Raw genomic sequence first — 55,904 nt, forward strand, 5'->3', positions numbered from 1 at the left:
ACGCGGCTCGACGCGCCATTCGACACCGCCGAACCCGGCCGCGGCGATTTCGGCGATCGATTCGCCGATGTCCAGGGTGGGCAACGAGATCGTCGCGACGCTGAACCTCATCGCCGCGAAGAGCGCTCGACGGCGAGCGGCGTCCGGGGGAGCGGGGCGAGCTGGGCGCCGCCGCAGACGTGCAGGACTTCGCCGGTGATGAAGGACGCGGCGGGCGAGGCGAGGAACGCGACGGCGTTCGCGACATCGCGGGGTTCGGCCATGCGCGGGAGCGGGGTGATCGCCTGGTATTGCTCCAGCAGACGCCGCATTTGCTCCTCGTCGCGGTCGTAGCCGGTGAAGTCCGATTCGATGAAGCTGGGCGCTACGGCGTTGGCGGTGACGCGGTATTTCGCCAGTTCGGTGGCGAACGAGCGGGTCATGCCGACGAGACCGGCCTTCATCGTCGTGTAGGCCACCGGGCCGCCGGAAACCCAGTTCCGCGAGGCGATGTTGACGATCGCGCCGCCGTTTTGCGCCTTGAAGAAACCGAGCGCGCGGCTCACCAGGATCGCCGGCGCGCGCAGGTTCACGCCGCTCATCAGGTCCCAGTCGTCCGGGGCGAGTTCGGACAGGGTCGACCGGCGGTTCACCGCGGCGTTGTTGACGACGATGTCGATCCGGCCGAACCGGGCGCCAGTCTCGTCCACCAGCGACTCGATCGCCTCGACGGACCCGAGGTCGGCGGCGATGTCGACGGCGGGAGCGGCGAACCGCTCGCGGAACCCCGCGACGGTCGCGGCTGCCGCTTCCTTGTTCACGTCCGCCACCACGACGGCGACGCCGTCCTCGAGGAGCCGCGCGGCGATGGCGCTCCCCAGTTTTCCGGCCCCGCCGGTGACGATGGCGACGCGTTGCGGCTCGGTCATTCTCTTCTTTCCTTTCAGCGCAAGAAAAAAGAACTCGGTCAGCGGATCCAGTCCGCGATGGCGGCCACGACCTCGCCGGGGTGCTCGTGGTGGGTCCAATGGCCGCCGGGAAGCACGTGGATCCGGGCGGCAGGAAGGATTTCCCGGGCGAGAGCGGCACGTTCTTCGTTCCGGTAGAACGCCAGGACCGGAACGGGGAACCCGGCGAAGAACCCGGCGGTCTCGGTCTGGAAATGCAGGGCCTCCGGCGCGAAGGCGAAGTCGGCGAACAGATCGCGGATCGCTTCCGGCGTGGCCGAGACCAGCCCGCCGACGCCCGGCAACGGGCTGGGCCCGGACTTCAGGAAATGCTCGGCCGCGACGGCGACGGGATCCTCCCGCCGGAGCCGCCCGGCCAGCGCCTCGATCCGGGCGCGGTCGTCGTCGGGGAGCCCGAACGCCGGATCGACGACGACCAGACCGGCGACGAGTTCCGGCTCCCGCCGGGCGAGGAAGGCGGCCGCCTCGCTGCCCGCGGAGTGCCCGACCAGCACGACGCGAGCGAGTCCGAGCCGCTCGAGCACGGCCCGGACGTCGGCTGCGACATCCGGAAGCCGCATGCCCTCGCCCGGCCGGGACTCGCCGTGCCCGCGCAGGTCGACGGCCACGACCGGAGCGAAGGCACGGAGACCGTCGAGGATCGGAGCCCAGTCCGAACGGGACCGGGCCCAGCCGTGCACGAGCACGAAGGAGAACGGCGCGGCGCCACCGGAAAACCGCTCGAAAGCCAGCTCGACGATCTTTGCGCTCATGGGGTCCTCCGGGGAGTGTCTTCGGTCCTCAGATCGTCAGCGGCCGCCGGTTATTTAGCAAATACCTGTTATTGGCCATCCTCATGCTCCGGAGGCATAGCATGTCCCCATGCTTGAGTTGCGTCAGCTCGACTACTTCCGCGCGGTGGCCGAATACGGCTCGATCTCGCGCGCCGCGGCCGCACTGCACCTCACTCAGCCCACGCTGAGCAGGCAGATCGCCCAGCTGGAGAAGAACCTCGGGCACCAGTTGCTGCGGCGCACGCCGGCTGGCACCACGCTGACCGTCGCGGGGGAAGGCCTGCGCGCGCACCTGCTGTCGATCTTCGAACTCGTCGACCGGGTCCCGGAAGTCCTCCAGACCGCCTCGGCCGGCGGGCGCCTCGTGCATCTCGGAGTGCCCTCGGGAGTTCCGCACGGCTGGATCGAGGACTACCTGGCGTCGGTCGCCGCCGAGGCGCCGGAGGTCCGGTTCGCCATCGTCGAGGCCACCAGCGAGGAACAGCGGCGGATGCTCAACAACGGACTGCTCGATCTGAGCTTGATGCACACCGAACCGCCCGAACTCCACGCGGAATTGCTGTTCCGGCAACGACTCGGCTGCGTCTTCCGCGAGGACGCGCTCCCGGCCGGCCGAACCGAAATCGACGTCACGGACCTCGCCGGCCTGCGCGTCATGGCGCATTCCTCCAAGGGCGAGGAAATCAGCCTCCGCACCGCCGCCGCGACCACCCGGACCGAAGTCGACTGGCTGTTTCGCGCCTTCTCCGAACACAGCGAACTGATCGCCACGAGTTCCCGCGTGGACGCGGTCCTCATCGGCAATGCCTCGGCGCGCAAATGGTTTCCCGGCTGGACCTGGGTCCCGCTCAGCGAACACCGGCCCGAACACTGGATGCGCACCTGGGCCGCCTGGGCCGGCACGGACCCGAAATACGGCGACCTGCTCCTGCACTGCCTGCGGGAAACCGCGCGGAAATACCGAGCCGACCCCACTTACCGCGCGCAGCCGTGAGTTCAGCAGATCGCCGAGCCGGTCCGGGCCGGTGCTTTTCGAGCCGCGCGGCCCGCCAGTCCGAAAGCGAAGGCGGCGGCCAACGCGAACACCGCGGCCTCGTAGGTCATCGCGTGCCACAACGCCTGGCCGGGGTTCCCGGCGGACGTCGCGTAGGCGATGCCCGCGAACGTGACGCCGAGGGTTCCGCCCAATTGCTGTGCCGTCGGGAGCAGACCCGAGACCGAGGTCGCGGCTTCGGGGCGGACTCTGGCGATGATCTGGGTGAACGCCGAAGCGGTGAACACGCCGAACCCGATGCCGCCGAGGCACAGCACGAGCCAGTACAGCCACCGCAGGGCCGGGTCGCCGATGGTCGCCGGGACGACCAGCGACACCGATCCCATGGCCAGGGAGGACGACGCCAGAGCCCACGGGCCGAAGCGCCGGCCCAGCCTCTTCGCGATCCCGCTCCCGGCCAGTGCCCCGACGGCGTACGGGGTGATGCCGAACCCGGTCTGAAGCGGACTCCAGCCCTGCCCGCCTTGCAGATGCATCGACAGCAACAGCGTGAAGGACGGCACTCCGGCGTTGAACACCAGGACGATGCCCAGCCCCCATCGCGTCGCCGGTTCGGCCCATGCGGACGGATGGACGAGCGGTTCCGCCGCCCTGCGCTGGGAAATCGCGAAACCGGCCAGCAGCGCCGCGGCCAGCGCCAGGCTCAGCCACGTCCACCACGGCCAACCGGCGTCCCGCCCCGTCGTCAGGGGAAAGACCAGCAGGGCCAAGCCGAACAGGCTCAGCGCCGCCCCGGTCCGGTCGACGCGTGCCGCCGTGCGTTCGCGGTGATCCGGCGGCAGCGCGGGGGAGAGCGCGAGGGCGGCGATGCCGACGGGAACGGTCAGCAGCATCGCCGCCCGCCAGCCGAGTCCGAGCGGGTCGAGCTGGATGAGCACGCCGCCGAGCACCGGGCCCGCGAGCGAAGCGGCCGCCATGGTCGCGCCGAACGCGCTCAACGCGGTGGCACGACGGCCCGGGGCCACCGCGGACTGGATGATCGACAGAATCTGCGGCGCCATCAGCCCGCTGCCGAAACCCTGCAGCAGACGCCCGGCGATCAGCACCCACGCTTCGGGCGCGGCGGCCGCACCGACCGAGGCGAGAGTGAACAGCGCCATCCCGGCGACGAACATCCTCCGGTAGCCGTAGTTGTCGCCCAGCCGCGCGGAAACGATCAGCGAGCAGGCGTAGGCGAGGGTGTAGGCGGCGAGAACCAGTTGGCTCTCGCCTGCCCCGGCGCCCAGATCTCGCTGGACGTCGACCACGCCCACCTGCATGACCGTGACGCTGAACAGCTGCACGAAAGTGCCGGACAGGATGATCGGCAGGAGAAGCCGCCGGGAGGGGGACCGCGTCGTGGTCATCGGGCGGACCGCTGCAGCGCGATGGCGGCGAACAGCGTCGCCAGCTCCTCCGGCCGGATCACGAACGGCGAATGGCCGCCCGGCAGGGAATGCACCTGGAACGGATTGTCCGGCGTCACCTGGTCGGCCTCGGCGATCATCAGATCCTGGGTCACCGGCGGCAGCGCGAGGTCGCCGGTCAACCGGAGGTAGGAGCGCGGGAGCCGTCCCCAGCGCTCCGCCGAGAGCGGAACTGGTGTGCCGTAGTGCGATAGCGGGTGATCCGGGTGCAGGAACTGCCGCCACGAGTCCGGGGCGTCCGCGGGCAGGTCGTTTAGGAACGCGCGCCGGATGACGTCAGTGACCGCCGGGTCGGGAGAAAGCGGATTGATCCGGATCGCGCCCAGTTCGGCCGGGTCGCCGACCGGCGGAATCTGGACGGCGCCGGCGTTCTCCTCGGCTTCGATGTAGTCGGAGAACCGCGGCCGGCCCGCGGGCACGAACGCGGACAGGTACACGAGGCGGTCGACCAGTTCGGGTGCCTGCTCCGCGGCGGCCGACACTACGGAACCCGCGGCGCTGTGCGCGACCAGCAGCACATTCCGGTAGCGGGTGCGGGCGCTGACCAGCGCTTCGAGCACGACGTCGGTGCTGTCCTGCAAGGTGAGGTCGCTCAGCGCCGACTTCTCGGCCGCGAGCCCCGGCTGGCCGGGCCGGAAGTACCCGCTGGGGACGGGCGCGCCGAGCCCGCTGCCGGGCAGGTCGACGGCGATGCTGGCAAGGCCGTGGCGGCTGAGCGCGCGCTGGGTCGAGCTCCAGTGCAGGGCGGCGTGCCAGGCGCCGTGGACGAGCAGCAGGACGGTCTCGGACGAGGACGGACGGGTCATTCCAGGGCCCTTCGCAAGGGTTGATCACGGACCGCACCAGGTCACCGCAGCTCTGCCCCGTTATCCACGTTCATATCTGACAGGAGCCTTCGTCATACTTTCCGCGTATCGTGGCCGCGTGGAAGCCCGTCATCTTCGCTACGCTCTGGCGCTCGCCGAGCACCAGCATTTCGGCCGCGCCGCGGCGTCGCTGGGCATCGCCCAGCCGCCGCTGTCGACCCAGATCGCCGCGCTCGAACGCGAGGTCGGCGAGCGGCTGTTCGACCGCACCCCGCGCGGCGTTTTCCCCACCGCCGCGGGCAATGCCTTCCTTGCCAGGGCGGACAGCGCGCTCGCCGAGATGAGACTCGCGCGGGTCGAGGCGGGCCGGGCCGCGCGCGGGGAGACCGGGCGGTTGCGGCTCGGGTTCATCGGGTCCGCGCTGCTCGACCCGCTGCCGGGCGTGCTCGGCCGGTTCCGGCGGGCCCGTCCGGATGTCCGGATGGTCCTCCAGGAACTGGACACGCCGACCGCGTCCGCGGCCCTGCTCGCCGGCGAACTGGATGTCGCGGTGGGGCGCGGCGGCCCTCGCGGAGCCGGGGCGGAGGACCTGGTGACGGTGCCCATCGGCGCGGATCATCTGGTCGCCGTGGTCTCGTCGGCGCACCCCTTCGCCGGGCAGCGGTCCGTCGAGGCCGGGCAGCTGGCGCGCGAGCCGCTCGTGGTCAGCGCGGACGCCGCCGGCTCTTACCTGCGACCGTTGTTCGAGCACGATCCCGCCGCCCTCGACGGGGCCGCGCTGGCGCGCGACGTCCACACGATCGCCGGGCTCGCCGCCTGCGGCGCGGGGGTCGGGCTCGGCCCGAACCGGATGCGCCTGATCGCTCGCGACGACATCCGGTTCTGCGACGTCGAGCCCCGCTTCCGGCTGCCGGATTTGCAGATGTCCTTCCGGGCCGCCGATTCCTCGCCGGTTCTCGCGGCGTTCCTCGCCGTGGTGCGGCAGAACTGCGCGGAGGTCGGCTCCCGGCTGGACGACCTGCTCGCCCGCCATCCGGCGCTGGGCGCCTCCTGACCGTCGCGTCCACTGTGGACGCGAGAAAACTCAACGACCGCAAGGAGAACTATGCCGCGGGACACGCTCGAATCGGTGCGCCTCGACGACGTGGAACTGGCTTACCGCGTCGAAGGCGACGGGCCGGAGCTGGTCGTCCTGGTGCACGGGTGGCCGCAGACGAACGCGTGCTGGCGGCACGTGATCGAGCCGCTCAGCCAGGGACGCACCGTCGTCGCCCCGGATCTGCGCGGTTACGGCGCTTCGGGCCTCGCCCGGTCCGGGGACTACAGCAAACGGGCCGCCGCCGCGGACCTGAGCGGCCTGATCCATCACCTGGGGTTCGAGTCGGCGGCGGTGATCGGGCACGACCGCGGCGCGCGGGTCGCGCATCGTTGGGCGCTCGATCGCCCGGCGGAGGTCAAAGCGCTGGCGCTGCTGGACATTCTCCCCACACGGGTGGTCATGAACTCGTTCGACCGCGATTCGGCGAGCGCGATGTGGCACTGGTTCTTCCACCGGAACACGGAGCTGGCGGCGAAGCTGGTCGATGGGAACGTCGAGGCGTATCTCGGTCATTTCTTCGCCAGGGTGCGCGAATCCGGCGCCGTCGACGAGGAAACCTTCCAGCGCTACGTCGAGGCGTTCAGCGACCCGGCGCGGCTGCGGGCGTCCTTCGAGGACTACCGGACCGGCTTCTCGGCCGACCTCGAACGCGACGAGGCGGATCACGCCAGCGGACTGCGGGTGCGGGCCCCGCTGCTGCTCCTGTGGGGCGCCGAGGGCGGACTCGGCGGGCGCGACGTGGTGCGCGTCTGGCAGGACCATCACGCCGCTCCCGCCGCGGTCGCCGGTCATGCCGTCCCCGGCGGCCACTACGTTCCGGAAGAAGCGCCCGGCGAGGTCGTGGACGCCGTCGAGGCCTTTCTCAAGCGGACGCGCTGACCTTCTCGAAGCTCCGCCCCCGACGAACTGCTGCTCGCCCGCGCCGCTGCCGACCTGTCCCTGCCCGGCCGCTTCCACTGCGGATTCGCTTTCCGGTCCGGCGCCGAGACCGGACTCTGCCGTCGCCACCGCCGCTGAGCAGCAACCGAGCCGCCGCTCATCATTGAATCGATTCGTCCCGGTGGTCGCCGATATTTCCGGGAAGCGGGCGACGATCTTTCCGCGCGCCCTCGGGCCGTCCGGTTCCACGATCGTGGCGGTCCGTTTCCGCAGGTCGAAGCCGCCCCTGTCCGGCGGGGGCGGCGGCGGGTGCGTTGCCCGATCCTGCTGTCAATGCTGCCCTTGCGTAGCCGACTGAGACGTAGATCTCCACCGTTGGGGTGAAATCTCCCCCGTCGGGCAGCTTAGGCTCTTACGGCGCGTTACTTATTGAGAAACATTCACTTCGGTCCGGACAGGTTCGCGACCGGGTAACGAAGGAGGCGCCGTCGTGGAAACCGAACCGCAGGTCGTCCGCGCGACGATCATCTTCGGGCTGCGCACGTTCGGGTCCGTCCCGCTGCCGGTGCGCGCCGATCTGGAATACGACCCGGCGGATCCGTTCGCGGTGTCGGTCGGCTACCACGCGGGCGGCGGAGTCGTGCGCTGGCTGTTCGGGCGGGACCTGCTCGCCGACGGCCTGCTCGCCCCGGCCGGCGACGGAGACGTCCAGGTGCGTCCCGCCGCCGACGACAGCCACGTGCTGGTGGAGCTGAACGCACCCGACGGTTCCGCGGTGCTGGAGGCGGCGGCGAACGAACTCGCCGACTTCCTCGACCGCACCTACGACGAGGTTCCGGTCGGTTCCGAAGACCGTTGCTTCGACTTCGACGAGGAACTCGCGAAGCTCGCCCTGCGCGACTGACTGTCCATAGTGGACATCGGCGGCAGCGGCCGGAAGGCTCCCGGGCAGGAGAGATGACCTGCTGCGGGAGTCGGCGAGGCTTCGTCGCTGCGCTAATGCCTGCCGCGCCGAGGATTCGGCTCGGAGGGCGGATCGGCCCACCGGCCAGCTCAGGTCCGGCGGGCTCGCCTCGCAATCATCACTGAAGCCGGGCCGAGTCGCCCCGCGAAGATCACCCAGGGCCCGGCGACCTCGTGTCGCAAGGATCAAGTGAAGCCTGGCGGGCTTGCGTGGCGAGGATCAACCGAAGTCCGTGGGCTCGTGCCGCGAGGATCAGCTGAGGCCGGGCGCGCTCGCACTGCGAGGATCAGCTGAAGCCCGGCGGGCTCGAGCCGCGAGCACCAACTGAAGCCAGGCAGAGTCTGAAGCCCGGCGGAGCCGCATCCCAAGAACCGCCAGCCGCGGCGCGAGCGGCGAACCGCGAACGGCGAACCGGGCATCCCCCGACCAGGTGCCCCCGCATGAACGGCCGATGAACGACCCCGTTCCGTCGCCGCGAAACCGGCATCCCGCCAACAACCGCGCCCGTAGGACTCCGCCCCAGCGCACCCTGTCACCGCGCCGTCAGCGTCAGCCCCCCGACCAGGCGGACTCGGCCGCCGCGTGAGTGAACCTCGTGGTGATCCGGGTTGACCGCACCGGGAGAACGCGTACGGTCGCCTGTGTTGGCTGTTGTCCAGAACCATACTGCGGTCAGCGCCCCAAGCAGGTCTCTGCGAAAGGAGCGCAAACCCATGACTCTCCACCTTCCCGGCGTCACCGCGCCGGTGGAATTGACCGTCCGCGCGACGAGGCGGGCGGACGCGATTCACCTCGCTCCGGTCGGGGACCTCGACGCGGCTACCGCGCATGTTTTCGAAGCGGCCGTCGCGCCGTTGGCCGGGCCGGTGGTCGTCGACCTGTCCGGTGTCGCGTTTCTGAGCTGCGCGGGCGTTCGCGCCCTGCTCGACGCGCATCAGCGGAACCCTCAGTTCACTGTCGTGGTCGGACCGGCGCACGCCGTCCGGCGGTGTCTTTCGGTGACCGGCGCCGATGAAATTCTGGGTGTCCGCGAGGCGGTCGCCGCCTGATCCAGCGAGTTTCACGACCGCCGCGCACGGGTAGGCCGCCGACATGACGATCGAGACGAACCGCGTTCCGCAGCTCGAACTCAACAACGGCGTCCGGATTCCGCAGTTCGGCCTGGGCGTCTTCCAGATCCCGCCGGACGAAACGGCCGCGGCGGTGCGCGAAGCCCTCGAGGCCGGGTACCGGCACCTCGACACCGCGCAGATGTACCGCAACGAAGAAGGCGTCGGCGCGGGCATCCGCGATTCGGGCGTACCGCGCGAGGAAATCTTCGTCACCACAAAGCTGGCGAACGACGCGCAGGGCCACGACAACGCGATCAACGCGCTGGAGGGCAGCCTGCAGCGGCTCGAACTGGACTACGTCGACCTCTACCTGATCCACTGGCCGCTGCCGAAACAGGACAGGTACGTCGCCACCTGGCACGGCTTCGAGGAACTGCAGCGCGCCGGCAAGGCCCGCGCGATCGGGGTGTCCAATTTCCAGATCCCGCACCTCGAACGGCTGGCCGCCGAGTCGGCGACGGTGCCCGCGGTCAACCAGATCGAGCTGCATCCCGCGCTGCAGCAACCGGAACTGCGCGCGTACCACGAGGCGCACGGCATCGTGACCGAGGCGTGGAGCCCGCTGGCGCAAGGCGAGGTCCTCGAAGACCCGCTGCTGGCCGAACTGGCCGAGAAACACGGCAAAACGCCTGCCCAGATCGTGCTGCGCTGGCACATCCAGCTCGGCAACGTCGTGTTCCCGAAGTCGTCGTCGCCGAAGCGGATGCGGGAGAACATCGACATCTTCGACTTCTCCCTGAGCGACGGCGACCTGGACGTCCTCAGCGGGCTCGACGAGGGCCGCCGGACGGGCTTCGACCCGGACACCTTCGAAGGCTGAACCGGATCGGCCGGCCGCCCGTGTAGGCAACGTGCGACTGTCCTGTTTCGTAGTGCCCGGCGACATCGAAGACCTCGGCGTGCCCAGCGGCGGCAACACCTACGACCGCCGCATGGCCGAGCAGCTGCGGGTGCGGCTGCGGCCAGTCGGCGGGACCTGGCCGGACGGCGACCGGCGTCAGCTGGACCAGGTCCTCGCCGAGGTTCCCGACGGCGCGAAAGTGCTGCTCGACGGCTTGATCGCGTGCGGCGTGCCGGACGTCCTCGCCCGGCACGCGGACCGGATCGGCCTGGCCGTCCTCGTGCATCTCCCGCTGGCCGACGAAACCGGCTTGGACCCGCAGCGCGCGGCTGACCTCGACGCCCGCGAACGGAAGACGCTCAACCTGGCGGACCAGGTCATCGTCACCAGCCCCGCCGCCGCCCGCGCGGTCGAGCAGCGGCACGGCCTCGCGACTGTCCACATCGCACCGCCGGGGACCGATCCGGCGCCGCGGGCGACCGGGACTGACGGGGTGTCCCAGCTGATCTGTGTCGCCGCGGTGACCCCGCGCAAGGGCCAGGACATCCTCCTTAAAGCACTGTCCGAAGTAGACGGACTGAAGGTGGACGTTGTCGGCTCGCGCACCCGAAACCCCGCCTACGCCAACAGCTTGAGCCACCCTCGCGCCCACTTCACCGGCCCGCTCGCCGGAGAAGCGCTAGAGAACGCCTACGACCGCGCCGACCTGCTCGTCCTGCCTTCGCACGCCGAGACGTACGGCATGGTTGTCACGGAGGCGCTAGCTCGCGGAATCCCCGTGGTCGCCTCGAACGTCGGCGGTGTACCCGACGCGCTCGGCCGGGCACCGGACGGAGAGTTGCCAGGAATGCTCGTCCCGCCCGGCGACGAAACAGCGCTGGCGGACGCGCTCCGGAGCTGGCGCGACGACCCTGACCTGCGGAAACGACTCCGTGCTGCGGCTGTCGCGCGAGCGCGCACACTGGAGGGATGGGCCGAGGCAGCGGCCCGGTTGCGCGGAATCTTGGCGGTGGATTGATGCGGTGGCTGCGACTGCTGGCCGGAGCCGCGCTCATCGCCGCGTTGTGGTGGCGGCTCGGCACAGGAGCGTTCACTGGCGGCCTGCGGGCTCTGGGACCGGGACCGATCGCGATAGCCCTGGTCATCGGCGTCGTGACCACGCTCGCGAGCGCCGCGCGCTGGCGGCTGGTCGCAGGTCGGCTCGGCCTGCACCTGCCGTTTCGTGAAGCCGTCGGCGACTACTACGGCGCGCAATTCCTCAACGGCGTCCTCCCGGCCGGCGTGCTCGGCGACGTCCACCGCGCCGTCCAGCACGGACGCCGATCGGGCGACGTCGGCCGCGGGATCCGAGCAGTCGTGCTCGAACGCGCCGCCGGACAGACCCTGGTGGTGGTCGCCGGACTGGCCGTCGTGGTCTTCCGGCCGGAGCTGCTGCCGCGGCAGGTGCTGATCTGCCTGGGGATCGTGATCGTGGCGCTGGCCGTCGTCGCGGTGGCGATGCGGAAACGGCTGCGGCACGTCTGGGCGGCCGACATCCGGACCGGCGTGCTCGAAGCGTGGCCCGGCGTCACCGGCTGGTCTCTGCTGGCGGCGGCCGGGCATCTGACGCTGTTCGTGGTCGCCGCCCGCGCGGCCGGGGCGACCGCGCCGCTGAGCGTCCTGCTGCCGCTGCTCGTGCTCGCGTTGCTGGCGATGGGGATGCCGCTGAACGTCGGCGGATTCGGCCCGCGCGAAGGCACCGCGGCGGTTTCGTTCGCCGCCGCCGGACTGGGCGCGGAACAGGGGGTGACGGTCGCGGTCGGCTACGGCGTGCTCGGTCTGGTCTCGACGCTGCCCGGCGGGGCGGTTCTCGCGCTCCGCCGGATGATCCGGCGGCCGGGCCCGGACGCCCGGCCGGTATCGTCCGGCCGGTGGCGGCGGCTTTTCGGGGGATTCGGCGACGGTGGTTCGCGGCGCTGGCCGTCGTCCCCGTTCTGGCCGCGTCGGCCTGCGCGTCTTCGGTCGCGGCGATCACCCGGGCAGGCGACGTCGTGCACACCGCAGCCGGCGCTGTCGGCGGCAGTGTCGCTCCCGATCACCGGCTCTTCCAAGGCATCCCGTACGCGGCCGCACCTGTCGGCGAGCGGCGCTGGCAGCCGCCCGCCCCGGTCGAGCCCTGGACGGGGGAGCGCGACGCCACGAAACCAGGGCCCCGCTGTCCGCAGGCCGCCGACGGAGCCCTGACCAGCGAAGACTGCCTCTATCTGAACGTCTGGACCCCGCCGGTCGGCGAGACCGGACGGCCGGTCCTGGTGTGGCTGCACGGCGGCGCGTTCCTCAGCGGCGGCGGCAACCGCTACGGCGCCGCCCGGCTGGTCGACCGCGGCGACGCGGTGGTCGTCACGCTCAACTACCGGCTCGGCGCGCTCGGCTTCCTCGCTGACCCGTCGCTAGGCCCGGAGCCCGGGAACTACGGCTTCCTCGACCAGCAGCAGGCGCTCCTGTGGGTGCGCGACAACATCGCGTCCTTCGGCGGCGACCCGAACCAGGTGACGATCGCGGGGGAGTCCGCGGGCGGGATGTCGGTGTGCGACCATCTCGTCGCCCCCGGCTCGCGCGGGCTGTTCCGCGCGGCGATCATCCAAAGTGGACCGTGCCAGGCGCAGGCGACGCTGCCCGCTGCCGAAACCAAAAGCATCGAGTACGCCGCCGCGCGCGGCTGCACCGACCGCCGGACCGCCGCGAAATGCCTGCGGGAGCTGCCCGTCGGGAAACTCCTGACCGCACCGGCGTACAGCTCGATCGCGGGCATCGAGATGCCGGGACCGGTCACCGGCGGTTCGGTGCTGCCCGGGAAGGTTCCCGCGACTCCGGTGCCGGTCATGCTGGGCACGACGCACGACGAGTTCACGTACTTCCTCGCCGAACAGGCCGCGGCCGGCCGCGAAGTCACGCGGCACGGCTACCCGCAAGCGCTTGCCAACGTCTTCCCGCACGCCGACGCGGTCGCTCGCGAGTACCCGGTGGATGCGTTCAGCGGCAACGCATCGCTGGCGTACGCGGCGGCTGTGACCGACTGGGCGTTCGCCTGCCCGTCCGCGCGGCTCGCCAGTTCGCTGCCCAGCGTGTCGACCTACGAGTTCAACGATCCGACCTCGCCGGCGGCGGCCGCGTTGCGCGCGCCGTTCCCGCTCGGGGCCACGCACACCGCGGAGCTGCCGTACCTGTTCGATTTCGCCGAGCAGCCAACGACATTCACCCCGGCGCAGCAACGGCTCGCGGACCGGATGGTCGACGACTGGACGGCGTTCGTCCGCGGCGGCCCGACCGGACAGGCCGTCGCGTACCGGCCGGGCGGCGCGCAGCCGCTGACCGGATTCGCGAAAGATCACCACTGCGGGTTCTGGGCTTCTCTACGCTGACCGGATGACCGTCCGCGCCGAAGACCTCGACGAAGCCCTCACCTGCGTGTCCGCTGCTCTCGAGCCCGTCACCGGCGGCGACTGGACGCGTCCGGCAGGCGATCTCGAGTGGGATTGCCGCTACACCGCGGAGCACCTCGGCGACACGCTCCTGTCCTACGCCGCGCAGGTCGCGAGCCGACCGGCCGACCGCTACGTGCGCTTCCTCGCCAAAACCGACGCCGACGCGTCCCCGGCCGAACTGCTCGAATTCGCGCTCACCGGTGGGCATTTGCTCGCCGCCGCGGTCCGGAGCAGCCGACCGGACGAGCGCGCCTACCACCCGACCGGCCGCTCGGATCCGGCCGGTTTCGCCGCGATGGGCTGCGTGGAACTGCTGCTGCACGGGGACGACATCGCGCAGGGCCTCGGCGTCGCGATCGACCCGCCGCGCGGCACCTGCGCCCGCGTCGTCGCGCGGCTTTTCCCCGAGCAGGAGCCGATTCCCGACGCTTGGGACGCGCTGCGCTGGTGCGCCGGGCGGATCGCCCTGCGCGGACGGCCCCGGCGGACCGGCTGGAAGTGGCGGGGCAGCCCGCTCGAGGACCGCTCGAATCCCGAGGAGTGAACACACCTGCCCGGGGGCTGGGCACATCCGGTAGTCTTGACCACCAGGTCGAGAGGCGCTGCAACGGACCGGTGGTCCGCCACGCTCGGCCGGTACCACCATCCAAGGGCGCCTCCGTGAACTCATGCGGAGGTGGCGATGACCCAGAACCTGCGGAACCTGCTCGACCAGCGCGTCGTCGTGCTCGACGGGGCCTGGGGCACGATGCTGCAGGGGGCCGGTCTCGCTCCCGAGGACTACCGGGCGGACTGGCTCGAGGGCCACGAGAAGGACGTCACCGGCGACCCGGACCTGCTGAACCTCACGCGGCCGGACGTCGTGCTCGACGTGCACCGCCAGTACCTCGCCGCGGGCGCGGACATCACCACCACCAACACGTTCACCGCCACCAGCATCGGCCAGGCCGACTACGGCCTCCAGGACCGGGTGCGCGAGATGAACCTGCGCGCCGCGGAACTTGCGCGCCAGGCCGCCGACGAGTTCGGCGACCGCTTCGTGGCCGGGTCGATCGGCCCGCTCAACGTCACGCTGTCGCTCTCGCCGCGCGTCGAGGACCCGGCGTTCCGCGCGGTCACCTACGAAGAGGTCAAGGCCGCCTACGCCGAGCAGATCAAGGCGCTCGCCGACGGCGGCGTCGACCTGCTGATGATCGAGACCATCTTCGACACCCTCAACTGCAAGGCCGCGATCACCGCGGCCCGCGAGGTCGCGCCGCACCTGCCGCTGTGGATCTCGGTGACCATCGTCGACCTGTCCGGGCGCACGCTGTCCGGCCAGACCGTCGAGGCGTTCTGGACCTCCGTCGCGCACGCGCGCCCGATGGTCGTCGGCGTCAACTGTTCGCTCGGCGCCGCGGAAATGCGCCCGCACGTGGAGGAACTGTCGAAGCTCGCCGACACCTACACCGCGTGCCACCCGAACGCGGGCCTGCCCAACGCCTTCGGCGGCTACGACCAGACGCCCGAGGAAACCGGCGGCATGCTCGGCGAGTTCGCCGGGGCCGGGATGGTCAACATCGTCGGCGGCTGCTGCGGCACCTCGCCCGCGCACATCGCGAAGATCGCCGAGGCCGTCAAGGGCCTGCCGCCGCGTCCGGTGCCCGCGCACGAGTCGAGCACGCGGTTCTCCGGCCTCGAACCGTTCAAGATCGGCGCGGACACCGGGTTCGTGATGATCGGCGAGCGCACCAACGTCACCGGCTCGGCGAAGTTCCGCAGGCTGATCGAGGCGGGCGACCACCAGGCGGCGGTGGACGTCGCGCTGGAGCAGGTCCGCGGCGGCGCGAACCTGCTCGACGTCAACTTCGACGCCGACCTGCTCGAATCCGAGCAGGAGATGACGACGTTCCTCAACCTCATCGCCACCGAGCCCGAGGTCGCGCGCATCCCGGTGATGATCGACAGCTCGCGCTGGAGCGTGCTGGAGGCCGGGCTCCGCTGCGTGCAGGGCAAGGGCGTGGTCAACTCGATCAGCCTCAAGGAGGGCGAGGGCCCGTTCCTGGAGCAGGCGCGGCGCATCCACGACTACGGCGCCGGCGTCGTGGTGATGGCCTTCGACGAGAAGGGCCAGGCCGACACGGTCGAGCGCAAGGTCGAAATCTGTTCCCGCGCCTACGATCTGCTCACCCGCGAGGCCGGTTTCGCGGGCGAGGACATCATTTTCGACCCGAACGTGCTCGCCGTCGCCACCGGCATCAGCGAGCACAACGGCTACGCGAAGGCGTTCATCGAGGCGCTGCCGCTGATCAAGGAACGCTGTCCGGGCGCGCACACCTCCGGCGGCATCTCGAACCTGTCGTTCTCCTTCCGCGGCAACAACGTCGTGCGCGAGGCGATGCACTCGGCGTTCCTGTTCCACGCCGTGCGCGCCGGGCTCGACATGGGCATCGTCAACGCCGGCCAGCTCGCGGTGTACGAGGACATCCCGAAGGACCTGCTGGAACTCGTCGAGGACGTCCTGTTCGACCGCCGCGAGGACGCCACCGACCGGCTCGTGGAATTCGCCGAGACGGTCAAGGGCAGCGGGACCAAGCGCGTGGTCGACCTGTCCTGGCGGGAAAACCCGGTGGCGGAACGGCTTTCGCACGCGCTGGTGCACGGCATCGTGGACTTCATCGAGGACGACACCGAGGAGGCCCGGCAGGAGTTCGACCGGCCGCTCGAGGTCATCGAGGGCCCGCTGATGGACGGCATGAAGATCGTCGGCGACCTGTTCGGCTCCGGGAAGATGTTCCTGCCGCAGGTCGTGAAGAGCGCGCGGGTGATGAAGCGGTCGGTGGCCTACCTCGAGCCGTACATGGAGGCGGAGAAGGCCAAACTGCAGGCCGAGGGCCGCTTCGAGACCACCCGCGGCCAGGGCAAGGTCGTGCTCGCCACGGTGAAGGGCGACGTGCACGACATCGGCAAGAACATCGTCGGCGTCGTGCTGGGCTGCAACAACTACGAGGTGATCGACCTCGGCGTGATGGTGCCCGCGGCGCAGATCCTCGACACCGCGGTCGCCGAGCACGCGGACGTCGTCGGGCTGTCCGGGCTGATCACGCCGTCGCTGGACGAGATGGTGTCGGTCGCGCAGGAAATGCAGCGGCGCGGGCTGAAGCTGCCGCTGCTGATCGGCGGTGCCACCACGTCGAAGCAGCACACCGCGGTCAAGATCGCCCCGGCGTACGACCACACGACGGTGCACGTGCTCGACGCGTCGCGAGTGGTCGGCGTGGTGTCCGACCTGCTAGACACCGACCGCGCGGACGCGCTGGACACCGCCAACCGCGCGGAGCAGCAGCGGCTGCGGATCCAGCACGAAAACCGGCACTCGACGCCGATGCTCACTCTTCAGCAAGCCCGCGCCAACGCCGAGAAGGTGTCGTTCGACGAGATCCCGACGCCGGAGTTCACCGGCGTGCGCGTGGTCGAGCCGTCGATTCCCGAGCTGCGCGAGATGATCGACTGGCAGTTCCTGTTCCTGGCCTGGGAACTCAAGGGCAAGTACCCGGCGATCCTCGACCAGCCGGTCGCGCGCGAGCTGTTCGACGACGCGAACCAGCTGCTGGACGAGATCATCGAGAACGGCTCGTTCACCGCGCGCGGCGCGTACGCGTTCTGGCCCGCGCATTCCGAGGGCGACGACATCCTGCTCGACGGCGAGTACTCGGACTGGAAGTTCCCGATGCTGCGCCAGCAGACGCAGAAGCCGGACGGCCGCGCGAACCGGTGCCTCGCCGACTACATCGCCCCCGCCGGTTCCGGCGACCACCTGGGCGGGTTCGCGGTCGGGATCCACGGCGCGGAGGACCTGGCGGCCCGCTATGAAGCCGAACACGACGACTACCGGGCGATCATGGTGAAGGCGCTGGCCGACCGGCTGGCCGAGGCGTTCGCCGAGTACCTGCACCTGGAAGCCCGCCGCCGCTGGTTCGAGCCGGACGTGCAGCCGGACCTCGCGGACCTGCACGCGGAACGCTTCCGCGGCATCCGCCCGGCGCTCGGCTACCCGGCGAGCCCGGACCACAGCGAGAAGAAGGACCTGTTCGAGCTGCTGGGCGCCGACGAGCTGGGGATCGGGCTGACCGAGTCGTACGCGATGACCCCGGCCGCCGCGGTGAGCGGGCTGATCTTCGCGCACCCGGAATCGCGGTACTTCACGGTCGGCCGCCTGGGCCGCGACCAGATGGAAGACTACGCGGCCCGGCGCGGCGAGGAACTGTCCGAAGTGGAGCGGTGGCTGCGGCCCAATCTGGCTTACTGAGCCGCGTTTCGCCGTGGCCCTTGGGTGACGGGCGTCGAGGTGCGTGAGGGGATCTGATTCGCTCAGGGTTCCCCTCACGGCATCTCTGAAAGCGGCCGTTCCCGGAGATGCTTCAGGACAGCAGTTCGGCGAGCCGCTCGGTGTCGCGCAGGTACTGCTCGTACGGAAAGCCCGCCTTCAGCAAGGCCTCCCGGAACTCGTCCCGGAGCGGTTTCCCGGTGTCGTGGAAGGCTCTGCGGCCCGCGTCGGTGAGCGTGACCAGCCGTCGTCGGGCGTGGTCGGGGTCTTGGCGCACCTGGACGAGCCCGGCTGATTCCAGCGGGCGCAGCGCGCGGCTGATCGCCGGGTCGGACACCGACATCGCCTGCGCGAGCTGATGCTGCGTCGCGGGTTCGATGTCGTCCACTGTGCCCAGCAGGCGCAGCTGGCTGTAGGTCAGCCCGGCTGAGTCGTCCGCGCGTTTCCGCGCGGCTTCGCCCAGCAGGTACACCACTCGATGAAGCGCTTCGGCAAGTCCGTCGTCCACGGGAGCGAGCCTACCAGGAGTGTTGACTGGTTAATATTAACTATGCAAGACTCATCGGCATGGAGATCCCTTACGTCGCTCAGACCCTGTTCCCCCTGATCTGGCCGCTGATCGCGGTCGCCGGCGCACTGATCCGCACCCGGAAGAGCCCTTCGCCGCAGGCCAGGCTCGAAACCTGGCAGCGGTGGTGGGCCGTCGCCGCGCTCGGCTGCGGCAGCCTGTGGATGGTCTTCGCCTTCCTCGGCATGCCGGGCGTGATGGCCGACACGATCGGGTTCGCCCGCTCGCCGTTCCAGTTCGAGATCGCGTTCGCCAACCTCGGGCTCGCGGTGATGGGCTTCCGCGCCGCCTCGTGGTCGGCCACCGCCCGGGAGCGGATCACCATCGGCCTCGGCGCCGGGATGTTCCTGTGGGGCGCGCTGATCGGCCACGTGTACCAGTGGTTCGCCAACGGCGACCACGCGCCGGGCAACACCGGCGGCGTCCTGGTCTGCGACCTGCTGTTCCCGGCGGTGCTGATCGTCCTCGCCGTCCGCTCGAAGCGACTGGCTCCGGTTGTCGAAAAGCCCGCGCTGGTCTAGCCGACCTGCACGTCGTGGCCGCTGGGTTTAGTTTCGACGCCGTGGCAAGACTCAGTGTGGTCCGATTCGGACTGGTCGCGGGACTGGTCGTGCTCGCGGCCGGCGCGGCAGTGCTCAGCGCGACGGTGTCGCCCTGGTGGTGGTTCCTGGCAGGACCGTTGCTGCTGCTCGCGGCGACCGGGGTGTACGACGTGATCCAGCGGCGGCATTCGGTGCTGCGGAACTATCCGGTGCTCGGGCACCTGCGGTTCCTGCTCGAAAGCATCCGGCCGGAATTGCAGCAGTACTTTGTGGAACGCAACTTCGATGGCCGCCCCTACGACCGCGACGTCCGGTCCATTGTCTACCAGCGCGCCAAGGGCACGGCCGCGGAAGAACCATTCGGCACCGAGCGCGACGTGTACGCCGAGGGATACGAATTCCTCGTCCCGTCTCTCGCGCCGGTGCCGGTTCCGGATCACGCGCCGCGAGTCCGGGTCGGCGGGCCGGACTGTACGAAGCCGTACGAGATGGCGTTGCTGAATGTGTCCGCGATGAGCTTTGGTTCCTTGTCCAGCAACGCGATCCTCGCACTGAACCAAGGTGCCGCCCACGCCGGTTTCGCCCACGACACCGGCGAAGGCGGCTTGTCGGAGTATCACCTGCGGGGCGGCGGCGACCTGATCTGGGAAATCGGCACCGGCTACTTCGGCTGCCGAACCTCGGACGGAGATTTCGACCCGTCGACCTTCGCCGACAAAGCCGCACACGACGCAGTGAAATGCGTTTCCCTGAAACTTTCGCAAGGCGCAAAGCCCGGTATGGGCGGTGTCCTTCCGGGTACCAAGGTTAATGCGGAAATCGCCCGGGTGCGCGAGGTTCCCATGGGAGAAACGGTCGTTTCCCCGCCGTATCACCGGGTATTCTCGACGCCGCGTGAACTGGTGCAGTTCATCGCCCGGATGCGCGAGTTGGCCGGTGGGAAACCGACCGGGTTCAAGCTGTGCGTCGGCTCGCGGGTGCAGGTGCTGGCGGTGTGCAAGGCGATGCTGGCCGAAGGGGTCACGCCGGACTTCATCGTGGTCGACGGCGCTGAAGGCGGTACCGGTGCCGCCCCGCTGGAGTTCGCGGATCACCTTGGCACGCCGCTCACCGAGGGTCTGCACATTGTCCACAATGCACTGGTCGGCACCGGTCTGCGGGACCGCATCCGGCTCGGGGCGAGCGGAAAGGTCGCGACCGGGGCGGACGTGGTGAAGCGGCTGATCCAGGGCGCGGACTACACGAACGCCGCCCGGGCGATGATGTTCGCGGTGGGATGCATCCAGTCGCAGCGGTGCCACACGAACAAGTGCCCGGTCGGGGTGGCGACGCAGGACCCGCGCCGGGGACGGGCGCTGGACGTGGGCGACAAGACCGAGCGAGTGCGGCGATACCAGGAGGCGACGGTCGCCTCGGCGATGCGCATCATGGCGGCGATGGGGGTCTCGGACCCGGCGGAGCTGTCGCCGAGGTTGCTGCGCCGCCGGGTGGATCCGCGGACGGTGCTGTCGTACGCGGAGTGGTACGAGTGGTTGGAACCAGGGCAGTTGCTGGCGGAGCCGCCTCGCGACTGGGCGGAGGAGTGGGCGGCGGCGGATGCGGATCGGTTCGCTTGAGGGCGGGGGCGTTGCTGGGCGGCGGTTGATCTGGACCGGTTCTCTTGAGTGCAGGGCGCTGCTGGACGGGGGACTGGGCTGGACTTTCGCCTGAGCGCGGGAACGCCGCTGAGCGGGCGCTGATCCGGACCGGTTCGCTTGAGCGCAGGGCGCGACTGGGCGGCGGCTGATCCAGATCGGTTCTCTTGGACGCAGGGCGCTGCTGGGCGTGGGACTGGGCGGCGGCTGATCCGGACGTTCGCCTGAGGACGGAAGTGCCGCTCGGCAGCTGATCTGGCCTGGTTGCGGGCGCGTCGTGCGACGGATATTCGCCGGGTGATCGACGGTGAGGCGGGCACCTGGTCGGCCGAAGCCCGTTGCGCTTTTTCCGGTTCTCTTTGGTGCCCCAATGCGGCATTGGGTGCGTCTGACGCACCGAACGCCACATTGGGTGCGTGGAACGCACCCAATGTGGCGTTGGGGCCATCTCTGCCGCGTGGTTTGCGGCGGGGTCGCGGTAGCGGCGCTTGCCAGGGCGATGCGGAGCACCTGCTGGCGAGCCGGGCTGCGCGGCTCCGCTCGGTGGAGGTCCGTGAGGGCCACCCCGAGGGAATCAGATTCCGTGAGGGTGGCCCTCACGGACGTCGGCAACGCGCGCCGGGTCCGTCGGCTGGGGCGGGAACTTCGGCCCACCGCGGAGAAAACCCCATGGGGACATGTCGGGCGAAGGGCCGTTGCCGAGCCGGGGGCAGCCGGGTGAGGAGTTTGCCGGGCTGAGGCCGGTCGGCGGAAGGGTCGTTGCTGAGCTGGGGGCCGTTGGGCGAGGAGTTTTGCTGGGCTGAGGTCGGTCGGGCGAAGGGCCGTTGTCGAGCTGGGGCAGTCGGGCGAGGAGTTTTGCCGGGCCGACGCCGGTCGGGTGAAGAGCCGCCGCATGCGGCCAGTTCCGCATCGCCGCGTCCAGCCCACCCCACCGTTGACGTGCCGTCCCCCGCGACTGGCCCCCACCGGGCCCCGCCGATGGGGGAGTGTGGGCGGGGCCGGGCGGAGGGATCGTGGTGCCCCCGTCCGGTGGTCCACTGGCGATTCGTCCTCCGATCGGGCACGATCGGTGATCGTGGCTTCGGGAGACGGGCAGGACGCGGGAGACCTCGAGGTATCCGTCCGGTGGCGGGGGCCGGCCGCGGTGGTGACCGTGGGCGGGGAGATCGATCTGGTCACCGCGCCCGAACTCGGCGAGTTCGTGGGCGGGGTGCTCGAGCGCGAGCCCGGCGTGCTGGTGGTCGACCTGCGTGCGGTCGATTTTCTCAGCTCGTCCGGGCTGCAGGTGCTGGCCGGCGCGCACCGCAAGCTCGACGCGGGCGCGTTGCGGGTCGTGAGCACGTCTTCGATCACGTCGCGGCCGTTCACGACCACCGGCCTCGACGAGTGGATCTCGCTGTTCCCCTCGGTCGACCAGGCGCTGGCCGGGGTCGCCGGAGCGGGCGGCTGACGATGGACGTGCAGGAGGACACCCGCGCGCTGAGCTGCCACGGGATCGTGGCCGAACCGGGGGCGCTGCGGGCGCTGCGGCACCGGTTGCTGGCTTGGGCGCTGGAGTCCGGCATCCCGGACGATCGCGCGCACGACATCGTGCTGGCCGGGTACGAGGCGCTGGCGAACGTCGCGGACCACGCCTATCCGGGGGAACCTGGGTTGGTGGACCTCGACGCGGTGTGCCGGCCGGACAGCGTCGAGGTCGTGATCGCCGACCACGGGGAATGGCGTCCGCCGGACGAGGCCGAGGACGACCCGGTGTCGGTGCGCGGGCGCGGGTTGCTGCTGGTGCAGGCGACGGCGGACCAAGCGGACGTGCGGACCGGCGCGGATGGCACGGTGGTCACGCTCGGCTGGAAGCTCTGACGGACCCAGTTCCCCGGTCGATGGGGTCCGGTTTGGAGGGCGGTCGGCACCGGCGACGCTGGCGGCTGAGGGCCGGTCCAGTAAGGACGACCGCTTCCGAAGTCAGCTCACCGGTTCGGCCGCGCGGCGGCGCAGCAGGTATCGCTGCACCTTACCGCTCGGGTTGCGCGGCAGGTCCGGGATGAACTCCACCCGTCGCGGGTATTTGTACGGCGCGGCAAGGGATTTCGCGAAGTCCTGCAGTTCCTTCACCTTCGCGTCGTCGCCGGCGACGCCCTCGTTGAGGACCACGTAAGCGGCGACGATCGAGCCGCGCGCGTCGTCCGGGGCCGCGACGACCGCGCATTCCAGCACATCCGGGTGGCGCAGCAGCACTTCTTCCACCTCGGGCCCGGCGATGTTGTAGCCGGACGAGACGATCATGTCGTCGCTGCGGGCGCGGTAGTGGAAGTAGCCGTCGGAGTCGCGGACGTAGGTGTCGCCGGTGAGGTTCCAGCCGTCCTCGACGAAGACGGTCTGCCGGTCGTCGGCGAGGTAGCGGCAGCCGGTCGGGCCTTGGACGGCCAGGCGGCCGGGGGTGCCGTCGGGGACGGGGTTTCCGTTGTCGTCGACGATCTGTGCCCGGTAGCCGGGGACGACGCGGCCGGTCGCGCCGGGACGGGCGTCCTCGTCGGCGGCGGAGATGAAGACGTGCAGCATTTCGGTGCTGCCGATGCCGTCGATGAGCCAGTGGCCGGTGGCCTCGTGGAAGTCGGTCGCGACGGATTCCGGCAGCGCCTCGCCCGCCGATACCGCGCGGCGCAAGCCGGACAACAGCGGGCGGCGGTCGGAGGCCAGGATCGCGCGGTACGCGGTGGGCGCGGTGAACAGGACTGTTACGTGATGCTCGGCGACGAGGTCGGCGAGTTCGGTCGGGGTGGCGCGCTCGATGAGCAGCGTCGCGGCGCCGGCGTGCAGCGGGAAGACCAGCAGGCCGCCGAGGCCGAACGTGAACGCCAGCGGGGGAGTGCCGCAGAACAGGTCGGTTTCCTGGGGTTTCACCAGGTGCCGGGAGAACGTGTCGGCGATGGCGAGCAGGTCGCGGTGGAAGTGCATGGTCGCCTTGGGACGGCCGGTGGTGCCGGAGGTGAAGGCGAGGAGAGCGACGTCGTCCGCGGCGGTGTCGACGTCCTCGAAGGTCGCGGGACGGGCGGCGCAGCGGGCGGCCAGGTCGTCGGGGCTGTCGCCGCCGTAGGGCACCAGGGGGAGGTCGAAGGACTGCAGTTCCTCGGGATACCGGTGGTCGCACAGGGCGATGACGGGCGTGCTCGCCTCGATGATTTTCGACAGTTCGTGCGCGCGCAGCATCGGCATGGTGGCGACGGCGACCGCGCCGGCTTTCAGCACGCCCAGCCAACACGCGGCGAGCCACGGGGTGTTCGGCCCGCGCAGCAGCACGCGGTTCCCAGGTACGACGCCCTGCGCGGTGAGCTCGTGGGCGATCTGGTTGGCGCGCGTCAGCAGGTCGCCGTAGGACCAGGATTCGGTGGGGGAGAGCAACGCGGGACGGTCGGCTCCCCAGCGCGCGATCGTGTCGTCGAGCAGGCGCGTGGCCGCGTTGAGCCGGTCGGGGTACTGCAGTTCGGGCAGGTCGAACCACAACCGCGGCCACTGCTCGAACGGCGGGAGGTGGTCCCGGCAGAACGTGTCGACATGCGCACTCGGCTGGAGCTGCACCACGTGCCCCCAATTCAGACGACGGCCATTCACGCGTCCAGCTACTGTAATACGTTTTACGACCGTCAGGAAGACGCAACATCGGACGGCGCTCGCGGGGGCACGGAGCGCAGTCGGGGCGGGGTTGGCGGGCTGCGCCGTCGGTGCGGCCCCCGTGGTGGGTGCGGGCTTGGTGCCGGAGTGTGGCGGATCGTGCCGATCAGGAACGGAGCCGCTCGCGGGGGTACGGAGTGCAGTCGGGATGGGGTTGGCGGGCTGCGCCGTCGGTGCGGCCCCCGTGGAAGGTGCGGGCTTCGTGCCGGAGTGCGGCGGACCGCGCCGATCAGGAACCGAGTTGCTCGCGGAACTTGGCGATGGGCTCGCGGAGGAGGAAGTCGAAGTCCTCGGCGGTCGTGTCGAGCGCGGCGAGGACGCGTTCGAGCCGCTCGAGGTGGTCCGGGCGGGCGTGCCAGTGGGACGGCGGGATGCGCAGTGTCGACGCGAGCAGATCGCCGGGGTAGAGGTCGCCTTCGCAGAGGGGGTCGTGCTCCAGCATCGCCAGCGCGCGCGGCAGGAGGATCGGCGCGCCGACGTCCTGGCCGAGCAGGAGGCGGAGGTCTTCGGCCGTGAGCAGGCCGATGGGCTTGCGCCGCAAGCGATGCACGGTCTCGATCAGCCTGGTCGCGTCGGCGGGAGGGTCGCCCCGGTCAGCGTTTCGATTTGCTCCAGCGACTGGGCGGACCGGTCGGGTCGTCGGGACAGGGGTGATCACCTCGTTCCGGGGACGAGTTTCGGAGGGCCGCCGATGCTCCGCGAGAAGCCCGTGCGGGGAACCCGCGGAGCGAATCAGGGTTCCCCGCACGGCGAAACCCAGGCGGCTCAGGCGTGCGCGTCCAGGTAGGCCGGGTCCGGGGGCGGGATCGGGACGTCCGGCTGTCCGGCCAGCAGTTGGTTCATCGCGGCGAAGTACGGCGGCGCGGCGACCGTGCCGCCGAAGGCGCCGTGGCCGCAGTTGCCCAGGTGGACTGGGGTGCCGGGGCAGATTTCCTGGGGGTGGGGGCCGTCGGCGAAGACCATGGACGACACCGCGTAGTGGTCGACTCCGCCGACGAACGCGACGGATTCGCTTTCCTGCGTGGTTCCGGTCTTGCCGATGTCCGGGTGGGTCCAGCCCGCCGACTGGGCCGCGCGGGCGGACGTGCCGATGGTGGTGTCCTGGCTCAGCCCCGCCTCCAGCGTGTTCGCGACGCCGGGCGGGATCACCTGTTCGCATGCCTGCTGGTGCAGCGCGACCGGCTGGCCGTGGCGGTCGGTGACGGACAGGATCGGGTCGGGCGGGCACCACATCCCGCCGCTCATCAGGGTGGCCGAGACGTTCGCCATCTCCAGCGGGCTCACCGGGCTGTTGCCCAGGGTGAACGACAGCAGGTTCTGGAAATACTGCGACTGCGGTTCGTTGTACTGCGGGTTCTTCGACCGCGCGTCCGACGGGTCGGTGATCGGCTTGCTGCCCGCGTCGTTGGTCGCCATCGTGTTGCGCAGGCCCAGTTTCCGCGCCATGTCCAGCACCGCGGGCATGCCCACCTGCGATTCCAAGCCGACGAACGCGACGTTCGGCGACGTCGCGAGCCCGGCGGCCAGCGTGATCGGGTTCGGGTAGCTCGTGCCGTCGTTGCTCACCGGATAGCAGTGCGTGTACCGGTTCATGTTGGGCGGGTTGAAACAGTCGCTGAACGGGTTCGGCAGCGGCGTGTTCAGGCCCGCCTTCCCGGCGACCATCGCCGCGGCCGAGGTGAAGATCTTGAACGACGAGCCCGCGCCGAACTTGTTGCTCGCGTCGGCCACGATGTTCGTGGACGTCTCGCCCTGGTCGGGATCGGTGCCGTAGTTGCGGTTCGCGACCATCGCGAGCACCTGGTGCCCGTCGCCCCCGGGCTGCACGACCGCGAACGTGTTGGCGACCCCGTCCTGCGTGGTCGGCACGTTCGCGTTGACCGCGTCCTTCGTCACCTGGCTCACGTGCGGGTCCATGGTGGTCTTCACGGTGTATCCGCCGGTGTCGATCTGGTCGACGGTGAGCCCGGACTGCACGAGATAGCGCACCGCGTACGCGCAGAAGAACCCGGCATCGGGAGCCGCGCCGAGGCACGTGCTCGCCGGCGCCTGCGGCCGCGCACCGCTGAGGCCCAGCGGGGTCGCCTTCGCGGTCGCCCCGTAGGACGCCGGGATCGAATGCGCCTGCACCATCGAATCGATCACCAGATTGCGCCGTTGGAGCGCCTTGTCCGGATGCGTGTACGGGTTGTAGATGTTGGGGTTGTTCACCATCCCGGCGAGCAGCGCTGCCTGCGGCACGGTCAGTTTGTCCGCAGTCGTCCCGAAATACGCCTGCGCGGCGGCGCCGACGCCGTACACCGTGCCGGTGTATTCGACCACGTTCAGGTAGTCGGCGAGGATGTCGTCCTTGGACACGGTCTGCGCCAGCTGCACGGCCATCTTCGCCTCGCGCAGCTTGCGTGCCAGCGAATCCTCCTGATCCCGTTGCTGCGCCGCCTTGTCGTTGCGGTCCACGACGTTCACGAGGTAGTTCTTCACGTATTGCTGCGTGAGCGTGGACGCGCCTTGCAGGTTCCCGCCGGAACTGTTGTGCACCGCGGCGCGCAGCATGCCCTGCGGGTCGACGCCGCCCTCGCTGTAGAACCGGCGGTCTTCGATGTCGACGATCGCGGCTTTCATCGCCGGGGAGATCTGCGCCGGAGTGACCGGAATGCGGTACTGCGAGTACAAAGTCGCGATCGTCCCGCCGTTCCGGTCGGTGACCGTGGTGACGAGCGGCGGCTCCGCGTGCACGAGATCGGCGGAAATGGCGTCGACCGAATCGCTGACCTGGTTGGACAGCACGCCGGCGCCGATCGCGACCGGGGCGAGCGTGCCCGCGACGAGAATCCCGGCCAGCACGCACAATCCGAGGAACGGGGCTATCCCCCTGCGACGAGACACGGTTCCCAACCTATGCCTCTCCCGGTGAGAAACCGGTGTGCGGACGAGGGTGTTTCATCGAGCCAACCTTCCCAGCAGAGCCGAAGCGACCGCGATCGCCAGCGCGGTCGCACCCACTAAGACGCCGAAGTCGGCCCAGAGGTTCTCCGGGGTGCCGATCAATAATCCCCGCAAGGCGTCGACTTGGTAACTGAGCGGGTTCGCGTGGCTCAGCACCTTGAGCCAGGACGGCATGAGGTTCACCGGATAGAGCGCGTTGGACCCGAAAAACAGCGGCATCGTGATCGCCTGGCCGATGCCCATCAGCCGTTCGCGGGAAAGCACCAAACCGGCGATAACGATGGAAAGACAGCAGAAAAAGGCCGAACCGAGCACAACGGCCACCGCGGCGCCCAGGAGCCGCAACGGGTTCGCGGTCAGCCCGACGCCGAGCAGTGCGGCGAGAATCACCACGATGAACGCCTGCACGAGGGCGCGCACCCCGGCGGCGAAAGCCTTGCCCGCCACCAGCGCCGCGCGCGGCGTGGGCGTGACGAGCAGCTTCGCGAGGACGCCCGCGTCGCGCTCCCAGATGATCTGGATGCCGTAGAAGATGGAGATGAACAATGCGGACTGGGCCAGGATGCCGGGCGCGAGATAGTCGAGATAGGGCACCGAACCGGTCGGGATCGCGCGCAACCGGGTGAACGTTTCGCCGAAGATGAGCAGCCACAGCGCGGGCTGGATCGCCCGGGTGAGCAATTCGGTCTGGTCCCGGCGGAGTTTCTGCAGTTCCACCAGGCACATCGCGCCGATCCGGGAGAACAGGACGCGCAACTGCCCCAGCGGGCCGGGGTCAGCCGAGACGGCGGGCGGTGCGGCGAGCGGCGCGGACATCGCGAATCCCTCCTGCGTCGAGCGCGTTCCCGGTGACGGTCCGGAACACGTCGTCCAAAGTGGACTGCGGGCCGAGCCCGGCTTCGAGGTCGGCCGGGGTGCCGAGCGCGCGGATCTTGCCGGTGTGCATCAGCGCTACGCGGTCGCAGTACTGCTCGGCTTCGTCCATGTAATGGGTGGTGACGAGCACGGTCATCCCAGTGTGGGCGCGGATCTCGGAAATCCGCTCCCAGACCGCTGAGCGCGCCACTGGGTCGAGGCCGATGGTCGGCTCGTCGAGGATCAGCAGCCGGGGCGAGCTGACCAGCGCCTGCGCGAGTTCCAGCCGGCGGATCATGCCGCCGGAGTACCGGCCGGCCGGGCGGTCCGCGTCGTTCTCAAGGCCGACCAGCTCCAGCGCCTCCCGCACCTGGGCGGCGCGTTGGGCTCGCGGCACGTCGAAGAGCCGGGCGAACAGCGACACGTTCTCGCGGCCGGTGAGCGCGCCGTCGGCGGAAAGCTGTTGGGGGACATAGCCGATCAGGCGGCGGACGGCCATCCGGCGGCGGGCGACGTCGAGCCCGAAGACGGTGATGCGGTCCGGCGAGACGGGCAAAAGCGTCGTGATCATCCGGATCGTGGTGGTTTTCCCGGCTCCGTTCGGGCCGAGCAGGCCGAAGACCTCGCCGGGCTCGATGGCGAGATCCACGCCGTCGACCGCGACGGTGGTCCCGAAGGAGTGCCGCACTTCGGTGCAGCGGACTGCCGGTTCGCTCACGTGTCCTCCTTGAGCACTTCGGTGAGCCGTTCGAGGGCGGGCAGTGCGGCGACGATCGCCGAAGTGTCCTCTTCGGACAGTTGAGCGAGCGCGGCGGAAACCAGGCCTGTTCGCGTACGCCGCCAGGTCGCCATCCGGTCCTGGGCCGCGTCGGTGAGCTGCAGTCGCGCGGCCCGGCGGTCGGCCGGATCGACCTCGCGCCGCAGCAAGCCCGCCTCGGTGAGCACGTTCACGAGCGTGCTCACCGAATTCCCGGCCAGGCTGAGCTCCCGGGCCGCCGCCGCGACGCCGATGCCCGGGTTCCGGTGCACGACCCGCAGCAGTTCCACCTGCGAGCCCGGCAGATGCGGGCCGGGCAGTTCGGCCCGCACGCGGCGGCGCACGACACGGCGTACGCCCAGCACCGCGGCGAGAACGCGTTCGGCGAGGTCGATCCGGGGTGCGGGCATGCCTCGAAGTTAGCTCTGAGTCAGAGTCATTAGCAACGCTAAATGTCTCGTTCGCCGGAAGCCTGCTGGTTTATCCCTGATGAAGCAGCAACGCGACGCCCAGCGCGGTCATGGTCGCCGCGATCACGCCGTCCAGGATCCGCCAGGCGGTGGGACGCGCGAAGACGTCGGACAGCCTTCGCGCGCCGAGCCCGAGCGTGCTGAACCAGACCGCGCTCGCGACCACCGCGCCGATGCCGAACAGCCAGCGGCTGTCGCCGTGTCCGGCCGCGACGGAGCCGAGGAGGAGAACGGTGTCGAGATAGACGTGCGGGTTGAGCCAGGTGAGCGCGAGGCAGGTGAGGAGGACGCGCTTCGGCGAAGACAGGTCGGCCGGGGTGACGGCCAGCGTGCCCGGCCGGAAAGCCCGGCGCGCGGCGAGGATCCCGTATCCCACCAGGAAAAGCCCGCCGACGATCGCGATCGCCTTGATCGCCGACGGCCACCGCTGCAGCACCGCCCCGATCCCGCTCACCCCGGCGGCGATGAGGACCGCGTCGGACAGCGTGCAGACGAGGATCACCGGCACGACGAGACCGCCGCGCAATCCTTGGCGGAGCACGAAAGCGTTCTGCGCGCCGATGGCGACGATGAGGGACATGCCGGTGCCGAACCCGGCGCTGAGCGCTGCGATCACCCTGCCGACGGTAGAAGCGGTCGTCCGCATTATTCCAGGTAAAGATTCTGAACTAAGATAAGCGTTCGTGATGTCCGATCTTCCGCTCGACCAGGTCCGCACTCTGCTCGCGGTGGTGGACGAGCAGTCGTTCGACCGGGCCGCCGCCGTCCTGCACGTGACTCCGCCCGCGGTGAGCCAGCGGGTCAAGGCGCTGGAGCAGCGGATCGGCCGGGTGCTCGTGCTGCGGTCGAAACCCGTGCGGCTCACCGAATCCGGCGAGGTGCTGGTGCGGTTCGCCCGGCAGCTGACCCGGCTCGAATCCGACACCCGCGCGGAACTGGGCCTCGGCGGAGCCGGCCAGCCGACGACGCTGCCGATCGCGGTCAACGCGGACTCGCTGGCCACCTGGTTCCTGCCCGCGCTCGAAGAGGTCCCCGCCGAACCGCCGGTCTCGTTCGACCTGCGCAGCGACGACCAGGACCACACGGCCGCCCTGCTGCGCGAGGGCTTGGTGATGGCCGCGATCACCGCGACGCCGCAACCGGTGCAGGGGTGCACCGTCCGCCGCCTCGGCACGATGCGGTACCGGGCGGTGGCGTCGGCGGAGTTCGTGCGCCGCTGGCTGGACGGCGGCTCGCTCGCGGAGCGGCTGCCCGCCGCGCCGGTGGTGGTGTTCGATCGGAAAGACGATTTGCAGGACCGGTTCCTGCGCCGCCTGACCCGGCGCAAGCTCTCGGGCCGCGTCCGGCACTGCATCCCGGCGTCGGTGTCCTTTGTGGACGCGGTGGCGGCCGGGCTCGGCTGGGGGATGGTGCCGGAACTGCAGCTGTCCGGACGGGAACTGGTGGATCTCGCGCCGGACCGGGCGGTCGACGTGGCGTTGCACTGGCAGCAGTGGAAGCTGGACTCGCCGTCGCTGGCCGCGGTGGCGGAGGCGGTGGGGAGGGCGGCTGGGCGCGCGTTGGGGCCGTAGGGCCTACCCCTGCGCGATCGGCCAAAGGTCGTCGTTGAGAAGCCGCTTCACGATCTTCCCGGTCGCGTTCCTCGGAAGCTCCGGCACGAAGTACACATCGCGCGGCACAGCGAACCTCGCGAGCCGCTGGTGGATGTAGTGCCGGACGTCCTCCGCGTGCATGCGAGCGCCGCGGCGGAGCACGACGTATGCGGCCAGGCGTTGGCCGAACTCGTCGTCCGGGACGCCGACCACGGCCGCGTCCGAGACGCCCGGCAGTGCGGCCAGCGCTTCTTCGACCGGGCGCGGGAACACGTTCTCGCCGCCGGACACGATCATCTCGTCGGCCCGGCCGGTGACGAACAGCCGTCCGGACGCGTCCTGGTAGCCGACGTCGCCGGTGGCCATCAGGTCGTGCGCGCGGGGGACGCTGGAACCGTTGGTGTAGCCGTCGAACAGCATGTCGTTGGCGACGAAGATCTGGCCCTCGTCGCCGGGCGGGACCGGGCGGCGGTCGTCGTCGAGGATCGCGACCTGGGTGCCGGGCGGGCAGCGGCCCGCGGACGTCGGCGCGGCGCGCAGGTCGGCCGGGTCGGCGATGCTCGCCCAGGACACCTCGGTGGAGCCGTAGAAGTTGTAGAGGACGTCGCCGAAGGTGTCCATGAACGACGTCACGAACGCGCCCGGCATCGCCGATCCGCTGCTCGCCACGATCCGCAGCGACGACAGGTCGTACCGGTTGCGCACGCGTTCGGGCAGGTCGAGGATCCGCTGCAGCATGATCGGGACCGCGAACAGCGCGTCGCAGCGGTGCTCGGCGATCGTGCGCAGCGTCTGCTCCGCGTCGAACCGGCGGATCAGCGACAGCTCCGCCCGCAGCGCCATGCCGAGCTGCATCGCGGCCAGCCCCCAGCTGTGGAACAGCGGGGCGGCCACGGCGATCTTGTCCCTGGCCCGCAAGGGGATTCGCGACAAAACGGTCGCCGATGTGCTCACGCCCTTCGGCGTCGGACGGCGCGCGCCCTTCGGCGCTCCGGTGGTGCCGGAGGTCAGCACGACTATCCGGCCTTCGTGTTCGCTCGGCTTCGGCCGGGTCGTCGGGGCGTCCTGGAGCAGTTCGTCGAGCGTGCGGTAGCCCTGGTCGGCGTCGTCCCACGTGCTCACGCGCGGGAATTCGCCGGGCACCGACGCGATGATCGGCGCGAACTCGTCGTCGGCGAGCACCGCGGCGGGCGGGTGCTGCGTGAGCACCTCCTCGACGGCGGCGGGGGAGAGACCGGTGTTGAGCAGGACGACGTCGGCGCCGAGCTTGCTGCAGCCGACGAACGCCTCGATCATCGCCGCGTGGTTGCGGCACATCAGCGCGACCCGCGATCCGGGCTTCACGTCGAGCGCGGCCAGCGCGTTGGCCAGCTGGTTGCTGCGTTCGTCGATCTCGCCGAACGTGCGCGTGTTGCGCTCGTCGTGCACCGCGACGTCGTCGGCCCCGCGCGCGGTCGCGGCGAGGTATCCGCCGGCCAGGGTCGCGCCCCAGCGGGCGAGGGAACTGAGCTGCTTGACCATCTTGTCCGGCCGTCCCGCGGCCAGCACGCCCGCTCGGACCAGCGTGTTCGCCGTGCGCAGGGCGGTGGCCGGCTCTTGCTCCGGCGGGTCGCCCGGCAGCCCGGACAGCTGCTGCCCGATCCGCTTCGCCAGCTGCTTGAGCAGGCCTTTCGCCGTGCCGCGGGCGAGCAGGTCGGAGTGTTCCGGCGGCAGCGACGGGAGCATCATCCGCAGCACGATCTCGGTGCCTCCGCGCGGAACCGGCCGCAGTTCGACCGACACCCAGGTGCGCTCGTCCGGCAGCCCGCACCAGACGACGTGCTCGCCCGGGCGGTACACCGCCGCGTGAATCGTGCCCTCGACCATGGTGTGCCGGTCCGGGGCCAGCCGGATCAGGCAGTGCGGCCCGCGCCCGCGCTCGGCCGGAACGGTGACCTCGCACCAGCTGATCGCCGGGACGAACCTCGGGTACAGCTCCGGACTGCCGACTATCTGCCACACCTGTTCGGGCGAGTGCCCGACCACCGCACTCGCCTCGACTACATCGTCTCGCATCGCGATCCGCCTCGCCGCCGCACGCGTGTGGGCTCCCCGGTCCTTCCCGGACGCGTGTTCAGGTTGCGGGGACGCTACCAGGCACGAGACGCCCGGGGTACTCCGAAAGGCCCAAAATCCAACTGGGTGGGAATTTTCTTGCGGAGCGTGCCCGAGGGTGACGGGCGCGACCCGGCGAGGCCCGGCACGCCGGACATAATGGGCCGGGTGGAGCAACTGGTCGAGGAATACGGACCCAGCTGGGACCCGGGCCCGTACGAACGGGGCACCGACGGACCGCGCGTGATCCTGGTCGGCGCGGACACTTCGCCGACCGGGCTGCGGGCGACGGCCTACGGCGGCGGCCTCGCGCGGAGGCAGCGCGCGCGGCTGGTCGTGGTGTACGTGGCCGCGCCGACGGTGTGGACCGGCCTCGCCGCTGCCGCGGTCGTCGACGTGCAGCAGCAGACCTTCGAGGAAGAGATCGAGCAGCTGCGCGCGGAACTGCGCGACCGGGCGGCGGACCTGCAGGTGCCGGTCACGTTCGTGGTCCGCCGCGGCGAGACCTTCCCCGAACTGCGCCAGGCCGCGCAGGAGGTGAACGCGGACATGGTCGTGGTCGGCGCCTCCGAACAGGGCGGGCACCGGCTCGTCGGTTCGGTCGGCAACCGGCTGGTGCGCGCCGCGACCTGGCCCGTCGTCGTGGTGCCGTGAGCGACTTCGAGGACACTGTCGCGCGGCTGCGCGCCGCCGGGTGCGTGTTCGCCGAGGACGAGGCCCGGCTTCTGCTGGGCCAATCGGGCGATCTGGCCGGAATGGTCGAGCGCAGGGTTGCCGGAGAACCGCTGGAGTACATCCTCGGCTGGGCGGAATTCGTCGGCCGCCGGTTCGTTGTCGCGCCGGGCGTCTTCGTGCCCCGGCACCGCACGGAACTGCTCGTGCGGCTGGCTGCCGGGTTCGCGCGCGAGCAGTCGGTAGTGCTCGATCTGTGCTGCGGCTCCGGTGCACTGGGCGCAACGGTCGCGGCCGAGGTGCCCGGAATCGAGCTCCACGCGGCGGACGTCGAGCCCGCCGCGGTGGACTGTGCTCGGCAGAACGTGCCTGGTGAGGTCTATCAAGGCGATCTCTACGCCCCGCTTCCGCAGCGGTTGCGCGGCCGGGTGGACGTGCTGATCGCGAACGTCCCGTACGTCCCCACTGACGATGTCGCGCTCATGCCGCCCGAGGCGCGCGACCACGAACCCCGCGTCGCGCTCGACGGGGGAGCCGACGGTCTCGACGTGCTCCGTCGCGTCGTCGCCGAGGCTCCGGAGTGGCTGGCTCCGGGCGGGCACGTGCTTTTCGAGGCCAGCGAACGCCAAGCCGACGCCGCGACGGCCGAACTGCGGCGGGCGGGGCTGGTCGCGTGGGTGGAAGAAGAGGACGAACTCGGCGCGACTGTCGTGGTAGGACGGCGCGAACACTGAGCGGCGAACCGGATTCGCCCGCTTTCCGTACTGCGTGCGTCCGGGGCGGACGTCTAGGGTCGACCCATGAAGGTCGGCCTGCTCACCCGGGAGTACCCGCCGGACGTGTACGGGGGAGCGGGGGTGCACGTCGAGTTCCTCGCGCGGGAACTGCGGTCGCTGGTCGACCTCGACGTGCACTGCTGGGGCCCCGACCGTCCGGACGGCGCGCACGGGCACCGCGACGCGCACGGGTACGCCCAGCCCGCGTTCGCCACCATGGACATCGCGGTCTCGATGGCGGACGCGCTCGCCGGGCACGATCTCGCGCACAGTCATACCTGGTACGCGAACCTCGGCGGCCATCTCGCGAAGCTCGCGCACGGCATCCCGCACGTCATCACCGCGCATTCGCTCGAACCGCTGCGGCCGTGGAAGGCCGAGCAGCTCGGCGGCGGCTACCGGGTGTCGTCGTGGATCGAACGCGACGCGTACGAGGCGGCGGACGCGATCATCGCGGTCAGCTCCGGCATGCGGCGCGACGTGCTCGCCGCGTACCCGAACGTCGATCCGGCGCGGGTGCACGTGGTGCGCAACGGCATCGACACCGAGCTGTACCAACCCGATCCGGGCACCGATGTGCTGGAGAAACACGGGATCGATCCGAACCGGCCTTACGCGTTGTTCGTCGGGCGGATCACGCGGCAGAAGGGCGTGCCGCATCTCGTGCGCGCCGGGGCCGCGCTGGACGAAGACGTGCAGCTGATCCTGTGCGCGGGCGGTGCGGACACGCCGGAGCTGGACGCGGAGTTCCGCGGGCTTGTCTCTGAACTCCAGGAGAACCGGTCCGGCGTGCACTGGATTCCGGAGATGCTGCCGCGCACCGAGGTCGTCCAGCTGCTGACGCACGCGCTGGTGTTCGTGTGCCCGTCGGTGTACGAGCCGCTCGGCATCGTGAACCTGGAAGCGATGGCGTGCGGCACCGCGGTGGTGGCCAGCGACGTCGGCGGCATCCCGGAGGTGGTCGCGGACGGCGAGACCGGTGTGCTGGTGCATTACGACGAGAACGAGCCCGGCGCTTTCGAGGCCGGGCTTGCGCGCGGGATCAACGACCTGGCCGCGGATCGTGACCGCGCCACCCGGCTGGGCCTCGCCGGACGGGACCGCGCGGTGGGAGAGTTCGGCTGGGCAGCGATCGCCGCCGCGACGGTCGGGGTTTACGAGGCGTGCGGGAGGGTTTCGTGATCGACGGATCCGATGTGCTGGGAATCGTCCTCGCCGGCGGCGAGGGCAAACGGCTGATGCCGCTGACCACCGACCGCGCGAAACCCGCGGTCCCGTTCGGCGGCGTGCACCGGCTGGTCGACTTCGTGCTTTCCAATCTGGTGCACGGCGGGATCCGCCGGATCTGCGTGCTGACGCAGTACAAATCGCATTCGCTGGACCGGCATATCTCGACGACCTGGCGGCTGTCGTCGCTGACCGGCGAGTACGTCACGCCGGTGCCCGCCCAGCAGCGGCTCGGCCCGCGCTGGTTCCAGGGCAGCGCGGACGCGATCCACCAGAGCCTCAACCTCGTGCACGACGAATCGCCCGCGTACATCGCGGTGTTCGGCGCGGACAACATCTACCGGATGGATCCGCGCCAGATGATCGACGCGCACATCGCGTCCGGCGCGGGCGTGACGGTCGCCGGGATTCGCGTGCCGCGCGCGGAGGCCCGGTCGTTCGGCGTGATCAGCACCGAGGACGGGACGAAGATCGACGCGTTCCTGGAGAAACCCGAGGACCCGCCCGGCCTGCCGGATTCGCCGGACGAATCGTATGTGTCGATGGGCAATTACGTCTTCACGACGCAGGTGATGCTCGACGCGCTGCACGCGGACGCCAAGAACCCGGCGTCCAAACACGACATGGGCCGCGACATCATCCCGGCGCTGGTGGAAAAATCCGAGGCGGCGGTCTACGACTTCAACGGCAACGTGGTGCCGGGCGAAACAAGCCGCGACCACGGCTACTGGCGCGACGTCGGAACGATCGACAGCTATTACGACGCGCACACGGACCTGATCTCGACGCAGCCGATTTTCAACCTGTACAACCGGAAATGGCCGATCCTGGCCCATCCCGGCCAGCGCGCGGCGGCGAAGTTCGTGGAAGGCGGCACGGCGACCCAGTCGATCGTCAGCAACGGCTGCATCATTTCCGGCGCACAGGTCGTGGATTCGGTGCTGTCGCCGGACGTTTTTGTCGAGAACGGCGCGGTCGTGCAGGGTTCGGTGCTGCTGGACGGCGCCCGGGTCGGCCGCGGCGCGGTGGTGCGGCGCGCGATCCTCGACAAGAACGTCGTCGTCCCGCCCGGTGCGCACATCGGGGTGGACTTGGCGCGGGATCGCGGCCATTACCACGTGAGCGACTTCGGGATTGTCGTGCTGGGCAAGGGAGAAACCGCGATCTAGGGCCGCTGTCCTGGCGAGAGGGGTTCTCGCAGTACCTGCATCATCAGGATCTCCCAGAGGTCGGAAGGGCCTGCCTAATCTGTGGGCAGTAGCAATGGCCTGGATGATGTTTACTGAGGAGCATGTGCGGTGCAGAAGCGCTTGCTGGGACAGCAACTCGAAGTTTCGGCCCTGGGACTGGGCTGCATGGGCATGAGTTTCTTCTACGGCGAGCCCCCGGGCCGCGCCGAGATGACGAAACTGCTGCGGGCGGCCGCGGACCGCGGCGTGACTTTCTTCGACACCGCCGAAGTCTATGGTCCTTTCACCAACGAAGAACTGGTCGGTCAGGCGCTGGCTCCGGTGCGCGACCAGGTGGTGATCGCCACCAAGTTCGGCATCCGGCACGGCGAACACGGACCGAGCCCGATGTCGGGGCTCGACAGCCGCCCGGAGCAGATCCGCCGGGTGACCGAGGCGTCGCTCACGCGTCTTCGCACCGATCGCATCGACCTTCTCTACCAACACCGCGTCGATCCCCAGGTGCCCATTGAAGACGTGGCGGGCACGGTAAAAGAGCTGATTTCCGAAGGCAAGGTCAAGCATTTCGGTTTGTCGGAGGCGGGCGCGGCGACAATCACCCGCGCTCACGCCGTGCAGCCGGTAACGGCGCTGCAAAGCGAATACTCGTTGTGGACGCGCGAGCACGAAGCCGAGATCATTCCGACCTTGGAGAAGCTGGGTATCGGCCTGGTGCCTTACAGTCCGCTCGGGAAAGGCTTTCTGACCGGCAAAATCGATGATCGCACGCCTCTGGCCGACAACGACCTTCGGCGTTCCCTGCCGCGCTTCACACCCGAAGCGCGACAGGCCAATCAGGCACTGATCGAGTTGCTCCAGCAGATCGCCGGCGACAAGAAAGCCACCCCGGCCCAGATCGCTCTCGCTTGGGTGCTGGCGCAAAAGCCGTGGTTCGTGCCGATCCCCGGTACTACGAAGCTGCACCGCCTCGAAGAAAACCTTGGCGCGCTCGACGTCGAGCTGACGCCCGGCGACCTGCAGCACATCGAGGAGGCCGCGGCGCAGATTCCCATCCGCGGCGAGCGCGTTCCCGAGCAGCTGAAGTCGCTGTTCGGCCGCTGAGCGCGCGGGCCGGCCCGGCCGACGGTCCTGCCGGGTCCGCCCCGCGCGGTGCCGGATCCGGTTCAGCTCAACGCGGCGAGGGCGCGCGCGATGACGTCGGAAGGGCTCGGCTGCCCGGCGATCTCCGCGCGCACCTCGGCCGCCGCCGTGGAGAACGCATCGTCCTCGAGCACCTGCCGCACCAGTTTCCGCATCGTCTCGACGTCCACAGCGGACGGATCATGGCTCAGCCCGACGCCTCGCTCGACCACCCGCTCCGCCGACATCGGATTGTCCGCGAAACTCGGCAACACCACCTGCGGCACCCCGTAGAACAACGGCGCGGCGGTAGTCCCGGACCCGCCGTGGTGCACGATCGCGGAACACCCCGGCAAGAACGCCGAGAGCGGCAGATACCCCACCGACCGGACGTTCTCCGGAAGCTCGCCGAGCTCGCTCAGATCCGCGGTGCCGGCCGCGAGGACGACCTCGACGTCCATCCCGCCGAGCGCGTCCAGCACGACCTTCAAACTGCTGACCCCGGTCATCGCCGGAACCACCGTGCCCAGCGTGACCGCCACCCGCGGCCGTTCCGGCTTCCGCAGCGCCCACTCCGGCAGCACCGCCCCGCCGTTGTAGGGCACGAACTGCATCGGCCACCAAGGCGCGCCGTCGCGTTCGTCGACGTGCTCCTCGTCCGCGCGCAGCCCGCCCATGCTCGGCGCGCGCGGGTCGATCCGGGCGATGACGTTCGGCGGCGCGTCGCCGATGCCGAGCTTCTGGCGCATCAGCGCGACGAGCTCGCCGCTCAGGAAGTCGTCGTGCTCGGCGCGCCACGAGAGGTCCCTGGCCGACCACGAGATCCGGTTGCCGACCTCCAGCGCGGGCACGCCGAGCGCGACCGCGGCGAGCGCGCCGGCCCCGTGATCGGACGGGTAGACGACCAGGTCCGCGCCGAACGCCCGGCCCGCTTCGATGGTGCCCTCGGTCATGGCGGCGGTGAAGAGCCCGAACGGACCCTGGGCCTGCCGCGCGAGCCGGTACTCCTCGGGTTCGTCCGCGTCCGGGGCGGAACCGTCCTTGACGTTCGCCAGCAGATCGGCCCAGATGTCGCGTCCGGGGAAGACGTCGGCGACCGGCAGCCCGGCGCGCGCGGACACCTCGGCGATCTCGGCGGTGGTGGCCAGCAGCACCTCGTGCCCGGCGGCGCGGGCGGCCCAGACGACCGGGATCAGCGGGAGGGTGAGCCCGTACCCGGGCGCGGTGGCGAACAAGATCTTCACCTCCTCGAGACTGCCAGAACCGTGACGCTCCCCGCATCCAGGTTTCTGTTCGGGCACACCGGTAACGCGCGGGGCGGCCGCCGCGACACATCCGCAGATCATCCTCCCCGGAAAGGCCCGGTCCCCATGCGAAAAGCCCGTGTCGCGGCATTGCTGACCCTGGTCGGCTTCGGCATCGCGATGTCCCCCGCCGTCGCCGCCGACGCCGGGCAGACCAGCACCTGGTGCACCAAGAAGGAGCAGGTCGCGATCCTCGGCACGTCGGCCGACACCGGCTACGGCACCACGGGCTACCAGTCCACTACGGACACTTACGCGCCGACCACGTACGGCTGGACCACGAAAATCGCCAACGACCTGCACGCCGAGTGGAACACCACCACGAAGAACTACGCGCACAACGGCGCGATGGCCACCGACTACCTCCCCGGCGGCCGCTGGCCCGACACGACCGGCGCGCTCGCCGACATCACCCAGCGCCAGCCCGACCTGGTGCTCATCGACCTCGGCGGCAACGAGCTGATCTCGCAGACCGACCCGGCGGTGTTCAAGGCGAACCTCGGCAAGGTCATCGACAACATCCGCGCCGCGCGGCCCGGGGTCGACATCCTGCTGTCGATTTACGCCGAGCTGAAGTGGACGCCCAACCCGTGGGGCGGGCAGACGCAGAAGTACTTCTGGTCGCAGTACGCCTCGTCGATCTACGAGACGGCGGTCGCCAAGGGGACGGCGCTCGTCGACCTGCGGCAGTACATCCCGCCCGCGGGCTCGGCGAACCTGCCGAACCCGAGCCCGTGGCTGGCGGACAACGTGCACCTGAACGACGCGGGGAACCTCGCCGAGTACGGGATGTGGTGGGGCTGGACGTCGAGCTTGGGGAGCATTTGCTGAGCGTTCCGGCTGCTGGACGCTGACTCGCGGGGCGGGTCTGCGGCCGGTCGCGGTGGGGGCTTGCGGTCGGTCGCGGTCGCGGTCGCGGTGCGGGGTGCGGCTTTGCGCCCGGTCGCGGTGCGGGGTGCGGCCTTGCGGCCGGTCGCGGTGCGGGCTGCGGGCTGCGGGCTATCGCGGTGCGGGCTCGCGGTGGTGGCTCAAGGGAACTCTCCGCCGAAGGTGACGGAGGCCGCTGGCCTAGCCCGGCTCCGATCCCGCCGGAGCGTCCGCGCCCGTCCGGCCGGTTCGCGGTGGCGGAACGCGCCACCGGGTCCCCGTTCCCGCTGCTCACAGCGTTTCCGCAGGTCAATGCGGGTGGCGTAACCTCGGCGTAATCAAAATCCAGGTAGCGTCGCCGAAGTGGTGACTACGCAGCGGAGGGCGGAACGGGCCCGGCAGGTGGCCGACGGGTTGCGGCAGCGGATCGTCGCGGGCGAAGTCGGAGATCTGCTGCCGGGCGAGCGGGCGCTGGGCGAGTGGTTCGGTGCGTCGCGGAACGTCGTGCGGGAAGCGCTCGGCTTGCTGCGGGACGAAGGGCTCGTCGAGCGCAGGCAAGGCGTCGGGACGCTGGTCGTGCGGCCGAAATACGGGCACGGGCTCGATCGGCTGACCGGGCTGGCGGAGGCGCTCGAAGGGCACGGCGAGGTCGTGAACGAGGTGCGCACCGCCGAGACGGTCGCCGCGCCGCCGTCGGTGGCCGAGCGGCTCGGCCTGGCGGCGGGGGAGCAGGTCGTGCATCTCGAGCGCGTACGGCGGCTGGGCGGGGCGCCGTTGTCGCTGGACTCGACCTATCTGGTCGCGGATCTGGGGATTCCGTTGCTGGGAAAGGATCTGGCGCATCGGGACCTGTTCGCGCTCCTGGAGGAGACGAACGGCATCCGGCTGGGGCGGGCGGAGGTCGAGGTGCACGCGGTGTCCGCCGGGCCGGATACGGCCGCGCTGCTGGACATCGCGCCGGGGACGGCGGTGTTCGCGCTGGACCGGTTGACCCGGCTGCCGAACGGCCGACCGGTCGACGCGGAGTGGCTGCACATCCGCGCGGACCGCCTCACGCTGCGCGCGACCTTGCAACGCGGGGCGGCGTGATCCGGCGAGCCTCGTGCGTGGTGATGCCGGTTCTTACCGGCTTCGACACGCACGACGCCCGAGTGCGCTGCGGTTTCTGGTGGCGGGGTGGGTGCGGGCTGGGTGACCGTGCGGCGGAGTGCGGAAGAGCGAACGGCTTCCGGTCGCGGACTGGGCGTGGGCCGGGTGACTCCGCGGCGGAGCGCAGAACAGAGAACGACTTCCGGAGGTGCCCGAGGTGATCGCCGCGCTCATTGTCACCGGATTGCTCGCCGGGATCGGCATCACTGCCGTCGGGCCGGGCGGGGTGCTCGCGACGGTCGGGTTGTTCGTCTTCACCTCGCTCACCCCGGCGCAGGTGGCGGGCACCGCGATCGTCACGCACGTGGCCACCGGGATCCTCGGCAGTGCCGCGTTTGTCCATTCCGGACAGTTGCGGGAGCCCGAAACCCGGCGGGTGGCGGGAGTTCTCGCCGCGGCCGCGTTCGTCGGGACGCCGCTGGGGGTGCTGCTGAACTCCTGGGTGTCCACCAAGGCGTTCGGGATCGTGCTCGGCGGGTTCGCGCTGGTCGTGGCGGTGTTCGTCGGGCTGAAGGGGCGGGAGCGGGCGGTCGGGCTGCCGGTCGCGGGGGCGATCGGGGCGGGCGTCGCGGTGGTGGCGGGGCTGGTCGGCGTCGGCGGGCCGATGCTGGCGGTGCCGTTGCTGGTCGTCGCCGGGATGCCGGTGCTCGGGGCGCTCGCCGCGGCGCAGGTGCAGTCGGTGGTGATCGCCAGCGTCGGGACGCTCGGGTATGTCCTGCACGGCGCGGTCGATTGGCGGCTGGCGGCGATTGTCGGGATACCTGAGTTGGCGGGGGTCTTGATCGGCTGGCGGATCGCGCACGCGTTGCCGACCAAAACGCTCAAAGCCGCCCTCATCGCGGTGCTGGTCGGGATCGCGCCGTATCTCGCGTTGCACGGCTGAAGCCGGGTGGCAGTCACCCGGCTTCAGCCAGTGCGTTACCGGTCGAAGGGCAGTTCTATGACCGCGCCCGGGACCGGTTTCCCGGCGCGGACGGCGGTCAGGTCCGCAGTGGACAGTGCCCGCCGGAAGAGGCGGCTGTCGTCCAGCGCGCCGGACAGGTGCTGTGCGCCGTCCAGGCGTTCGCCCAGCCACAGCTGGAACGAGACGGTCTGGGTGACCGAACCGGGCGAGTCCGGACCGGACGCGGCTACCGCACCGTCGACCAGGATGCGGAGCTGGCCGCCCGATCGTTGAAGCGCCACGTGATGCCACTTCTGATCGTCGTACGCCGACTGCGTGGTGACCGACTTGCTTCCGGCCGCGGTCGTCATCATCGCGATCAGGCGATGCGACGCGGGTTCGGCGCGGAGCCACAGCTGCGGCGCGGTGGAGCCCATGCCGCCCAGCCACAGGAGAGGCTGCGGGTCCTTCGATGCGCCGTAGTTGACCCAGGTGGAGAAAGTGAAGTCGCCTGAGCCGACCAGTTGCGCCGGCGAGTACGGGACGCGGACGAACCCGTTCTTCAGCTGGACCGCCTTGCCGAACTTGCCGGGAACCAGACTGGCATCGCCGAGGATGCGCGCGGACTGTCTACTTGCGACGTCCGGAGTGGACACTCCCGGCGAACGCTTCCATCCGAGGTAGTTCTCGTCGAAGCGGGCGAAGCGGATCTCGTCGCGGGCGTCCACTGCGCCGCCCTCGTACATCAGGCCGATCTTCGCGTTCCGGTCCTGCGGGCCGCTGAGCTGGACCAGGTCGGAGTAGCCCGACCAGTCCGTTGTGATCCGCGTGCCCTGGTCCGCGTTCTCCCACGTGCGACCGTCGTCATAGGACGAACGGATGGTCATCCAGCGGCGCCGGTCGGTGTCGGCGGGGGAGGCGAACAGGATCCGCTTGCCGCCGGGACGGTCCAGGCGCAGCAGGGAACCTTGCACCATCGGCGTCACGAGGTCGGGGATCGTGGTGAAGCGCTGGGAGAACGTCTCGCCGCCGTCCCGGCTCAACGCGTAGTCGCGGTTGCCGATGTCGGTGCCGCTTTGCTCGCGGCCCCCGGCGTAAATCGTGCCGTCCGGCAGTTCCACGACGCTGACTTCCGACGGCTTCTGCGTGAAGGTGCCGCCCACCGGATGCAGGTAGTTGTCGACAGCGCCGACATGCCAGGAGGAACCGCCGTCGTCGCTGTAGATGAGCCCGGCGTAGTTTTCGACGGAATTGGTGCCGTCACTGCGTTCGGCGTTCACTCCGAAGACGAGCCGGCCCGCGTGCTGGCCGTGCTGGAGCTGGATGCCGTGCACCGGACCCGAGGCGTACCAGGAATCCCACGCGGGCAGTTTCGCCTGCGCACTGATGTCGACCGGCGTGGACCAGGTGCGGCCGTCGTCGGTGCTGTACTGCGAATGCGGCGTGCGCGGGCACGGCACGTCGCAGCCCTTGTCGTCGGTACGCCCCTTGTTGTACGTGGTGATCAGGACGATCCGGCCGGTCTTGGTGTCCACAATGGGCACCGGGTTGCCGTGGGTGTCCCCGCCGCCGCGGTTGACCACCTGCAGTGGCGACCAGGTGGTGCCGCCGTCGGTCGAGCGCTTCAGGACCAGGTCGATGTCGCCGGTGTCACCGCAGTTGTTCTTGCGGCCCTCGGCGAAGGCCAGCAGTGTGCCGTGCGTGCTGCGGACGATCGCCGGGATGCGGAAACACGCGTATCCGGTTTCCTGATGCGGGTTGAAGAGCGCTTGCTGATCGAATTGCGGCGCGGCTTGGGCCGCACCGGCGGGAGCGAGGAAAGCCAGCAGCACGAACGCCAGCACCACGCGAAGGGCGGTTCTCATCTGGTCTCCGTTCCGAACTGTCCGGAAAGGACGGCCACGCCGTGTGCGGCCAGTTCCACTTCGGACGATGGCTGAGCGGGATCGGTGAGCAAATCGGTACCAGGGGAAGGCAGAGAGATGGTGACAGCTGCATCGTTGTGGTTGAGCAGGAACAGATAGTCGTCGGCACCGTGCCGCACGATCGCCTGGACACCGTCCGGCAACCCGGGCAGCACCGGCGAAACTCCGGCCTCGGCGGTGATCCGGTCGAAGAGCGTGCGCATGACGTCCGCGTCCGGCCGGGTGCCGAGGTACCACGCGACCCCGGAGCCGAACTCGTGCCGCGTGATCGCGGGACGACCGGCCAGCGGGCCTTCGGCGAAGGTGGCGACGACGTCCGCGCCTTCGGCTTCGATCCATTCGGACCAGATCGTGGCGCCGACGGTCGTGCCGTCGAGGTCGAGCGTGGTGGAACCGCCTTCGGGCAGCGGCCAGAACTCGTCGACGCGCAGGCCGAGAATGTCCCGCAGAGGCGCGGGATAGCCGCCGGTGTACACCCGGTCGTTCTCGTCGGCGATGCCGGAGAAGAACGACACCGCCAGATGTCCGCCACCCTCCACATAGGAGCGGAGATTGGCCGCGACCGCACTGTCCATCAAGTACAGGTTGGGCACCACGACGAGCCGGTACCCGGACAGATCGCGTGACGGGTGCACGACGTCGCAGGTGACGTTCGCGTCGAAGAGCGGCGCGTAGTGCGCGAGGTGCGCGTCGAGCTGGCTGAGGTCGTCCGACGGATGCGAGTTCAGCTCCAGCGCCCACCAGCTGTTCCAGTCGTGCAGGACCGCGACGTCGGCCTTGACCCGGCTGTCCGCCAGCTGCGGCAGCGACGCCAGTTCCTGGCCGAGGTCGCGCACCTCGCGGAACGTCCGGGTGTCCGGACCGCCGTGCGGCACCATCGCGGAGTGGAACTTCTCGGCCCCGCCCGGGGTTTGCCGCCACTGGAAGAACAACACCGCGTCCGCGCCGCGGGCGACCGCCTGCCAGCTGCCCAGCCGCATCGTCCCCGGCGGCTTCGGGCTGTTGCGGGTGCGCCAGTTGACCGCGCTCGGCGCCTGCTCCAGCAACAGCCACGGCTGACCGTCCTTGATGGACCGGACCAGGTCGTAGGCGAAGGCTGCTTCCAGGTGCCCGCGCGGATCGTATGGGTCGGGGTAGGAGTCGAGGCTCACGATGTCCTCGTGCGGCACCCACTTGTTCCAGTCGAGCGACTTCTGCACCAGGCCGACGAAGTTCGTGGTCACCGGGACGTCCGGGGTGATCCGGGCCAGCACCTCGCGCTCGTTGAGGTAGCAGCCGAGCGACGCGTCGGAGGAGAACCGGTGGTAGTCCAGCTGGTGCGCCGGGTTCGGGAAGGTCGGCGCGACGCGCGGCGGCTGGATCTCGGCGAACTCGGAGTACCGCTGCGACCAGAAAGTCGTGCTCCAGGCGTCGTTCAACGCCTCGATGCTGCCGTAGCGTTCGGTGAGCCAGCGCCGGAAGTCCACTGCGGACTCATCGCAATAGCAGGCGCGGATGTGGCAGCCGAATTCGTTGCCGATGTGCCACATTTCCAGCGCCGGATGCCCGGCGTACCGGGTGGCGACCCGCTCGACCAGCCGGGCGGCGTGCTCGCGGAACACCGGGCTGGACGGGCAGAACTGCTGCCGCGCACCGGCGGACAGCCGGGTGCCGTCCGCGCGCACCGGCAGGATTTCCGGATACCGGTGGGAAAGCCACGGCGGCGGCGAGGCCGTCATGGTGGCGAGACAAGCGCGGACCCCGCCGGCGGCGAGGTTGTCCATCACCGTGTCGAACCAGCCGAAATCGAATTCACCCGGCCGCGGTTCCACCTGCGCCCAGGAGAAAATCCCGACCGTCACCATCGAAACCGACGCCTCGGCCATCAGTTTCAAATCTTCCGCCCACACGTCGGGCGACCAATGCTCGGGGTTGTAATCCCCGCCGTAGTACAGCCGATCCATCAGAGGAGACCCGCTTCCGCTAGTTTTCCCTTGATCTGCAGCAGTTCGTCGTCGTTGAGGGGGAGTTGCGGCGGTGCCATCACCGCGTTGTCGATAAATCCGCGCATCTTCATCGACGCCTTGAACGCGCCGAGCGCGGCCGAGCCGCGGCCCATCCGGTTCGGCGGCGCCACGTCGGTGATGCTGAACAGCGTCAGCAGCCGTTCCTGCTCGCGCCGCGCGGCCTGCGGGTTGCCGCCGCGGAAGTGGTCGTAGATCAGCACATAGCCGACCGGGTCGACGTTCCCGAGCCCCGGCACCGCGCCGTCCGCGCCCTGCGCGAGCGCGGAGTCCACGAGCAGTTCGGATCCGGTGAACACGGCGAACTGCTCCAGCCCGCGTTCGCGCCGCTGCTGCAGGACCATCCGGAACCCGGCTTCGTCGCCGCTGGAGTCCTTGAGCCCGGCCAGGACGCCGTCCGCGGCCAGGTTCAGCACCATGTCGCGGTCGAGCTTCGTGTGCACGGCCACCGGGATGTCGTAGGCGAAAATCGGCAGCGACGTCCGCTCGTGCAGGAGCCGGAAATGCCGGTCGATCTCCGCGACATGCGTGCGCGTGTAGTACGGCGCGGTCACCACGATGGCGTCCGCGCCGGCCGCTTCGGCGGTCTTCACGTGCTCCGCGACGCGCAGGGTCGTCATGTCGATACAGCCGGCGAGCACCGGGACCCGCCCGGCGACCTGGTCGACCGCGGTTTCGACGGTGATCCGGCGCTGGTCGTCGGGCAGGAAGGCGACCTCGCTGGACGATCCGAGCACGAAGATCCCGTGCACGCCGGCGTCGAGCTGGACTTCGATGTGCCGCCGCAGCGACGCGGTGTCCACGGTGAAATCGTCGTGGAACGGCGTGCACAGCGGCGGGATGATGCCGGCGAACTTGGGCGCAGTCATGAGGCGGTCACTCCGGTCGTGATCTCGGGATGGATGCAGCGGTACGTGTGCTCGTCCGGCCCGGACTGCGGTGGCAAGGCGAGGGAGCACTCATCGGTGGCTTTCGGGCAGCGCGTGTGGAACGGGCAGCCGGGCGGAGGCGCGGTCGCCGACGGCACCGGTCCACTGAGGACAATCGGTTCCACCGGGTGCAGCAGGCTCGGCGTCGCCGAAAACAGCGCCCGCGTGTACGGATGATGCGCGTGGTGCGGCAGTTCCGCGGCCGGGGCCTGTTCGACGATCCGGCCGAGGTACATCGTCACGATGCGGTCGCTCATCCGGCGCACGGTCTGGATGTCGTGCGACACGAAGACCATCGCCAGTTCGAGCTGTTCGCGCAGTTCCAGCAACAGGTTCAGGATCTGCGCGCGCACCGAAACGTCCAAAGCGGACGTCGGTTCGTCGGCCACCAGCAACGCCGGCCGCAAGGCGAGCGCGCGGGCGATCGCCACGCGCTGCCGCTGTCCGCCGGACAGCTGCGACGGCAGCGCGTCGGCCACACTGGACGGCAGACCGACGAGGTTCATCAGCTCCCGGACCCGTTCGGCGCGCTCCTCGGCCGTGCCGATCTGGTGCACGTCGAGCGGGTCGCGGAGGATCTTCGAGACGGGCAGCCGCCGGTTCAGCGCGGTCGACGGGTCCTGGAAGATCATGCCGACCGTGCGGCCCAGTTCGGCCGGACGCAACGCGGACAGCGGCTTCCCGTCATAGCGCACAGTGCCGGAGGTTGGCTTCTGAAGCCCGACCAGCACTTTGGCCAAAGTGGACTTTCCGCAGCCGGATTCCCCGACTACGCCGACGGTTTCGCCCTTCGCGATGGCGAGGGTCGCGTCGGTGAGCGCGTAGACCCGGTCGTGTCCGAACAATCCGGACCCGCGGATCTTGTGCACCACATGCACGCCGTCGACCTCGACGAGGCTCATGCTTGCGCTCCTTCTGCCAAGGCCACCACGGGACTTTCGGCGGGGTAGTGGCAAGCCACGAGATGCCCGTTGCCCGAAGGCTCAGGCGCGACCTCGAAGCAGTGCCCGCGAGCGGCGGGACACCGGCTCGCGAACCGGCAGCCGGGCGGGAAGTCCGCCGGTGCGGGCACGACGCCCTTGATCTGGGTGAGCTTCGCTTCGTTCTCCTCCAGCGACAGCACCGCGCTGAGCAGGCCGCGCGTGTAGTGGTGCCGCGGCGCGCCGACGACAGCCGCGGTAGCGCCGGTCTCGGCGACCTGCCCGCCGTACATCACCACAACGCGGTCGGCGATGTCGGATACCAGCGCGAGGTCGTGTGATACCAGCACCAGCGCGAAGCCCAGTTCCTCCTGCAACCGCAGCAAAAGCGCCATGATCTGCGCCTGCACGGTCACGTCGAGCGCCGTCGTCGGCTCGTCGGCCACGATCAGCTTTGGGCTGCGCGACAGCGCCATCGCGATGAGCACACGCTGCCGCTGCCCGCCGGAAAGCTCGTGCGGATACGCCCGCAGCGTCCGGCCGGGATCGAGGTTGACCAGTTCGAGCAGCTCTTCCGGCGTGCGCGTGCCGCCGCGCCGGGTGAACTGCTTGAGCTGCGCGCGGATCGTCATCGCCGGGTTCAGCGAGCTGAGCGCGTCCTGATAGACCATCGCCAGGTCGTGCCCGAGGTGCCGGCGGCGGACGTTCGGCTTCATGGTCAGCAGGTCGTCGCCCGCGAACCGGATCTCGCCGCTGAGCCTCGCGGCGTCCGGCTGCAGGCCCATGATCGACAGCGCGGTCAGCGATTTCCCGCAGCCCGATTCGCCGATCAGCCCCAGCACCTCGCCGGAACGGACCGAAAAGGACACTCCGTCGACGACGTTGACGCCGCTGTGCCGGTCCGGGAACGAGATCGCGAGATTCTCCACCGCCAGCACGGTTTCCCGGCCGGACAGATCCCTCGCCTTCGCCGCCAGCCGTTGCCCGGCTTCGCGCAGACCGCGCAGCGGCAGCACTGCCGGAACCGTTTCGGGGGCCAGTTCGATCTGCTGCGCCGCCTCGGCCGCCTTCGCGGTGCGGGCCGACGGCGCGGCCCAAGCGTCGGAGATCCCCTCGGAGAGGATGTTCAGCGCCAGCACCGTCGCCAGGATCAGCAGGCCGGGGAACAGCGTCGCCCACCAGCCGCCGGTCAGCACGAGGTCCTTGCCGTCCGACAGCACCGAACCCCACGACGGATCGGGCGGCTGGATGCCCGCCCCGATGAACGACAGCGACGCCTCGAACACGATCGCGTCCGCCACGGTCACCGTGCAGTACACGAGGATCGGCGCGGCGCAGTTGACCGCGACGTGCCGGGCGAGGATGAACAGCCGTTTCGCGCCGATCACCCGCTCCGCCGCGACGTAGTCCTCGCCGTACTGCGCGAGCACGTTCGCCCGCACCACCCGCGCCACCGGAGCCATGTTGAGGAAGCCGATGGCGAGGATCAGCACCAGGATGCCGCGCCCGAACACCGCCACCAGCACCGCGGCGAGCGCGATGCCGGGGAAGGCCATCAGGACGTCGAGGACCCGCATGACCAGGCCGTCGGCCCGGCGGCCGGACGTCGCCGCGAACGAGCCGACGACGACGCCCGCGACCAGCGCCAGCAGCGTCGCGCCGAGACCGATCGCGAGCGACCAGCGGGTCCCCGCGACGAGCCGGGAGAAGATGTCGCGGCCGGACTGGTCGGTGCCGAACCAGTGCGCCGCGCTGGGCCCGCCGGTGTCGGTGCTGAGCAGGTCCGGATTGTGCGTGGCCACGACGGTGCCGAGGACCGCGACGAGCCCGAGCACGATCAGCACGCCCAGCGCGATCCACGAGGACAGGGGAAGCCGCCGGAACCGGACGCCGGGCCGGGAGAGCCGGGCGGTCAGGTTCGGGCGGAGGACCGGGCGCATCACGAGCGGCTCCGCAGACGGGGGTTGGCGACGAGGTAGAGCACGTCGACGATCAGGTTCACGAGCACGAACCCGGCCGCGATGGTGATCACGAAGCCCTGCACCTTGGCGGTGTCGCCGTCCTGCACGGCCTGGATCATGTTCTGGCCCATGCCGGGCAGCGCGAACATCGTCTCGATCACCACCGCGCCGCCGAGCAGGTAGCCGACCCGGAGGCCGAGCACGGTCAGCGGGTTGACCAGGGCGCCCCGCAGCACGTTCCGCCCGACCACGACGACCGGCGGCAGCCCGCCGCCGCGTGCGGTGCGCACGTAGTCCTTGTCGAGTTCCTCGACCATCGACGTGCGGATCACCCGGGTCAGCTGCGCGGCGACCGGCGCGGCCAGCGCGATCGCGGGCAGCGTCAGCGAGTTCAGCCAGCCGGAGAACGAATCCGCCGGGCTGACGTAGCCGCTGGTGGGGAACAGGCCCTTGCCGACCGCCAGCCACTGCACCAGCAGCAGCGCGATCCAGAACGCCGGGGCGGCGACGCCGGCGAGCGTCACGAACCGGATCAGGTGGTCCGGCCAGCGGCCGCGGAACAGAGCCGAGGTCACGCCGAGCACGACCGAGACGACGAGCGCCAGCGCCAGGCCGAGCAGGGTCAGCTGCACGGTGAGCGGGAGCGCGGTGGCGATGGTCTGGCCCACCGGCTCCTTGGTGATCACGCTCGTCCCGAAGTCGCCCTGCAGCAGATGCCACACGAAGTGCACGTACTGCAGCGGCAACGGGTCGAGCAGGCCGTTCTGCTCACGGAACTGCTGGAGCTGGTCAGCGGTGGCGTTGGCGCCGTTGAACGCGGCCATCGCCGGGTCGACCGGCGAGAACCGCATCACGATGAACACGAACAGGATCACGCCGAGCAGCAGCGGGATCAGGGCGAGGATGCGGCCGGCCAGCATCCGCACGACGACTGTCACTTCGCGGGTCTCCTTGTCAGACCGGTTTGGCCTGGTTGAGGTAGATGCCCGGGTATCCCTGGGCGCGGACGCCGCTGATCGCCTTCGGGTCCCACGCGGTCCCCATCTGCGTGAAGACGATCGGGTAGATCACCGCCTGCTCGGAAATCTGGTCGAGCAACTGCTTGTACAGCCCGCCGCGCTTGGTCTCGTCGGTTTCCGCGGCGGCCTTGTCCTGCAACGCGAGCAACGCGTTGGTGTCGTCGCCGTTCCAGCGCGCGTACTTCGTCATGAGCACCGATTGCGCGTCGTAGTAATAGCGGATGAGCAGGTCCGGGTCGTTGCCGAACTGCAGCGGGTTGTTCGTGGTGGCCACGACCTGGAAGTCGTCGCCGTTGTCCAGTTTGGAGAACAGCGCCTTCGTGTCCTGGGAGTCCAAAGTGGTCTGCACGCCGATCGCGTCCCAGCCCTCCTTGATCACCTTGACGCAGTCGAGCACCAGCGAAGTGTTCGTTGTGGACAGCGAGATCTTCAAGCCGCTCACGCCCGCTTCGGCGAGCAGCTGCTTCGCCTTTTCCGGGTTGAACTCGAAACTCTGCGACGCGGGCTGCGAACCGGGCAGCTTGGGGTTGATGAACGACGTGCCCGCGGTTCCGGTGCCGCGCAAGCCGATCTCGATCATCTTCTTCTTGTCGATCGCGTAATGCAGCGCCTGGCGGACCCGCTTGTCGGCGAACGGGGAGTGCTTGGTGTTGAAAAGCAGGAACAGGTTGTTGCCGCCGTCGGCGAATTCGACCGTGCGGCCCGCCTTGCGGAGCTGCTCGGCGTTGGCGGGCGGGATGTTCTCCGCGATCTGCGCGTCCGGCTTGGCCCCGGAGATCGCCGCGACCCTCGGCGCGGAATCCACAATGGACTTCCAGAGCATCTTGTCGTACGCGGCCGGGCGCGGGCCGTTGTAGTCCGCGAACTTCTCGAACGAGGTGTGCGACAGCGGAGCCTGCTCGGTGATCTTGTACGGCCCGGAGCCGACGACCTTGCCCGCGGCGGCGGCCTTCCAGTTGTTCTCGAACACGTGCTTGGGCACGATCTTGCAGATCTGGATCCGCTGCAGCGCGTACGGGAACGCGAACTTCAGCTTGAACTCCACCGTCTTCGCGTCGACCTTCGTGACCGACTCCAGCCACTGCGAGAAGAAGCTGTGGATGAGCACGTTTTCTTTCGGGTCGAGCACACGGGCGTAGGTGAACACCACGTCGTCCGCGGTCACCGGCTTTCCGTCGTGCCACTTCGCGCCGTCGCGCAGTTCGAAGCGCAGCGTGGTGCTCTTGAGGTCGGCAGGCAGCGCCTTGGCCAAACCGGGGAATGGCTCCCGGGTGACCGGATCGCCTTCGACGAGCGATTCGTAGCTGTGCAGGATCGCCGCCATCGCGAACGCCGACGCGGTCTGCAGCGGGTCCCAGGTCTGGTTGTTGCCGTACCCGATCACCGCGGTGACGGAACCGGACGAACTGCCGGTTTTGTTGGTCGACGCGGGGCCGCCGCACGCGGCGAGCGTCGACGAAACCGCTGCGGCGGCCCCGGCGAGGCCGGCGTAGCGCAGCAGTGCGCGCCGGTTGAACTGAGTCCCCATGGCGGTTCGGGACATGGCGTCTCCTGACTTGATGCGGTGTTCCACCCAGAAAGCATCGAGAAGTAGGACGTGGGACGTCCTATGACTTGCCGGAACCCTAAGTCCCGTTCCCGCCCCGGTCAAGAGGCTTGTTCCCACCCGCGCGGGTGCAGCGGCGCGAGCCGATCATGACGTAGGATGTCCTCCGATGGCGACGTGCCAGTGCAAGAAAGACATCCGGGAGACACGTGTGGCGCGCCCGCAACGCAGTGAAGAGATCACCAAGCAGATCATCGACCTGATCGTCGACCGGCAGCTGCCGACCGGCGCGCCGATGCCGACCGAACTGAGCCTGGCCGAGGACATCGGGGTCAGCCGGAATTCGATCCGGGAGGCGGTGAAGGCGCTGCAGGCGCTCGGCATCGTCGAGGTCCGGCACGGGTACGGCACGTTCGTCGGCGCGGCCGGGTCGGAGGCGCTGCAGACGTGGCTGCTCTTCCGCACGCGCAGCCGCGGCAGCACCGACGCCGGACGGCTGCGCGACCTGCTCGAGGTCCGCGAGATGATCGAAACGGAGCTGACCAGCCGGGTCGCGCGCGACCACCGGCCGGAGCTGATCGGGGAACTGCAGGCGTGCGTGGCGCGGATGCGCCGCAAGGGGCCGGACGCGGCGGTGGCCGACCGCGAATTCCACGACCTCATCTGCGCCGAGGCGGGGTTCGACCTGGCGCGCGAGCTGACCGGCTTGTTCTGGGACGTCTACCGGGCCGCGGAAGGCGAAATGGGCGGGCCGGTTTCGTCCGCTCCGGCCACCGCGAAACGACACCAGGCGATCGTGGACGCGCTCGTGAGCGGCGACGCGGAGGCGGCCGCGCACGCGGTGCACCGGCATTTCGACGAGGTGCGCAAGCGCGCGAAAGCCGGTCGCTACGGCGGCTTCGGGGAGGCGCGGCCCGCGGTTTCCGGTTCGGCCGCCAGCTGAGTGTGGTTAGGCTGGACAGGTGACGACTCCGGAGATCGCCTTCCTGCCGCCGTCCGCCGCCGAGGACGCCGCGCTGGTGGCCTTGCTGACCGATCTGGTGAACACCGTCTACGCGAAGGCCGAGGCGGGATTGTGGGCCGGTTCGGCCGATCGGACCAATGCCGCGGAGATGGCCGGGCTGGTTCGCTCGGGGGAAATCGCGGTCGCCCGGATCGACGGGGCCGTGGTGGGCTCGGTCCGGATCCAGCGGCTGGCTGAGGACCTCGGGGAGTTCGGTCTGCTCGCTGCCTCGCCGGAGGTGCGCGGCGCTGGGATCGGGCGGGAGCTGGTCCGGTTCGCGGAGAGGCATTGCCGGGCCGAGGGGTGCACGCGGATGCAGCTCGAGCTGCTGGTGCCGCGGGAGTGGACGCATCCGTCCAAGGAGTTCCTCGCGCAGTGGTACGGCCGGCTGGGGTACCGGGTGGTGGAGACGTCGACGATCGACGGGCCGCATCCGGAGCTGGCTCCGCTGCTGGCCACTCCGTGCGATTTTCTGATCTGGCACAAGGAACTCGGCTGATCTTGGCGCGGGATTTCCGTCCGGTTTTGTCCTGGTGTCAATTCTGACCAGGTGGTAGGAATTGGCGAAAGCCCTCTACCTCTGGGAGTTGGCATGGGTGGACCTTCGGTGCAGCTCTACTCGGTGCGCGACGCGTTCGCGGCCGATCCGGACGAGACGTTGCGGAGGCTGGCTGCGATCGGGTTCGGCAGCGTGGAGCCGTACGGGGTGGTGGAGAACGTCGAGGCGCTTCGTGCGGGGCTGGCCGCGCACGGGTTGAGCGCGCCGACCGCACATGCCGCGTTGGTCGGGAAGGAGCTGGATGCGGTGTTCGCGGCGGCTCGGGAATTGGGGATCGAAGTCGTCATCGAACCAATGATTCCGGCGGCACAGTGGCAGAATTCAGCGGATATCGTTGCCGCTGCGGAAGCGCTCAATGCCGGGGCGAAGGTCGCGGCGGGGTATGGCGTGCGGGTCGGGTACCACAACCATTGGTGGGAGCTCGAATCGCGGATCGACGGGCGCAGCGCGTTGGAGGTCTTCGCGGATCGGCTTGACCCGGAAGTCGTGCTGGAGGTCGACGCCTACTGGGCCACGGCGGGCGGCGAGGACGCGCCCGCGTTGCTGCGTCGGCTGGGGGCGCGGGTGTGCGCGATTCACGTGAAGGACGGGTCGTTGGCGATCGATGCTTCCGGACAGGTGCCCGCGGGGCAGGGGCGGGTGCCGCTGGCGGAGGTGCTTGCGGCGGCTCCGGAGGCGTTGCGGGTCGTGGAGTTCGATCGGCATGAGGATGTTTTCGGGGGTATCGCGGAGAGTTTCGCTTATCTCGCCGGGGTGGGGAAGTGACGGTCGGGGTCGGGGTTGTCGGGGCTGGGTTTATCAGTGACACCTATTTGGAGAATTTGACGGCGTTTCCGGATCTGCGGGTGGTGGGGATCGCTGATCTCGATTTATCCCGGGCTCGGGGGCAGGCGGCGAAATACGGGGTTCCGTGGAGCGGGTCGATGGCGGATCTGCTCGCGTTGCCGGATGTCGAGATCGTCGTGAATCTGACTGTGCCCGCGGTGCATGTCGAGGTGAGTCTCGCGGCGGTGGAGGCGGGGAAGCACGTTTGGACGGAGAAACCGATCGGGGTGGATCGGCAGACGGTCCGGAAACTTCTCGACCGGGCGCGGGAAAAGGGCGTGAGGGTGGCTGGGGCGCCGGACACCCTTCTGGGGGCTGGGCACCAGACCGCGCTTCGTGCGCTTGACCGGATCGGGGTTCCTGTTGCGGCGCTGGCGTTGTTTCAGACGCCTGGGCCGGAGAGCTGGCATCCCGCGCCGGAGTTTTTGTTTCAGGCTGGGGGCGGGCCGTTGCTGGATATCGGGCCTTATTACTTGACGCAGCTGGTGCAGGTTTTTGGGGCGGTGCGGAAGGTTACCGGGGTTGGGGGGAAGGGGCGGGAGACTCGGGTGATTGGGGCTGGGCCTCGGGCTGGTGTTGAGTTTCCGGTTACTGTGCCTACTACTGTTAGTGCGTTGATCGAGTTTGCGCGCGGGGGGTGTGCGCAGGTTTTGTTGTCTTTTGATTCTGCGTTGCGGCGGACTGGGGTTGTTGAGGTTTCTGGTTCGTTGGGGACTGCGGTTTTGCCGGATCCTAATCGGTTTGACGGTTCTGCTGTGGTGCATGTGGGTGGGGAGTCTGAGGAGGTTGCCGCGGTGGGGCATTCGGGTTCTCGGGGTACGGGGGTGCTTGATTTGGCTCGGTCGGTTCGGGCTGGGGTGGGGGAGAGGGCTTCGGGGGAGATGGCTTATCACGTGCTGGATGTGATGGTGGCTGTTGAGGAGTCGATGGAGCTTGGGGTGGGGGTTGAGGTGGGTAGTCGGGTGGAGCCGGGGGAGCTGTTGCCCGTTGAGTGGGATCCGTTTTCGCGGACGTTGTGAACGGCTCGTCGCCTGGCGGCGACATCGCGTTCCTTGGTTGCGTGGGGCACCCCGAAGCTTGATTGTGCTGACGGTCTGGGGGTGCTTGTCAAGGCGGGAAAGATGCCTTGACAAGCACCCCCAGACCGCAGGGAGGCTTCGTATCGGGGTGCGGGGGAGGGGCTGGGTGCCTCGCTCGTTGGGTGCATCGGCTGCGGGTGGGTGGGGTGGGGGCTAGCTGTGATGTCCAG

At 69.8% G+C, this 55,904-nt stretch carries 49 protein-coding genes, 1 pseudogene and 1 riboswitch (1 of these 51 only partly in view); of the genes and pseudogenes, 28 read left to right on the forward strand and 22 right to left on the reverse strand.

Annotation, left to right across the window (positions count from 1 at the left end):
* The 3 genes in view from EIZ44_RS32175 to EIZ44_RS32185 are tightly spaced (at most 38 nt apart) and all read right to left on the reverse strand, a layout consistent with a single transcriptional unit that may run on beyond the window.
* Window positions 1-111 carry the 5' portion of a sugar phosphate isomerase/epimerase family protein gene (locus EIZ44_RS32175; RefSeq protein ID WP_037818742.1) on the reverse strand. The gene continues 735 nt to the left of window position 1, outside the view, so the window shows 111 of its 846 coding nt (coding positions 1-111); its start codon is at window positions 109-111; the stop codon falls past the left edge of the window.
* On the reverse strand, window positions 108-908 hold the full coding sequence (locus EIZ44_RS32180) for an SDR family NAD(P)-dependent oxidoreductase (RefSeq protein ID WP_051729634.1): 801 nt from the start codon (window positions 906-908) through the stop codon (window positions 108-110). The genes EIZ44_RS32175 and EIZ44_RS32180 overlap by 4 nt, the downstream gene beginning before the upstream one ends.
* A 38-nt stretch (window positions 909-946) precedes the next feature.
* A complete protein-coding gene (locus EIZ44_RS32185) occupies window positions 947-1,699 on the reverse strand; it encodes an alpha/beta fold hydrolase (protein ID WP_037818744.1) in 753 nt (250 codons plus the stop codon).
* A 109-nt stretch (window positions 1,700-1,808) separates the two neighbouring features.
* Here EIZ44_RS32185 and EIZ44_RS32190 point away from each other — a divergent pair, with 109 nt between their 5' ends.
* Window positions 1,809-2,714: a LysR family transcriptional regulator gene (locus EIZ44_RS32190; protein WP_051729636.1), complete on the forward strand. Its 906-nt coding sequence runs from the start codon at window positions 1,809-1,811 to the stop codon at window positions 2,712-2,714.
* 2 nt (window positions 2,715-2,716) lie between these two features.
* Here the strand turns inward: EIZ44_RS32190 and EIZ44_RS32195 are convergent, their stop codons facing one another.
* Window positions 2,717-4,120 (reverse strand): MFS transporter, encoded by a 1,404-nt coding sequence (locus tag EIZ44_RS32195; RefSeq protein WP_134732898.1) that lies wholly within the window; start codon window positions 4,118-4,120, stop codon window positions 2,717-2,719.
* The gene (locus tag EIZ44_RS32200) at window positions 4,117-4,986 is read right to left on the reverse strand and encodes an alpha/beta fold hydrolase (RefSeq protein WP_037818748.1); all 870 of its coding nucleotides are present in this window, start codon (window positions 4,984-4,986) and stop codon (window positions 4,117-4,119) included. The genes EIZ44_RS32195 and EIZ44_RS32200 overlap by 4 nt, the downstream gene beginning before the upstream one ends.
* 118 nt (window positions 4,987-5,104) lie before the next feature.
* Between EIZ44_RS32200 and EIZ44_RS32205 the strand changes: the two genes are divergently transcribed.
* The 10 genes and pseudogenes from EIZ44_RS32205 (at window position 5,105) to metH (ending at window position 17,633) form a co-directional block, all read left to right on the forward strand.
* Complete coding sequence (locus EIZ44_RS32205; RefSeq protein ID WP_037818749.1) at window positions 5,105-6,040, forward strand: LysR family transcriptional regulator; 936 nt, start codon at window positions 5,105-5,107, stop codon at window positions 6,038-6,040.
* 51 nt (window positions 6,041-6,091) lie between these two features.
* Entirely contained in the window at window positions 6,092-6,964 is an 873-nt protein-coding gene (locus EIZ44_RS32210; protein ID WP_134732900.1) for an alpha/beta fold hydrolase, read from the forward strand.
* A gap of 490 nt (window positions 6,965-7,454) precedes the next feature.
* Window positions 7,455-7,868, forward strand: a complete 414-nt coding sequence (locus tag EIZ44_RS32215; protein ID WP_134732902.1) for an SsgA family sporulation/cell division regulator — start codon at window positions 7,455-7,457, stop codon at window positions 7,866-7,868.
* Window positions 7,869-8,641: 773 nt separating this feature from the next.
* Window positions 8,642-8,977, forward strand: coding sequence for an STAS domain-containing protein (locus EIZ44_RS32220; protein WP_051729638.1), 336 nt, complete (start codon window positions 8,642-8,644; stop codon window positions 8,975-8,977).
* A 43-nt stretch (window positions 8,978-9,020) separates the two neighbouring features.
* A complete protein-coding gene (locus EIZ44_RS32225; protein WP_134732904.1) occupies window positions 9,021-9,860 on the forward strand; it encodes an aldo/keto reductase in 840 nt (279 codons plus the stop codon).
* A 52-nt stretch (window positions 9,861-9,912) separates the two neighbouring features.
* On the forward strand, window positions 9,913-10,899 hold the full coding sequence (locus tag EIZ44_RS32230; RefSeq protein ID WP_240691474.1) for a glycosyltransferase family 4 protein: 987 nt from the start codon (window positions 9,913-9,915) through the stop codon (window positions 10,897-10,899).
* Window positions 10,899-11,708: pseudogene (locus tag EIZ44_RS32235) on the forward strand (lysylphosphatidylglycerol synthase domain-containing protein); the annotation flags it as partial. The gene EIZ44_RS32230 and the pseudogene EIZ44_RS32235, both read left to right, overlap by 1 nt.
* A gap of 203 nt (window positions 11,709-11,911) precedes the next feature.
* Window positions 11,912-13,282 carry a carboxylesterase/lipase family protein gene (locus EIZ44_RS32240; RefSeq protein ID WP_240691475.1) on the forward strand — a complete coding sequence of 457 codons (1,371 nt, stop codon included), beginning with the start codon at window positions 11,912-11,914 and terminating at the stop codon, window positions 13,280-13,282.
* Window positions 13,283-13,286: 4 nt separating this feature from the next.
* On the forward strand, window positions 13,287-13,889 hold the full coding sequence (locus EIZ44_RS32245; protein ID WP_134732909.1) for a maleylpyruvate isomerase N-terminal domain-containing protein: 603 nt from the start codon (window positions 13,287-13,289) through the stop codon (window positions 13,887-13,889).
* 44 nt (window positions 13,890-13,933) lie between these two features.
* Window positions 13,934-14,010: riboswitch (S-adenosyl-L-homocysteine riboswitch) on the forward strand.
* 17 nt (window positions 14,011-14,027) lie between these two features.
* A complete protein-coding gene (gene metH, locus EIZ44_RS32250) occupies window positions 14,028-17,633 on the forward strand; it encodes a methionine synthase (RefSeq protein WP_134732911.1) in 3,606 nt (1,201 codons plus the stop codon).
* Between the two features lie 112 nt (window positions 17,634-17,745).
* Here the strand turns inward: metH and EIZ44_RS32255 are convergent, their stop codons facing one another.
* Window positions 17,746-18,159, reverse strand: coding sequence for a MarR family winged helix-turn-helix transcriptional regulator (locus tag EIZ44_RS32255; protein WP_037818764.1), 414 nt, complete (start codon window positions 18,157-18,159; stop codon window positions 17,746-17,748).
* A gap of 59 nt (window positions 18,160-18,218) precedes the next feature.
* Between EIZ44_RS32255 and EIZ44_RS32260 the strand changes: the two genes are divergently transcribed.
* The 4 genes from EIZ44_RS32260 (at window position 18,219) to EIZ44_RS32280 (ending at window position 22,255) form a co-directional block, all read left to right on the forward strand.
* Window positions 18,219-18,740: a DUF6790 family protein gene (locus EIZ44_RS32260; protein ID WP_134732913.1), complete on the forward strand. Its 522-nt coding sequence runs from the start codon at window positions 18,219-18,221 to the stop codon at window positions 18,738-18,740.
* Between the two features lie 41 nt (window positions 18,741-18,781).
* Complete coding sequence (locus EIZ44_RS32265; protein ID WP_338081100.1) at window positions 18,782-20,377, forward strand: FMN-binding glutamate synthase family protein; 1,596 nt, start codon at window positions 18,782-18,784, stop codon at window positions 20,375-20,377.
* Between the two features lie 1,093 nt (window positions 20,378-21,470).
* Window positions 21,471-21,845 (forward strand): STAS domain-containing protein, encoded by a 375-nt coding sequence (locus EIZ44_RS32275; protein ID WP_051172419.1) that lies wholly within the window; start codon window positions 21,471-21,473, stop codon window positions 21,843-21,845.
* Between the two features lie 2 nt (window positions 21,846-21,847).
* On the forward strand, window positions 21,848-22,255 hold the full coding sequence (locus EIZ44_RS32280; protein ID WP_037818767.1) for an ATP-binding protein: 408 nt from the start codon (window positions 21,848-21,850) through the stop codon (window positions 22,253-22,255).
* Window positions 22,256-22,357: 102 nt separating this feature from the next.
* Here EIZ44_RS32280 and EIZ44_RS32285 read toward each other — a convergent pair whose 3' ends face one another.
* The 7 genes from EIZ44_RS32285 to EIZ44_RS32315 form a co-directional block, all read right to left on the reverse strand.
* Window positions 22,358-23,971, reverse strand: a complete 1,614-nt coding sequence (locus EIZ44_RS32285; protein WP_134663618.1) for an AMP-binding protein — start codon at window positions 23,969-23,971, stop codon at window positions 22,358-22,360.
* Window positions 23,972-24,293: 322 nt separating this feature from the next.
* Window positions 24,294-24,605: a contact-dependent growth inhibition system immunity protein gene (locus tag EIZ44_RS32290; protein ID WP_240691476.1), complete on the reverse strand. Its 312-nt coding sequence runs from the start codon at window positions 24,603-24,605 to the stop codon at window positions 24,294-24,296.
* A 224-nt stretch (window positions 24,606-24,829) separates the two neighbouring features.
* Window positions 24,830-26,959, reverse strand: coding sequence for a transglycosylase domain-containing protein (locus EIZ44_RS32295; RefSeq protein ID WP_205673379.1), 2,130 nt, complete (start codon window positions 26,957-26,959; stop codon window positions 24,830-24,832).
* Window positions 26,960-27,004: 45 nt separating this feature from the next.
* The gene (locus EIZ44_RS32300) at window positions 27,005-27,826 is read right to left on the reverse strand and encodes an ABC transporter permease (protein ID WP_037818770.1); all 822 of its coding nucleotides are present in this window, start codon (window positions 27,824-27,826) and stop codon (window positions 27,005-27,007) included.
* Entirely contained in the window at window positions 27,786-28,583 is a 798-nt protein-coding gene (locus tag EIZ44_RS32305) for an ABC transporter ATP-binding protein (RefSeq protein WP_134732917.1), read from the reverse strand. Before EIZ44_RS32305 ends, EIZ44_RS32300 begins: the two co-directional genes overlap by 41 nt.
* Window positions 28,580-29,032 carry a MarR family winged helix-turn-helix transcriptional regulator gene (locus EIZ44_RS32310; protein ID WP_134732919.1) on the reverse strand — a complete coding sequence of 151 codons (453 nt, stop codon included), beginning with the start codon at window positions 29,030-29,032 and terminating at the stop codon, window positions 28,580-28,582. Before EIZ44_RS32310 ends, EIZ44_RS32305 begins: the two co-directional genes overlap by 4 nt.
* Window positions 29,033-29,102: 70 nt before the next feature.
* Entirely contained in the window at window positions 29,103-29,708 is a 606-nt protein-coding gene (locus EIZ44_RS32315; protein WP_037818808.1) for a LysE/ArgO family amino acid transporter, read from the reverse strand.
* 70 nt (window positions 29,709-29,778) lie between these two features.
* Here EIZ44_RS32315 and EIZ44_RS32320 point away from each other — a divergent pair, with 70 nt between their 5' ends.
* A complete protein-coding gene (locus tag EIZ44_RS32320; protein ID WP_037818775.1) occupies window positions 29,779-30,663 on the forward strand; it encodes a LysR family transcriptional regulator ArgP in 885 nt (294 codons plus the stop codon).
* Between the two features lie 3 nt (window positions 30,664-30,666).
* Here EIZ44_RS32320 and EIZ44_RS32325 read toward each other — a convergent pair whose 3' ends face one another.
* Window positions 30,667-32,739: an AMP-binding protein gene (locus EIZ44_RS32325; protein WP_037818776.1), complete on the reverse strand. Its 2,073-nt coding sequence runs from the start codon at window positions 32,737-32,739 to the stop codon at window positions 30,667-30,669.
* 147 nt (window positions 32,740-32,886) lie between these two features.
* Between EIZ44_RS32325 and EIZ44_RS32330 the strand changes: the two genes are divergently transcribed.
* The 5 genes from EIZ44_RS32330 (at window position 32,887) to EIZ44_RS32350 (ending at window position 37,744) form a co-directional block, all read left to right on the forward strand.
* Window positions 32,887-33,432, forward strand: coding sequence for a universal stress protein (locus EIZ44_RS32330; protein ID WP_240690656.1), 546 nt, complete (start codon window positions 32,887-32,889; stop codon window positions 33,430-33,432).
* Complete coding sequence (locus tag EIZ44_RS32335; protein ID WP_134732921.1) at window positions 33,429-34,184, forward strand: putative protein N(5)-glutamine methyltransferase; 756 nt, start codon at window positions 33,429-33,431, stop codon at window positions 34,182-34,184. Before EIZ44_RS32330 ends, EIZ44_RS32335 begins: the two co-directional genes overlap by 4 nt.
* A gap of 66 nt (window positions 34,185-34,250) precedes the next feature.
* Complete coding sequence (gene glgA / locus EIZ44_RS32340) at window positions 34,251-35,408, forward strand: glycogen synthase (protein WP_134732923.1); 1,158 nt, start codon at window positions 34,251-34,253, stop codon at window positions 35,406-35,408.
* Window positions 35,405-36,622: a glucose-1-phosphate adenylyltransferase gene (glgC, locus tag EIZ44_RS32345; protein ID WP_037818780.1), complete on the forward strand. Its 1,218-nt coding sequence runs from the start codon at window positions 35,405-35,407 to the stop codon at window positions 36,620-36,622. The genes glgA and glgC overlap by 4 nt, the downstream gene beginning before the upstream one ends.
* Before the next feature lie 129 nt (window positions 36,623-36,751).
* Entirely contained in the window at window positions 36,752-37,744 is a 993-nt protein-coding gene (locus tag EIZ44_RS32350) for an aldo/keto reductase (protein ID WP_134732925.1), read from the forward strand.
* A 62-nt stretch (window positions 37,745-37,806) separates the two neighbouring features.
* Here the strand turns inward: EIZ44_RS32350 and EIZ44_RS32355 are convergent, their stop codons facing one another.
* Window positions 37,807-39,006, reverse strand: a complete 1,200-nt coding sequence (locus EIZ44_RS32355; RefSeq protein ID WP_167754341.1) for a glycosyltransferase — start codon at window positions 39,004-39,006, stop codon at window positions 37,807-37,809.
* Window positions 39,007-39,132: 126 nt separating this feature from the next.
* Between EIZ44_RS32355 and EIZ44_RS32360 the strand changes: the two genes are divergently transcribed.
* The 3 genes from EIZ44_RS32360 to EIZ44_RS32370 all read left to right on the forward strand — a co-directional run bounded on the left by EIZ44_RS32360 (window position 39,133) and on the right by EIZ44_RS32370 (window position 41,965).
* On the forward strand, window positions 39,133-39,897 hold the full coding sequence (locus EIZ44_RS32360) for an SGNH/GDSL hydrolase family protein (RefSeq protein WP_037818783.1): 765 nt from the start codon (window positions 39,133-39,135) through the stop codon (window positions 39,895-39,897).
* A gap of 399 nt (window positions 39,898-40,296) precedes the next feature.
* The gene (locus EIZ44_RS32365; RefSeq protein WP_134732927.1) at window positions 40,297-41,022 is read left to right on the forward strand and encodes a GntR family transcriptional regulator; all 726 of its coding nucleotides are present in this window, start codon (window positions 40,297-40,299) and stop codon (window positions 41,020-41,022) included.
* A gap of 208 nt (window positions 41,023-41,230) precedes the next feature.
* Window positions 41,231-41,965, forward strand: a complete 735-nt coding sequence (locus tag EIZ44_RS32370) for a sulfite exporter TauE/SafE family protein (RefSeq protein WP_037818787.1) — start codon at window positions 41,231-41,233, stop codon at window positions 41,963-41,965.
* A gap of 35 nt (window positions 41,966-42,000) precedes the next feature.
* On the opposite strand, the gene EIZ44_RS32375 is transcribed toward EIZ44_RS32370, so the two are convergent.
* The 7 genes from EIZ44_RS32375 to EIZ44_RS32405 are packed head-to-tail and all read right to left on the reverse strand — an operon-like array spanning window position 42,001 to window position 52,265.
* Window positions 42,001-43,830, reverse strand: a complete 1,830-nt coding sequence (locus EIZ44_RS32375; RefSeq protein WP_134732929.1) for a sialidase family protein — start codon at window positions 43,828-43,830, stop codon at window positions 42,001-42,003.
* Window positions 43,827-45,833: a beta-galactosidase gene (locus tag EIZ44_RS32380; protein ID WP_134732931.1), complete on the reverse strand. Its 2,007-nt coding sequence runs from the start codon at window positions 45,831-45,833 to the stop codon at window positions 43,827-43,829. Before EIZ44_RS32380 ends, EIZ44_RS32375 begins: the two co-directional genes overlap by 4 nt.
* A complete protein-coding gene (locus EIZ44_RS32385; protein WP_043833635.1) occupies window positions 45,833-46,762 on the reverse strand; it encodes a dihydrodipicolinate synthase family protein in 930 nt (309 codons plus the stop codon). Before EIZ44_RS32385 ends, EIZ44_RS32380 begins: the two co-directional genes overlap by 1 nt.
* Window positions 46,759-47,724 carry an oligopeptide/dipeptide ABC transporter ATP-binding protein gene (locus EIZ44_RS32390; protein ID WP_043833633.1) on the reverse strand — a complete coding sequence of 322 codons (966 nt, stop codon included), beginning with the start codon at window positions 47,722-47,724 and terminating at the stop codon, window positions 46,759-46,761. The genes EIZ44_RS32385 and EIZ44_RS32390 overlap by 4 nt, the downstream gene beginning before the upstream one ends.
* Complete coding sequence (locus tag EIZ44_RS32395; protein ID WP_134732948.1) at window positions 47,721-49,682, reverse strand: dipeptide/oligopeptide/nickel ABC transporter permease/ATP-binding protein; 1,962 nt, start codon at window positions 49,680-49,682, stop codon at window positions 47,721-47,723. Before EIZ44_RS32395 ends, EIZ44_RS32390 begins: the two co-directional genes overlap by 4 nt.
* On the reverse strand, window positions 49,682-50,641 hold the full coding sequence (locus EIZ44_RS32400; RefSeq protein ID WP_134732933.1) for an ABC transporter permease: 960 nt from the start codon (window positions 50,639-50,641) through the stop codon (window positions 49,682-49,684). The genes EIZ44_RS32395 and EIZ44_RS32400 overlap by 1 nt, the downstream gene beginning before the upstream one ends.
* 16 nt (window positions 50,642-50,657) lie before the next feature.
* The gene (locus tag EIZ44_RS32405; protein ID WP_037818795.1) at window positions 50,658-52,265 is read right to left on the reverse strand and encodes an ABC transporter substrate-binding protein; all 1,608 of its coding nucleotides are present in this window, start codon (window positions 52,263-52,265) and stop codon (window positions 50,658-50,660) included.
* A gap of 214 nt (window positions 52,266-52,479) precedes the next feature.
* Here EIZ44_RS32405 and EIZ44_RS32410 point away from each other — a divergent pair, with 214 nt between their 5' ends.
* From EIZ44_RS32410 to EIZ44_RS32425, 4 genes are all read left to right on the forward strand, one after another.
* Window positions 52,480-53,211, forward strand: coding sequence for a FadR/GntR family transcriptional regulator (locus EIZ44_RS32410; RefSeq protein WP_037818796.1), 732 nt, complete (start codon window positions 52,480-52,482; stop codon window positions 53,209-53,211).
* A 19-nt stretch (window positions 53,212-53,230) separates the two neighbouring features.
* Entirely contained in the window at window positions 53,231-53,770 is a 540-nt protein-coding gene (locus tag EIZ44_RS32415) for a GNAT family N-acetyltransferase (RefSeq protein ID WP_134732935.1), read from the forward strand.
* 93 nt (window positions 53,771-53,863) lie between these two features.
* On the forward strand, window positions 53,864-54,595 hold the full coding sequence (locus EIZ44_RS32420; RefSeq protein ID WP_134732936.1) for a sugar phosphate isomerase/epimerase family protein: 732 nt from the start codon (window positions 53,864-53,866) through the stop codon (window positions 54,593-54,595).
* Window positions 54,592-55,674, forward strand: a complete 1,083-nt coding sequence (locus EIZ44_RS32425) for a Gfo/Idh/MocA family protein (RefSeq protein WP_134732938.1) — start codon at window positions 54,592-54,594, stop codon at window positions 55,672-55,674. Before EIZ44_RS32420 ends, EIZ44_RS32425 begins: the two co-directional genes overlap by 4 nt.
* The last annotated feature ends 230 nt before the right edge of the window (window positions 55,675-55,904 follow it).

It is taken from the genome of Amycolatopsis nivea (assembly GCF_004522235.1).
GTDB classification, from domain to species: domain Bacteria; phylum Actinomycetota; class Actinomycetes; order Mycobacteriales; family Pseudonocardiaceae; genus Amycolatopsis; species Amycolatopsis nivea.

Coding starts and splice junctions, on each gene's coding strand:
- glgA (WP_134732923.1), top strand. CDS start 34,251: ATGAAGGTCGGCCTGCTCACCCGGGAGTACCCGCCGGACGTGTACGGG.
- EIZ44_RS32260 (WP_134732913.1), top strand. CDS start 18,219: ATGGAGATCCCTTACGTCGCTCAGACCCTGTTCCCCCTGATCTGGCCG.
- EIZ44_RS32405 (WP_037818795.1), bottom strand. CDS start 52,265: ATGTCCCGAACCGCCATGGGGACTCAGTTCAACCGGCGCGCACTGCTG.
- EIZ44_RS32385 (WP_043833635.1), bottom strand. CDS start 46,762: ATGACTGCGCCCAAGTTCGCCGGCATCATCCCGCCGCTGTGCACGCCG.
- EIZ44_RS32300 (WP_037818770.1), bottom strand. CDS start 27,826: ATGTCCGCGCCGCTCGCCGCACCGCCCGCCGTCTCGGCTGACCCCGGC.
- EIZ44_RS32395 (WP_134732948.1), bottom strand. CDS start 49,682: ATGCGCCCGGTCCTCCGCCCGAACCTGACCGCCCGGCTCTCCCGGCCC.
- EIZ44_RS32325 (WP_037818776.1), bottom strand. CDS start 32,739: ATGCGAGACGATGTAGTCGAGGCGAGTGCGGTGGTCGGGCACTCGCCC.
- EIZ44_RS32185 (WP_037818744.1), bottom strand. CDS start 1,699: ATGAGCGCAAAGATCGTCGAGCTGGCTTTCGAGCGGTTTTCCGGTGGC.
- EIZ44_RS32195 (WP_134732898.1), bottom strand. CDS start 4,120: ATGACCACGACGCGGTCCCCCTCCCGGCGGCTTCTCCTGCCGATCATC.
- EIZ44_RS32180 (WP_051729634.1), bottom strand. CDS start 908: ATGACCGAGCCGCAACGCGTCGCCATCGTCACCGGCGGGGCCGGAAAA.
- EIZ44_RS32320 (WP_037818775.1), top strand. CDS start 29,779: ATGTCCGATCTTCCGCTCGACCAGGTCCGCACTCTGCTCGCGGTGGTG.
- EIZ44_RS32360 (WP_037818783.1), top strand. CDS start 39,133: ATGCGAAAAGCCCGTGTCGCGGCATTGCTGACCCTGGTCGGCTTCGGC.
- EIZ44_RS32310 (WP_134732919.1), bottom strand. CDS start 29,032: ATGCCCGCACCCCGGATCGACCTCGCCGAACGCGTTCTCGCCGCGGTG.
- metH (WP_134732911.1), top strand. CDS start 14,028: ATGACCCAGAACCTGCGGAACCTGCTCGACCAGCGCGTCGTCGTGCTC.
- EIZ44_RS32375 (WP_134732929.1), bottom strand. CDS start 43,830: ATGAGAACCGCCCTTCGCGTGGTGCTGGCGTTCGTGCTGCTGGCTTTC.
- EIZ44_RS32380 (WP_134732931.1), bottom strand. CDS start 45,833: ATGGATCGGCTGTACTACGGCGGGGATTACAACCCCGAGCATTGGTCG.
- EIZ44_RS32280 (WP_037818767.1), top strand. CDS start 21,848: ATGGACGTGCAGGAGGACACCCGCGCGCTGAGCTGCCACGGGATCGTG.
- EIZ44_RS32420 (WP_134732936.1), top strand. CDS start 53,864: ATGGGTGGACCTTCGGTGCAGCTCTACTCGGTGCGCGACGCGTTCGCG.
- EIZ44_RS32225 (WP_134732904.1), top strand. CDS start 9,021: ATGACGATCGAGACGAACCGCGTTCCGCAGCTCGAACTCAACAACGGC.
- EIZ44_RS32200 (WP_037818748.1), bottom strand. CDS start 4,986: ATGACCCGTCCGTCCTCGTCCGAGACCGTCCTGCTGCTCGTCCACGGC.
- EIZ44_RS32210 (WP_134732900.1), top strand. CDS start 6,092: ATGCCGCGGGACACGCTCGAATCGGTGCGCCTCGACGACGTGGAACTG.
- EIZ44_RS32390 (WP_043833633.1), bottom strand. CDS start 47,724: ATGAGCCTCGTCGAGGTCGACGGCGTGCATGTGGTGCACAAGATCCGC.
- EIZ44_RS32245 (WP_134732909.1), top strand. CDS start 13,287: ATGACCGTCCGCGCCGAAGACCTCGACGAAGCCCTCACCTGCGTGTCC.
- EIZ44_RS32220 (WP_051729638.1), top strand. CDS start 8,642: ATGACTCTCCACCTTCCCGGCGTCACCGCGCCGGTGGAATTGACCGTC.
- EIZ44_RS32190 (WP_051729636.1), top strand. CDS start 1,809: ATGCTTGAGTTGCGTCAGCTCGACTACTTCCGCGCGGTGGCCGAATAC.